Annotated in this window: 46 protein-coding genes (1 of these 46 running past the window's edge); 27 read left to right on the top strand and 19 right to left on the bottom strand. The window is 73.4% G+C overall.

The features are described from left to right. A protein-coding gene (locus V2J85_RS33020; RefSeq protein WP_330823642.1) for a DUF4097 family beta strand repeat-containing protein crosses the window boundary here: on the bottom strand, positions 1–437 show its start. Its footprint begins 439 nt before the window's first position; 437 of the gene's 876 nt are visible here — the first part of the coding sequence; its start codon is at positions 435–437; the stop codon falls past the left edge of the window. A 263-nt stretch (positions 438–700) separates the two neighbouring features. Further along, on the bottom strand, positions 701–880 hold the full coding sequence (locus V2J85_RS33015) for a DUF6104 family protein (RefSeq protein WP_030415955.1): 180 nt from the start codon (positions 878–880) through the stop codon (positions 701–703). A 152-nt stretch (positions 881–1,032) separates the two neighbouring features. On the opposite strand from V2J85_RS33015, the gene V2J85_RS33010 reads away from it, so the two are divergent. The 14 genes from V2J85_RS33010 to fxsT (V2J85_RS32945) all read left to right on the top strand — a co-directional run bounded on the left by V2J85_RS33010 (position 1,033) and on the right by fxsT (V2J85_RS32945) (position 22,850). Further along, positions 1,033–1,494, top strand: coding sequence for a CU044_2847 family protein (locus V2J85_RS33010; protein ID WP_330823641.1), 462 nt, complete (start codon positions 1,033–1,035; stop codon positions 1,492–1,494). Then, positions 1,494–3,665, top strand: a complete 2,172-nt coding sequence (locus V2J85_RS33005; RefSeq protein WP_330823640.1) for a VMAP-C domain-containing protein — start codon at positions 1,494–1,496, stop codon at positions 3,663–3,665. The genes V2J85_RS33010 and V2J85_RS33005 overlap by 1 nt, the downstream gene beginning before the upstream one ends. Before the next feature lie 323 nt (positions 3,666–3,988). Continuing rightward, entirely contained in the window at positions 3,989–5,050 is a 1,062-nt protein-coding gene (locus V2J85_RS33000; RefSeq protein ID WP_330823639.1) for an AAA family ATPase, read from the top strand. A gap of 5 nt (positions 5,051–5,055) precedes the next feature. Continuing rightward, positions 5,056–8,592, top strand: coding sequence for an SAV_2336 N-terminal domain-related protein (locus V2J85_RS32995; protein WP_330823638.1), 3,537 nt, complete (start codon positions 5,056–5,058; stop codon positions 8,590–8,592). 104 nt (positions 8,593–8,696) lie between these two features. Next, on the top strand, positions 8,697–8,936 hold the full coding sequence (locus tag V2J85_RS32990) for a YxD-tail cyclophane-containing RiPP peptide (RefSeq protein WP_330823637.1): 240 nt from the start codon (positions 8,697–8,699) through the stop codon (positions 8,934–8,936). Between the two features lie 135 nt (positions 8,937–9,071). Further along, complete coding sequence (locus V2J85_RS32985) at positions 9,072–10,247, top strand: FxsB family cyclophane-forming radical SAM/SPASM peptide maturase (protein ID WP_330823636.1); 1,176 nt, start codon at positions 9,072–9,074, stop codon at positions 10,245–10,247. A gap of 93 nt (positions 10,248–10,340) precedes the next feature. Continuing rightward, a complete protein-coding gene (gene fxsT / locus V2J85_RS32980) occupies positions 10,341–13,346 on the top strand; it encodes an FxSxx-COOH system tetratricopeptide repeat protein (protein ID WP_261955735.1) in 3,006 nt (1,001 codons plus the stop codon). Between the two features lie 100 nt (positions 13,347–13,446). Further along, positions 13,447–13,656, top strand: coding sequence for a YxD-tail cyclophane-containing RiPP peptide (locus V2J85_RS32975; RefSeq protein ID WP_261955734.1), 210 nt, complete (start codon positions 13,447–13,449; stop codon positions 13,654–13,656). Beyond that, complete coding sequence (locus V2J85_RS32970; RefSeq protein WP_330823635.1) at positions 13,653–14,885, top strand: FxsB family cyclophane-forming radical SAM/SPASM peptide maturase; 1,233 nt, start codon at positions 13,653–13,655, stop codon at positions 14,883–14,885. Before V2J85_RS32975 ends, V2J85_RS32970 begins: the two co-directional genes overlap by 4 nt. 28 nt (positions 14,886–14,913) lie before the next feature. Beyond that, complete coding sequence (locus V2J85_RS32965) at positions 14,914–15,843, top strand: DUF4231 domain-containing protein (protein ID WP_330823634.1); 930 nt, start codon at positions 14,914–14,916, stop codon at positions 15,841–15,843. Then, positions 15,840–17,120, top strand: coding sequence for a toll/interleukin-1 receptor domain-containing protein (locus V2J85_RS32960; protein WP_330823633.1), 1,281 nt, complete (start codon positions 15,840–15,842; stop codon positions 17,118–17,120). Before V2J85_RS32965 ends, V2J85_RS32960 begins: the two co-directional genes overlap by 4 nt. Then, entirely contained in the window at positions 17,117–18,118 is a 1,002-nt protein-coding gene (locus V2J85_RS32955; RefSeq protein WP_330823632.1) for a MoxR family ATPase, read from the top strand. Before V2J85_RS32960 ends, V2J85_RS32955 begins: the two co-directional genes overlap by 4 nt. A gap of 14 nt (positions 18,119–18,132) precedes the next feature. Then, positions 18,133–19,104 (top strand): hypothetical protein, encoded by a 972-nt coding sequence (locus V2J85_RS32950; protein ID WP_330823631.1) that lies wholly within the window; start codon positions 18,133–18,135, stop codon positions 19,102–19,104. Then, the gene (fxsT, locus tag V2J85_RS32945) at positions 19,101–22,850 is read left to right on the top strand and encodes an FxSxx-COOH system tetratricopeptide repeat protein (protein WP_330823630.1); all 3,750 of its coding nucleotides are present in this window, start codon (positions 19,101–19,103) and stop codon (positions 22,848–22,850) included. Before V2J85_RS32950 ends, fxsT (V2J85_RS32945) begins: the two co-directional genes overlap by 4 nt. A gap of 71 nt (positions 22,851–22,921) precedes the next feature. On the opposite strand, the gene V2J85_RS32940 is transcribed toward fxsT (V2J85_RS32945), so the two are convergent. From V2J85_RS32940 to V2J85_RS32925, 4 genes are all read right to left on the bottom strand, one after another. Further along, positions 22,922–26,734 (bottom strand): multifunctional oxoglutarate decarboxylase/oxoglutarate dehydrogenase thiamine pyrophosphate-binding subunit/dihydrolipoyllysine-residue succinyltransferase subunit, encoded by a 3,813-nt coding sequence (locus tag V2J85_RS32940; protein WP_261955732.1) that lies wholly within the window; start codon positions 26,732–26,734, stop codon positions 22,922–22,924. A gap of 250 nt (positions 26,735–26,984) precedes the next feature. Continuing rightward, positions 26,985–28,145, bottom strand: coding sequence for a HAMP domain-containing sensor histidine kinase (locus V2J85_RS32935; RefSeq protein WP_261955731.1), 1,161 nt, complete (start codon positions 28,143–28,145; stop codon positions 26,985–26,987). Continuing rightward, the gene (locus tag V2J85_RS32930) at positions 28,142–28,882 is read right to left on the bottom strand and encodes a response regulator transcription factor (RefSeq protein WP_261955730.1); all 741 of its coding nucleotides are present in this window, start codon (positions 28,880–28,882) and stop codon (positions 28,142–28,144) included. The genes V2J85_RS32935 and V2J85_RS32930 overlap by 4 nt, the downstream gene beginning before the upstream one ends. Positions 28,883–28,955: 73 nt before the next feature. Beyond that, positions 28,956–29,810 carry a spermidine synthase family protein gene (locus tag V2J85_RS32925; protein ID WP_330823629.1) on the bottom strand — a complete coding sequence of 285 codons (855 nt, stop codon included), beginning with the start codon at positions 29,808–29,810 and terminating at the stop codon, positions 28,956–28,958. A gap of 347 nt (positions 29,811–30,157) precedes the next feature. Here V2J85_RS32925 and V2J85_RS32920 point away from each other — a divergent pair, with 347 nt between their 5' ends. Next, entirely contained in the window at positions 30,158–31,036 is an 879-nt protein-coding gene (locus V2J85_RS32920) for a rhomboid-like protein (protein WP_330823628.1), read from the top strand. Between the two features lie 179 nt (positions 31,037–31,215). Here the strand turns inward: V2J85_RS32920 and V2J85_RS32915 are convergent, their stop codons facing one another. Both V2J85_RS32915 and V2J85_RS32910 read right to left on the bottom strand, forming a co-directional pair. Continuing rightward, entirely contained in the window at positions 31,216–31,770 is a 555-nt protein-coding gene (locus V2J85_RS32915) for a hypothetical protein (RefSeq protein WP_261955727.1), read from the bottom strand. Positions 31,771–31,885: 115 nt separating this feature from the next. Beyond that, positions 31,886–32,389: a YfbM family protein gene (locus V2J85_RS32910; protein WP_261955726.1), complete on the bottom strand. Its 504-nt coding sequence runs from the start codon at positions 32,387–32,389 to the stop codon at positions 31,886–31,888. Positions 32,390–32,595: 206 nt separating this feature from the next. On the opposite strand from V2J85_RS32910, the gene V2J85_RS32905 reads away from it, so the two are divergent. Continuing rightward, positions 32,596–33,462, top strand: a complete 867-nt coding sequence (locus V2J85_RS32905) for a pentapeptide repeat-containing protein (protein ID WP_330823650.1) — start codon at positions 32,596–32,598, stop codon at positions 33,460–33,462. An 89-nt stretch (positions 33,463–33,551) separates the two neighbouring features. After that, the gene (lon, locus tag V2J85_RS32900; RefSeq protein ID WP_330823627.1) at positions 33,552–35,960 is read left to right on the top strand and encodes an endopeptidase La; all 2,409 of its coding nucleotides are present in this window, start codon (positions 33,552–33,554) and stop codon (positions 35,958–35,960) included. 97 nt (positions 35,961–36,057) lie between these two features. Here lon and V2J85_RS32895 read toward each other — a convergent pair whose 3' ends face one another. Beyond that, positions 36,058–36,921 (bottom strand): lysozyme, encoded by an 864-nt coding sequence (locus tag V2J85_RS32895; protein ID WP_330823626.1) that lies wholly within the window; start codon positions 36,919–36,921, stop codon positions 36,058–36,060. 312 nt (positions 36,922–37,233) lie between these two features. On the opposite strand from V2J85_RS32895, the gene V2J85_RS32890 reads away from it, so the two are divergent. Next, a complete protein-coding gene (locus V2J85_RS32890; protein ID WP_261955723.1) occupies positions 37,234–37,725 on the top strand; it encodes a MarR family winged helix-turn-helix transcriptional regulator in 492 nt (163 codons plus the stop codon). A gap of 67 nt (positions 37,726–37,792) precedes the next feature. Here V2J85_RS32890 and V2J85_RS32885 read toward each other — a convergent pair whose 3' ends face one another. Beyond that, entirely contained in the window at positions 37,793–38,638 is an 846-nt protein-coding gene (locus V2J85_RS32885) for a hypothetical protein (protein WP_330823625.1), read from the bottom strand. 633 nt (positions 38,639–39,271) lie between these two features. Here V2J85_RS32885 and V2J85_RS32880 point away from each other — a divergent pair. From V2J85_RS32880 to V2J85_RS32860, 5 genes are all read left to right on the top strand, one after another. Then, a complete protein-coding gene (locus tag V2J85_RS32880; protein WP_330823624.1) occupies positions 39,272–42,373 on the top strand; it encodes a sensor histidine kinase in 3,102 nt (1,033 codons plus the stop codon). Continuing rightward, entirely contained in the window at positions 42,370–42,864 is a 495-nt protein-coding gene (locus V2J85_RS32875; protein ID WP_261955720.1) for a roadblock/LC7 domain-containing protein, read from the top strand. The genes V2J85_RS32880 and V2J85_RS32875 overlap by 4 nt, the downstream gene beginning before the upstream one ends. Then, positions 42,861–43,262 carry a DUF742 domain-containing protein gene (locus V2J85_RS32870; protein ID WP_261955719.1) on the top strand — a complete coding sequence of 134 codons (402 nt, stop codon included), beginning with the start codon at positions 42,861–42,863 and terminating at the stop codon, positions 43,260–43,262. The genes V2J85_RS32875 and V2J85_RS32870 overlap by 4 nt, the downstream gene beginning before the upstream one ends. Positions 43,263–43,299: 37 nt before the next feature. After that, positions 43,300–43,917, top strand: a complete 618-nt coding sequence (locus V2J85_RS32865; RefSeq protein ID WP_261955718.1) for a GTP-binding protein — start codon at positions 43,300–43,302, stop codon at positions 43,915–43,917. Positions 43,918–44,094: 177 nt separating this feature from the next. Beyond that, a complete protein-coding gene (locus V2J85_RS32860) occupies positions 44,095–45,345 on the top strand; it encodes a styrene monooxygenase/indole monooxygenase family protein (protein WP_330823623.1) in 1,251 nt (416 codons plus the stop codon). A 610-nt stretch (positions 45,346–45,955) separates the two neighbouring features. Here V2J85_RS32860 and V2J85_RS32855 read toward each other — a convergent pair. From V2J85_RS32855 to V2J85_RS32845, 3 genes are all read right to left on the bottom strand, one after another. Then, entirely contained in the window at positions 45,956–46,219 is a 264-nt protein-coding gene (locus tag V2J85_RS32855) for a hypothetical protein (RefSeq protein WP_330823622.1), read from the bottom strand. Between the two features lie 36 nt (positions 46,220–46,255). Next, positions 46,256–46,996, bottom strand: coding sequence for a TetR/AcrR family transcriptional regulator (locus V2J85_RS32850; RefSeq protein WP_330823621.1), 741 nt, complete (start codon positions 46,994–46,996; stop codon positions 46,256–46,258). 74 nt (positions 46,997–47,070) lie between these two features. After that, on the bottom strand, positions 47,071–48,018 hold the full coding sequence (locus V2J85_RS32845) for an AurF N-oxygenase family protein (RefSeq protein ID WP_261955714.1): 948 nt from the start codon (positions 48,016–48,018) through the stop codon (positions 47,071–47,073). Between the two features lie 171 nt (positions 48,019–48,189). On the opposite strand from V2J85_RS32845, the gene V2J85_RS32840 reads away from it, so the two are divergent. Both V2J85_RS32840 and V2J85_RS32835 read left to right on the top strand, forming a co-directional pair. Then, positions 48,190–49,299 (top strand): ferritin-like domain-containing protein, encoded by a 1,110-nt coding sequence (locus V2J85_RS32840; RefSeq protein WP_261955713.1) that lies wholly within the window; start codon positions 48,190–48,192, stop codon positions 49,297–49,299. A gap of 46 nt (positions 49,300–49,345) precedes the next feature. Next, entirely contained in the window at positions 49,346–50,272 is a 927-nt protein-coding gene (locus V2J85_RS32835; protein ID WP_330823620.1) for an ADP-ribosylglycohydrolase family protein, read from the top strand. Here V2J85_RS32835 and V2J85_RS32830 read toward each other — a convergent pair. After that, entirely contained in the window at positions 50,184–51,104 is a 921-nt protein-coding gene (locus tag V2J85_RS32830; protein WP_330823619.1) for an alpha/beta fold hydrolase, read from the bottom strand. The two genes, V2J85_RS32835 and V2J85_RS32830, sit on opposite strands and share 89 nt — an antisense overlap. A 128-nt stretch (positions 51,105–51,232) precedes the next feature. Between V2J85_RS32830 and V2J85_RS32825 the strand changes: the two genes are divergently transcribed. After that, entirely contained in the window at positions 51,233–51,685 is a 453-nt protein-coding gene (locus V2J85_RS32825; protein WP_330823618.1) for a MarR family winged helix-turn-helix transcriptional regulator, read from the top strand. Positions 51,686–51,696: 11 nt separating this feature from the next. Here the strand turns inward: V2J85_RS32825 and V2J85_RS32820 are convergent, their stop codons facing one another. The 5 genes from V2J85_RS32820 to V2J85_RS32800 form a co-directional block, all read right to left on the bottom strand. Further along, positions 51,697–52,527, bottom strand: a complete 831-nt coding sequence (locus tag V2J85_RS32820) for an ABC transporter ATP-binding protein (protein WP_261955709.1) — start codon at positions 52,525–52,527, stop codon at positions 51,697–51,699. Between the two features lie 94 nt (positions 52,528–52,621). Then, positions 52,622–53,122: an HD domain-containing protein gene (locus tag V2J85_RS32815; protein WP_261955708.1), complete on the bottom strand. Its 501-nt coding sequence runs from the start codon at positions 53,120–53,122 to the stop codon at positions 52,622–52,624. 65 nt (positions 53,123–53,187) lie between these two features. Further along, positions 53,188–54,639 (bottom strand): penicillin-binding transpeptidase domain-containing protein, encoded by a 1,452-nt coding sequence (locus V2J85_RS32810; protein WP_261955707.1) that lies wholly within the window; start codon positions 54,637–54,639, stop codon positions 53,188–53,190. Continuing rightward, positions 54,636–56,099, bottom strand: a complete 1,464-nt coding sequence (locus tag V2J85_RS32805) for an FtsW/RodA/SpoVE family cell cycle protein (RefSeq protein WP_261955706.1) — start codon at positions 56,097–56,099, stop codon at positions 54,636–54,638. Before V2J85_RS32805 ends, V2J85_RS32810 begins: the two co-directional genes overlap by 4 nt. Before the next feature lie 210 nt (positions 56,100–56,309). Beyond that, complete coding sequence (locus V2J85_RS32800; RefSeq protein WP_330823617.1) at positions 56,310–56,654, bottom strand: hypothetical protein; 345 nt, start codon at positions 56,652–56,654, stop codon at positions 56,310–56,312. Between the two features lie 364 nt (positions 56,655–57,018). Between V2J85_RS32800 and V2J85_RS32795 the strand changes: the two genes are divergently transcribed. After that, positions 57,019–57,534, top strand: coding sequence for a nuclear transport factor 2 family protein (locus V2J85_RS32795; protein WP_330823616.1), 516 nt, complete (start codon positions 57,019–57,021; stop codon positions 57,532–57,534). The last annotated feature ends 137 nt before the right edge of the window (positions 57,535–57,671 follow it).

The following is a 57,671-nucleotide window of genomic DNA, read 5'->3' as shown; positions in this document are numbered from 1 at the left end:
TCGGCCCGCACCCCGCCGGTCAGGCCGACCAGCGTGATGCCGCCGGAGATGCCGCGGACGTCCGTGCGCCCCGAGATCCCGGAGACCACCGCGCTGGCGCCGATCACCCCGACCTCGACCCGGGTGCCGGCCGGCACCGCCACCGAGACCACCGCGCTGCGCTGCCACCCCTTGCGGTCGAGGAACTTCATGAACCCCTTCCAGGGCAGGTCCTCGTACGCGACGGAGAGGGTGCCGTTGTCGAAGGAGACGGACAGGGGCGAGCCGTGCAGTTCGCTGATCTCCAGGCGCGGGGGGCTGCCGTCGGAGGTGCCGACGACGTTGACCGTGCCGCCCACCAGGCGGACGTTGAGCCCGCGGACGGAGTCCGGGATCTCCAGCGTGCGCGGGGCGGTCACCTCGATCGGGTTCTGCGACCACGCGGTCCGGGCTGACATTCCTGGCCTCCCCTGGATAGCCGTACAACGCAACATATCGCGTCCTCAACAGACACGATATATCGCGGCTTCGGGAAGTCAAGCGGCCCCGACCCTGACCCGTCCCCTATTCGCCCCCTACGTCATCCCTGGTCTTCGTCCCTGGTCATCGAACCCTGGCCGCCGTCCCCACGGCGTCCTCGCGCCGTACGGTCCTGACGGTCGGGCCCGTGCCGTACGGCGCCCCCGCCCCGCTGCTCCTCGCCGCTCCTCCCGCTCGTCCGCTACTCGTCGTCCTCGTCGTCCAGCCGCGCCAGCCAGGTGGCCAGCCGCTCCACCGGAACCTCGAAGTCCGGGTTCAGGTCGACGAACGTGCGCAGCTGATCGGCCACCCACGCGAGGGTGACCTCCTCCTCGCCGCGCCGGTTCTCCAGCTCCTCGATGCCACGGTCAGTGAAATACACGCGCTCTCCACCAGGGGTCATGGGTCATTCCCGGCCAGGATAGGCAGGCCCACGGACCTCTCGCGCCCCAGCCGCCCGGGGGCTAGCCTGATCACCTGTCAGCGGTCCTGCGGCAATCGGGGAATTGCCGTCCAGGGGGAGCGGAGGCCGTGATGCAAGATCGCGCACAGCGCATCGAACTGCCCGACGGGACGGAGGTCTGGGCCCGGGTCTCCCGGCTGGACGCCCCCGGGCTCGACGGGACGGACGCCCTGCACGGGGACGAGGACGGGGACTTCGAGGACGTCGGCGCCTGGGACGCGCTGGGCGCCCGGGTCGAGGGGCTCCGCGAGGTGATCGGCGGGGTCGCCGCCAGCGTCCGCCAGGCCACCGCACGGGTCGCGCCGCACGAGACCAGCGTGACCTTCGGCGTGGAACTGTCCGCGAAACCGGGCAAGGCGATCGCCCTGCTCGCCGACGGGGAGGCCAAGACCAACCTCTCCGTCACCCTCGCCTGGCGGCAGGACCGCCAGGACGGCCGCGACCGGCAGGACCACGACGGGGGCGCGCCGGCGGGCGCACCGCCGGCGGAGCCTCCGGCCGGCCGCCGGGAGCCCGATGACGCGGGCCGCTGATGGCGACCGCCGAGCAACGCACCGGTGACCGCGCCCGGTACGCCCAGCTCCTGGAGCATGCCGGCCGCACCACCGTCGCCCTGCGCGCGGCGCCGGGCGCAGCCGACGTCCGGCTGTGGGGCAGTGGGGTGCTGATCGCCCCCGGATGGGTGCTGACCTGCGCACACGTCCTCGCGGCGAGCGACGGACGGCGCCGCGAGACCGGTCCGGACGGGGTCTTCGGGGTCGCGTTCGGCGGCCGGGTGGAGCCCGCGCGCCTGGTGTACGACCTGAGCCGGCCCGCCCCGGAGGCCGGCCCCGGCGCGGCCCGCGCCGATCTCGCCCTGGTGCGGCTGCTCGACCCGGAGGCCGACCATCCGTGCGCCTGGCTGAGCGACCAGCCGGCGACGCTCCTGGAGGACGCCTACATCTTCCGCGGCCACGACCGGTCGGGCGGGGCGGACGTTCCGGACGTGCCCGGGGGCCACGACCGGCCGGACGGGGACGAGCGGCCCGCCGCCGGGAAACGCGTACTACGTGAGTCGGCGGTGCGCGGGCCGGCCGGGGCGCCGGGCCCGTCCGCCGCCGTGGACCCGTTCATCGCCGTCCGCTTCGGCGCCCGGGACGCCCGGGGGCTCCAGTTCGGCAGCGATGTCCGGGTCAGCCCCGGGGCGTCCGGCGGGCCGCTGATCGACTGTGACCGCGGCGAGGTCGTCGGCATCGTCAAGGGCCGCCACCAGCAGGACCACGTCGGCCTCGCGGTGCCGGTCACCGCGCTGCGCGGGCTGGGCCCGGAGCATCTGGTGGCCGGCGCCGAAGGGCTCGGGCCCGAGCCGTACCACGCGCTGATGGGGCTGCACGACCGCTGGCACTGGACCGGGCAGGACCTCGCCCGGGCCGGCGGGCCCACCTGGTTCGACGCCCAGCACGCCGTCATGGCGGGCCGCGGCCGCCTCTGGGGCGTCCAGGAGCGGCTGCAGGCCCTGGACCTGCTCGCCCGGTTGCCCGCACCGCGCGACCCGCTGCTCGTCGAGGCGGCGGTCGACGAGGCGCTGGAGCGCGGTGAACGGCCCGGCGCCTGGTCGCTGCGCACCTGGCGGGACGGGCACGGCGCGCTCTATCAGGGCAGCGACCCGTACACGGAGCTCCGCGCCTTCGTGCACTACCTGCGGATCGTGGCCCAGCGGACCGCCGACGAGGTGCGGGACGTACCGGGCGAGGAGGCCGCCGCGGTCCGCGAAGGGACCGCCAGGCTCGCGGAGTTCGTCCAGGCCAAGGCGGTCGTCCTGCAGCCGCAGGACCGCCGCCGGATCGGCCCGGTGCGCCGCCGCCCGCGCTCCGTCCTCGTCGAGTTCGAGCCGCTCTTCTACGACGAGAACGGCCATGAGCTCTACAACTGGTCGGTCAGTGAGGGCTACGGCCGGGGGCAGTGGCTGCGGGTGGACGTCCAGGAGTCGGCCGGCGGGGTGCCGTTCGAGGAGGCGCGCGAGCAGGTGCTGCGCGGGCTCGGCGGCCGGCTGCTGCGGGCCGACGGGGACGCCGGGCCGGGCGCCCGGGTGCGCCTGGAGGTCGCCGTCCCCGAAGGGCGCTGGCACACCGCCGCCGGCCGGTGGGAGGTCGCCGCGTCGACCCGGCGCACCGCCCGGCGGCGGCCGGTGGGTCCCGGCCGTGCCGTGGTCCTGCGGGACCAGGGCCGGCGCGAGGAGGTCGATCCGGCCTGGCTGCGCCGCTGGCAGGGCATGACCGCCGCCTCGGCGCTGACGGCGTTGCGGATTCCGCCCACGGGTGCCGGCGCGCGCCCCGGCGGCTCCGCCGAAACGATCTGGCGGCTGCTGGAGACGGCGGAGGACGGGGCGCTGCCCGCGCTGTGCCGGACGGTCGCCGACGGGTTCGGCCGGGACGCGGTCGGGGTGGCCCTGGACACCGGCTTCCCGGCCGGGCTGTGGCCGGCCCGCGGCCACGGCGAGGAGCGGGAGTGCGACGCCGGCTGCGAGGAATTCCACCGCGGCGTACGGGAGTTGCTCCAGGGCTCGGGCGGTCTGGTCCGGCTCCCCGAGCTCGTCCGGCAGCTGCGCGCCAAGGCCGCCGAGGAGGGCAGTCACTGGGCCCGGGACCTGATCCTCCTCTACGACGACCCGGAGGACCCGCTGCCCCCGCTCTTCCCGGACCGGCCCCAGGTGTCCCCGGGGTGAGCGGGGGAGCGCACGACCGCGTGCGCCGGGTGGCCGATGCCGTGCCCCGGTTCCGTGCCCCCGCCCGGCCCGCAGCGCCCCGCCCGCGACCCGCGAGACCGGAAACCGCCCCGTGCGCTTCCGTAGGGATGGGTACTGTCATAGCTTCGTGGAAGACTTGTTCGTGGACGATGTGGCGCAACGACGCGACAGCGGGCGGCAGTTCGGCGTGGCCGGGGTGCGTGCGCGTGACGATGTGAGCGGGACGACGTGAGGCGCGCCGCGTGGTGGCGTGATGACGTGACCGAAGGTACCGACCCGGTCCGGCGACGAGGAGTTCCGACGTGAGCGACTGGCTCATCTACCGTGGCGCGGGAGCACCGCACGACGGAATTGAGCACCTTCCGCCGCCACCCCCTTGGCGTGATTTCGACGGCGGCCCCCTCGTGGCGCCGCCGGCCGCGCTCGACCCCGCCTCCGAGCGCAGGCTCGGCGTGCAGTACCGCGAGGCCAGCCACCACCGCCCCGGCGAGACCGAGCGCGAGCTGGTCAACGCCGCGCTCTACCTGCGCCGGCCGCTGCTGGTGACCGGCGCCCCGGGCAGCGGCAAGAGCACCCTCGCGCATTCGGTCGCGTACGAACTCGGCCTCGGCCGGGTGCTCAGCTGGCCGGTGGTCAGCCGCAGCACGCTCCGCGACGGCCTGTACGACTACGACGCCATCGGCCGGCTCCAGGACCTCCAGATCGCCCGCGCCGCCCCGTCGCCCGCCGCGGACGGCGCCGCCGGAGGGGCCGGCGAGGACGGCACCGGCGAACCGGGCGGCGGGATCGGCCGCTACATCCGCCTCGGCCCGCTGGGCACGGCCCTGTTGCCGGCCGCCCGGCCCCGGGTGCTGCTCGTCGACGAGCTCGACAAGAGCGACATCGACCTGCCCAACGACCTCCTCAACGTCCTGGAGGAAGGGGAGTTCCGGATTCCGGAGCTGGAGCGGCTGGCCGGATCCGCGCCCGAGGTGGAGGTGCTCACCGACGACGGCGCGCGGGTGACGGTCCGCGGCGGCCGGGTGCGCTGCCATGCCTTCCCCTTCATCGTCCTCACCAGCAACGGGGAGCGCGACTTCCCGGCGCCCCTGCTGCGCCGCTGCATCCACCTCCACATCCCGGCGCCCGACAGGGAGCGGCTGGCCGCCATGGTGCGGGCCCACTTCGGCGAGGGCGCGGCCGAGCGCTACGCATCCGTGATCGACCGCTTCCTGGACCGCGAGCCCGGTGACGTGCGCGCCGTCGACCAGCTCTTCAACGCCATCCACCTCACCCAGAAGGCCGGCTGGACGGACCAGGACGAGGAGGAGACCCGGCGGCGGCTGACGGCGGAGTTGATGCGGCCGCTCGATCGGACGAGGTGAGTGCGGTGCCCCTCGGGGAGCCCGGTCCAGGTCCCCTCGACGACCTCGTCGCCCGGCTGACCGCGGCGGGGCTGCCGCCCGATGCCCGCGGGATGGCCGACGCCCTCTGGCTCGCCCAGTGGATCACCCCGGATCCGTCCCGTGCCGACGGGACGGACGGGGGCGGCGGGACGGGTCGGGCCGACGGTGCTGACGGGGCCGGAGAGGCCGGTGCCGACGGCCGTCCCGACCGTGCGGATCCGGCCACTTTCCGGGTGGGTCCTCCCGCGTTACCGGGTCTGACGGGCGGGACGGGAACGTCGTCCGACGGCGACGGCTCCCCGGATCCGGCCGCCGACGGGGCCGCGTCCGCCGCCGCCCTCCGGGAGGCCGCCCGGCGCCGCGTCGCGGAGCTGCTGCCCGCCCGGCACGAGCACAGCGCCGACCCGGACCACCACCGCCTCGGCGAGGTCGCGGTCCCGATCGCCTCCGCGTTCCCCGGACTCCTGCCGCTGCAGCGTGCCCTGCGGCCGGTCCAGCGGTACCGCCCGCCGGCCGCCCCGGTCCGCCGCAAGCTGGACGAGCGGGCCACCGCCGAACTGTCCGCGCACGCCGAGATGGTCATCCCGGTGCTGCGCGGGGTGCACCGCCGCACGGCCGGGCTCCGGCTGCTGATGGACGGCTCGTCCTCGATGGCCGTATGGGAGCAGATGCTGCACGACCTGCGCCAGGTCTGCGAGCGGGTGGGCGCCTTCCGGGACGTCACGGTCCACTACCTCCATCCGCACGGCGCGGACGTCGGCGTCGCCGCGACCCCCGGCCCCGGCCGTCCGCTGCGCCCCGCCGACCAGCTGCACGACCCGACGGGCCACCACCTCACCCTCGTCGTCAGCGACTGCGCCGGCCCCCTCTGGCGCGACGGCCGGATGCAGCGGCTGCTGTACCGCTGGGCGGCCGACGCCCCGCTCGCCGTCGTCCAGCCGCTGCCGCAGCGGATGTGGGGACGGACGCTGCTGCCCGCCGTCGCCGGCACCCTGGTCCGGCGCCAGGGCCCGTACCAGGCCCTCGACTTCCGGCCCGCCCGGCGCCGTCGCCGGCCCGCCCCGCCACCGGGCACGGAGACCGAGCCGCCGCGCGAGCGGGCCGTCCCGGTGCTCGCCGCCACCCCGTCCGCGCTGGGCTCCTGGGCCCGGCTGGCCGCCGCGGACGCCGGTCTCTCGCTGCGCGGCGCGGCCTCCGTCGTCCGCGCCGACCACGGCGCCGAACCGCGCTCCGGCCCGCCGCCCGCGCCCGGGAGCGGCGAACCCTCCCGGATGGTCCGGGAGTTCGACCAACAGGCGTCGCCGGCCGCCCGGCTGCTCGCGGTGCACCTCTCCGCCGTGCCGCTCGCGCTGCCCGTCATCCAGCTCGTCCAGCGCGCGATGCTGCCCCAGACCGGGCCGGCCGAGCTGGCCGAGGTGCTGCTGAGCGGGCTGGTCGTGCAGGTGCCGCCGGAGGAGTTCCCGCCGGGGGAGCGCATCCCGGGCGGCGGCCCCCCGGAGGAGCGGCTCGCGGCGACCGGCCCCTGGTACGACTTCGTGCCCGGCGTACGGGACGCACTGCTCGCCCGGCTCAGCGCGGGCGAGGCCGCGCTGGTGCTCAAGCACTGCTCGCTCTACATCGAGCGCACCTTCGGCCGCAGCGCGCGCAATTTTCCCGCGGTCGCCGTGGCCATGCTGTCCGGCAGCGGCCGGGAGCCGGAGACCGGACAGCGGGCGGTGCCCGAACCGTTCGCCCGGGTCTCCGAACGCGTCCTGCGCCGCTTCGAACCGGCGCTGCGCCCGCCCGACCGGCGGCCGTACGCCTCCGACGGACCGGCGGCGGACGGCGCCGCCCTCCTGGAGCGCTACGAACAGGACCGCGCCGTCCGCGATCTGATCGCGGCGGTCCGGCTGCTGCGGGCCGCCGCGGAACGCCTCCCGCCGGCCGGCACGGACCTCGCCCGGGCGCTGCTGCACGCCTGGGCGGAATGGCGGCAGCCGGACGCCCTGGAGGAGGCGGAGCGGGCGGTGCGCGCGGCGGAACGCGCCCTGGGGGCGGCGTCCCCCGCGGACACCGCGGAAGGCGACGGCTCCCGGGACGGCATCGGGGGCGACGACGCCGGCGCGGCCGAGCGGACCCGGGTGCTGATCGTGCTCGGCCGGGTCGCCCACGCCCGCGCCCGGGAGCGCCGCGCCGCCGGTGACCCGGCCGGGGAGCGCACCGCGCTCGCCGAGGCCGCCCGCCGACTGGACGCCGCCTGCGGGCTGATGAGCCTGCTCGACCCCCGGGTCCTGGAGAGCATGGTGCTGCGCACCGAGGTCCTGCGCCGCCTGGCCGCCCTGCCGGAGACGGCCGTCCCGGAGCCCGCCGCGACCCCGCCGTCGGCCGGCCGCACCGGTCCGGACGGGACCCCGGCACCACCGCTCCCCCCGGATCCGCTCGACGAGGCGGAGCGCTCCCTCACCACCCTCCTCGACCGCTGGCCCAGCGGGGAGCAGGTCCCCGGCGAGGTCTACGCCGCCCGCGGCGGGGTGCTGCTCGACCAGGCCCGCCGGGCCGCTGCCGGCCGGCCCGAGGCGCCCGGCGCGGCCCGTCCCGCCGAGGCGCTCGCGGTGCGCGCCGCCGACGACCTCGACACCGCCACCGTCCTGCTGCGCCGCCGCGGCGGCGACGCCGACCGTCTGGTGTGCGAGACGCTGCTGGACCTCGCGGCGGCCCGCCGGCTGGGCGACGGCGCGGGGCTGCCGTCCGTGCTCTCCACCCTGGAGCGGGCCCGGGCGCTCGCGCGGTCCCTCGGCGACCCGGTGCTGGAGGCCGACAGCCTGCGCCGGATCGCCGCGGCCCAGCGCGCCGTTCATACCCGTACCGGCGCGCTCGCGGCCCTGGACGCGGCGATCGACGCGCTCGCCGCCGCGCTCCGGCTGACCGCACCGGACACCCCCGCACACAGCTCGCTGCTCGCCGAACGCGGTGCCGCGCTGCTGCTGCGGGCCCGCCAGGAGCCGGCCGAGGAGCCCGGCCGGCGGCTGGCCGACGAGGCGGTGCACGTCCTGCGCGAGGCGCTGGCCAGGGTCGCGCCGCAGGACCCCGATCTCGGCAGTCACCGGCTGCTGTTCGGCCGGGCGCTGCGGCTGCGCCACGAGCGCCGGCCCTCGGTCGCCGATCTGCACGAGGCCGACTGGATCCTGGAACTGGCCGCCCGGGGCGCCGGGGTGCCGGACGTGGTGTGTGCCGAGGCGTGGATCGAGGTCGGGGACGTGCAACTGCTGCTGGACCGCCGGTTCGGCTCCCGCGAGCGCCACGACCGCGCCGCCGCCTGCTACCGCCGCGCCGCCGCGGCCGCCGGCCGGGCCGGCAGCGCCCTGCTGGCCGCCCGCGCCCACCACCGCCGGGGCGAGGTCCTCGAAGTCACCGCCGGCCCCCGCTCCGCGCTCCAGGCCTACCGCGAGAGCTGGGAACACTGGCAGCGCACCGCCGCCGACCCGGGCCCCGAGGCGCAGCGCACCCGCGCCCGTATGCGCGCCCTCGAACCCCCCGCCTGAGCCCCCGGCACCCCCGGCCGGCCGTCCGGCCGCCGCCGCCCGCACGTGTTTCCGTGGACCGGAGTCCGGGAACACCCCCGTCCAGCCGGCCAGAGGAGAGCAGCGTGGCGAACACCCCCCGCACCGAACCGGCTGCGGCCGCCCCGGCCGGGCCGTCGGTCGAGCCGCTGCCGGATTTCGCGGCGGTCGATGTGGGTGCGTTGTCCGAGCTGACGTCCCATCCGGTGCTCCGGGAAGTGGCGGGCCTGCTGCTCCGCAACTGGCTGACGGAGGACGAGGCGGTGGCCTATTACGACGACGGCCCTTCCCATGTGGGTCTGCGGCGCTCTCCCCGCAACGATTGATTCTGGGCAATAGGTTAAAGAATTCGGCCAGTTATCGATCGGAATTGATTGCTTTTTTCCGGGCTGAGCCAGACATGGAGCAGCGGGCGTCGACGGGTGTCCAGGGAACCTCGGCCCAGGCAGGGGGGCGGCGTCGTGCTGCGCAGAACCGACCGGGGCACCACGGCCCCCTTCCGGCAATTCGTGCTCAAGCTGCACAGCCGGTGCAATCTGGCGTGCACGTACTGCTACCTCTACACCGGTCCGGACCGCAGCTGGCAGAGCCGGCCGCTGACCGTACGGCCGGACACCGTGCGCCAGACCGCCCACCGGATCGCCGAACACGTCAGCGCCCACCACCTCCCCGACATCCGCATCGATCTGCACGGCGGGGAGCCGCTGCTCACCGGACCGGGCCCGCTCCTGGAACAGGCGCAGGCCATCCGCGCGGCGGTGCCCGCGTACTGCGCGGTGAGCTTCGGCGTCCAGACCAACGGGACCCTCCTCACCGCCGCCGGCCTGAACACCCTGGCCGACGCGGGGTTCCTGGTCGGGCTCAGCCTGGACGGCGGCACCGCCGGCCTGAACCACCGCCGGGTCGACCACGCGGGCCGGCCCTCCTGGCCCGCGGCCGCCCGCGCGGCCCGACTGCTGGCCGCCCGGCCCGACGCGTTCGCCGGCATCCTCTGCACCGTCGACCCCGCCACCGACCCCGGGCAGGTCCACCGGAGCCTTTGCGCCCTGTCCCCGCCGATGCTCGACTACCTGCTGCCGCACGCCAACTGGTCCAGCCCGCCGGCCCTTCCGGCCCGGCCCGCGGGCCCCACACCGTACGGTGACTGGCTCTGCGCGGTGTTCGACCTGTGGTGGGACGGGCCGGCGCCCGGGCCCCGGATACGGCTGTTCACCGAGATCATCGGGCTGCTCCTGGGGAGGCCCAGCTCCACCGAGGCGGTCGGACTGTCGCCCGTGGTCGCCCTGGTGGTGGACACCGACGGCGCCATCGAGCAGGTGGACTCGCTCAAGTCCGCCTACGACGGTGCCGCCGCCACCGGTCTGGACGTCTTCCGGCACAGCTTCGACCAGGCCCTCGCCCACCCCGGCCTGGCGGCCCGGCAACAGGGCCTGGCCGGCCTCGGTGAGCAGTGCCGGGCCTGCCCGCTGGTGACGGTCTGCGGGGGCGGCAACTACGCCCACCGCTACCGCGACGCCGGCAGCGGCTTCCGCAACCCGTCCGTCTACTGCGCCGACCTGGAGCGGCTGATCCGCCACGTCGCAAGCCGGGTGAACGCCGCGCTGACGCCCAACTGGCGGCGTGCCGACATGACCTGACGCACAGTCGACGAATCGGTGCACACTTGGGTTATCGTGCCAGCCAGCTCGCGCATGCTTTGACGCACCGCTTATCGCAGGGGAGACGGTCGCATGGCCGATCAGACCGGTTCCGCCGGCTCCGCAGACCACGTCACGATCAGTTATGCGGGCTTCGCCAGGCCCTGGGCCGCCTGGCTCTCGCACCAGCTGGAGCAGCTGAACTACGGCACGACCCTGCTGCGCTGGGACCCTCGGGCGGACACCGCGCTGGCCGAGGAACTGTCCGGTCTGCTGGAGGCCGAGGGCCGGCTCCTGATGGTGCTGGACGACTGGTACTTCCGGCTGGGCCCCAAGACCCAGGACGAATGGACCACCGCCCTGCGCGAGGTGGTGCAGCCGCACGCCGACCGGTTCGCGGCGGTGAGCGTCGCGACCCAGAGCCTGCCCGCCACGGCCTCCCTGCTGCGGCCCGCCGACCTCCGGGACCTCGACGCCCGCGAGGCCAACCGCCGGGTACTGAACCGGCTCGGCATCACCGCCACGCTCCCGGCGGGGCACGAGCCGGCCCCCGGAGCACCGCGCTTCCCGAACGACCCGCCCGAGGTCTGGAACATTCCCCGCCGCAACAACCGCTTCACCGGCCGGGACAACGTCCTCGAAGAACTCCACAACAAGCTGGCCGGCTCCGGAGCCGCCGGTTCCGGCCCGCCGCAGGAGACCCGGATCGCGCTGTACGGCATCTCCGGCGTCGGCAAGAGCCAGATCGCGGCCGAGTACGCGCACCGGTTCGGCAACGACTACGACGTGGTGTGGTGGATCAGCGCCACCCACCGCGGCGCGGCGCGCGAGCAGCTCGCCGAGCTGGCCTCCCGGCTCGGCCTGCCGGTCGGCCAGGAGATCGGCGACCGGATCAGGGCGGTGCACGAGGCGCTGCGCACCGGACGCCCCTACCGCCGCTGGCTTCTGATCTTCGACAGCGCCGACGACATGGAGCAGATCGAGGACCTCGTCCCGGACGGCCGGGGCCACGTCCTGATCACCACGCTCACCCGTGACTGGTCCGGCTCCGGCAGCGCCCAGGAGATCGAGGTGCTGCCCTTCACCCGGGTCGAGAGCGTCGCCTACGCCCGGCGCCGCGCCCCGCGGCTGACGCCCAGGGACGCCGACGACCTGGCGGACGCGGTGCAGGACCTGCCCCTGCTGCTGGCGCAGACCGCGGCCTGGCTGGACGCCAACCCGATGCCGCCCCGGGAGTACATCGAACTGATCCGGCGGGGCGAGCCCAGTCTCGTCGGGATCCGCATCTCCACCGACTACCCGATGGCCTTCCAGACCAGTTGGGCCATAACCCTCAACACCCTCCGGGAACGCAGCCCGGCCGCGGTCGAACTCCTCAAACTGTTCGCCTTCTTCGCGCCGGACGCCATCCCGGTGCCCAAACTGGCCAAGGCCCGCCGCGGCGACCTGCCCGAGCACCTGGCCGATCTCGCCGCCGAACCGATCAGCTGGAACACCGCGCTGCGCCGGCTGACCGAGTCCACCGCGGTACGCCTCGACTACCAGAACTCCCAGGACTCCGACCCGGCCGTCGAAACCGCGCAGATGCACCGGCTCTACCACCGCTTCCTGCGCAGCGACATGTCCGAGGACGAACGCGACAAGCTGTCCGCGACGGCCTGCCGGGTGCTGGTCTCGGCCGATCCCCAGAACCCGTTCGACACCCGCGAGTGGGACCGCTACGCCGAGCTCATCCCGCACCTGGAGCCGGCCGGTGCGCTGGACAGCGCCGAACCCGCGGTCCAGGGTCTGGTCATCAACTGCGTCGAATACCTCCGGGTGCGCGGCGAGTACCGCATGGGCCTCCGGCTGTGCGAACAGTTCATGTTCCGCTGGAAGAACCGGCTCGCGCCCACCCACCGCACCATGCTCGTCCTGACCCACCAGCACGCCAACATGCTGCGCCGGCTGGGCCGGTACCGCGAGGCCGAGGCGGTCGGCAGCGCGATCGTGGACGAGCTGGAGACCGAACGCGGCGAGTCCGATGCCGATCTGCTGCGGGCCAAGGACGGCCTGGCCGGCACGCTCATGACCCTCGGCGCGTACGAGCGGGCCTGCGCCCTCTTCGAGGAGGTCGCCGGCCGGTACACCGAGTTGCTCGGTCCCGAATCACCGCGCGCGGTCGCCTCCCGCAACAACCTCGCCATCGCCCTGGGCCTGCTCGGGCGCTACGAGAAGGCGCTGGTCCTGCTCCGCGAGGTGGTCACGATCCGCGAGCGCGAGCTGCGCGCCCGCCACCACCTCACGCTCGGCACCGGCACCCTCTACGCCCGGATGCTGCGGCTGACCGGACGGTACCGCGACGCCCTCTCCCGCCAGGAGCTTAACGCCCGGCTGCACCGCCAGGTCATGGGACGCCACACCCCGCAGACCCTCCGGGCCGAGCACAACCTCGCCCTGTGCATGCGCCGCATGGGCGAGACCGCGCAGGCCGAGGCACTGCTGCCGGACGTGGTCGAACGCAGCAAGCGGGTGCTGGGCGCCCGGCACCCGGACACCCTCATGATGATGGCCGACCACGCCACGTTCCTGCGCGAACACGGCGACCTCGGACGGGCCCGGGAGCTGGCCGAGGAGGTGGCCGAGCGCTACCGCGCCCTGGTCGGGGACCAGCACCCGTACACCCTGGGCACGCTGGGCAACGTCGGGCTCGTCCGGTCGGAATTCGGCGAGCACGCCCAGGCCCTGGCCCTCGCGGCGGAAGCGCTCGCCGGGATGACCGCGGCGGTGGGCCCCGACCACCCCTGGACCCTGGGATGCGCCCTGAACGCGGCCGCGGCCCGCAACCGCGCCGACGACGAGGAAGGCGCCGTCGAGCTCGGCCAGGACATCGTGCGGCGGGCCGCGGAAGTGCTCGGCGACACCCATCCGCTGACCCTGTCCGCCAAGACCGCGCTCGCCGACGACCTGCGGGCCCTGCGCCGCGCCAGGGACGCCGCGAAACTGGAGCAGGAAGCCGTCCAGCAGCTCATCGAGACCCTGGGCGCCGAACACCCCCACACCGTCTCGGCCCGGCGCCGGCGCCGGCCGTACTGGGACTTCGAGCCCCAACCGGTCTAGGGGGTGCGTACTACGATGGGGGCTTCTCACCGGGCGATGAGCGCCGACGAGCGTCGCAGCGGAAGGGACACTCCGTGTCGGCCCCACTGGAGGGAGCATTGTGTCGGATCCTCGAGGCGGCGCCCGGCCGGCGGAGGCCGGTCCTGGGGGAGGCGCGCTGTCCGTCAGGAACGCGCACGATCTGATGGCCCTGCAACAGCGGGTGTCGCATCCGGTGCTGGCGGATGTGCTGAGCGTCCTCGGCGACCGGGTCCGTAGCGAGCCCGTTCCCGTCGCGTACTACGAGGACGGCCCGGGCCTGGTGCTGTGAACGCCGCCGCGACCGACCCGCACGGCCCGGCGCCCTGGCCGCACGCCCTTCTGGACGTGGCCGCCCTGCGCCGGGCGGGGGCGCGGCCGGTGCCGTTCCGGCAGTTCGTCCTCAAGGTGCACAGCCGGTGCAATCTGGCCTGCACCTACTGCTACGTCTACCACGGGGCCGACAGCAGCTGGCGGAGCCGCCCGCACCGGGTCGGCGACGAGGTGCTGCGGCGCACCGCCCACCGGATCGCGGAGCATGTCGCCGCGCACGACCTGACGCAGATCCGGGTGGAACTGCACGGCGGGGAGCCCTTGTTGTCCGGCCCCGGGACGCCGGTCCGGGTCGCGTCGCTCGTGCGGGGCGCCGTCCACGAGGCGGTCGGGAAGCGCTGCGCGGTGCGGGTGAGCGTCCAGACCAACGGCACATTGCTCACCGAGCGCACCCTCTCCGAACTGGCCGCGGCGGACATCGGCATCGGCGTCAGCCTGGACGGCGGCGCGCCGCACCACAACACCAGCCGGGTCGATCACGCCGGCCGTCCTTCCTGGCCCGCGGTCACCCGCGGCCTGCGTCGGCTGGCCCGGTACCCGGCCTCCTACGCGGGCATCCTGTGCACCGTCGACCTGGCGCACGACCCGGTCGAGACCTATGCCTCCCTGCTCGCCTTCGATCCGCCGGCCATCGATCTGCTGTTGCCCCACGCGAACTGGGCGGCGCCGCCGCCCGGGATCGCCGACCCGCACGCGGCGCATCGGGCGACGCCGTACGCCGACTGGCTCGCCGCGGCCTTCGACGCGTGGTTCGACGCGGACCGCGCGGCGGTGCGGGTGCGGTTGTTCACGGAGGTCATCGGGCTGCTGCTCGGGGTGCCGAGCGCCGCCGAGGCGATGGGGATCTCGCCGCTGGCCGCGGTGGTGGTGGACACCGACGGCGCCGTCGAGCAGGTCGACTCGCTGAAGACGGCCTACGAGGGAGCCCCCGTCATGGGCCTCCACGTCGACCGCAACAGCTTCGACGACGCGCTGGAACACCCGGGCACCGCGGCCCGGCAGCTGGGGATGCGGGCACTGGCACCCTCGTGCCGGACGTGTCCGGTCGTACGGGTGTGCGGCGGAGGGAATTACGCCCACCGTTACCGGCCCGGCAGCGGGTTCCGGCACCCGTCCGTCTACTGCGCGGACCTGGCGGCGTTCATCCGGCATGTGGACGCCAGGCTCCAACGAGTACTTGTTGCCTAGCGCATGAGTGGCCCGCCAAAATCGGGTGATGGCCGGATTCGGGGGAACAGGCGGCAGGGACGACTTATCGGTCGTGGCCCTGGTGTGGCGGGCGCAGAGCGTCTGGTCACAGGCGGCGAACACGCTCAAGGCCTCGGTGGAGCGGTGGCGCACGACCGGTCTGCTGTGCGGCCTCGCGACGGCCGGTCTCGGTGTGACGTCGTCCCAAACCCTCGGTCCGGTACCGGCGTTGGGCAAGGCGGTGGCGCTCCTGGCCTCCCTCACGGCGGCCGGGGCCGCGTTCGCGCTGAAGAGGGCATCGGCGCGGCACCTGTCCGAGTGGGTGCGGGCACGTTCCGTCGCGGAGGTGCTCAAGAGCGAGAGCTACCTCTATCTCGCCGGCCTCGGCCCCTACCGGTCGCGGGCCGGCGCAGCCGCCGCGGAGGAGCTGACCCGCCGCACACAGCGGGTCCTGGACGCGGCCTCGGACCTGTCCCGGCACACCCGCGACATCGAGGCGGCCGTGCGTGACCTGCCGCCCGTCACCGGCGGCGAGTCCTACGTCAGTGAGCGACTGGCGCGGCAACTCACCGACTACTACCGGCCCAAGGCGCGCGCCATGGCCCGCAAGGTGTCGACGACGGAGCGGGCGGAAGGCGCTCTGGCACTCCTCTCGGTCGTCCTCGGCGGGGTCGCGGGCACGTTCGGCGTGGACGAGGCGGCCGCGTGGATTCCGGTCGTGGCCACCGCGGCCGGGACCGTGACCGCGCACGCGGCGGCCGCGAAGTACGCGTACCAGGAGATGGAGTTCTCCCGTACCGCCGCCCAACTCGACCACCTGATCCGGCAATGGGCCGCGGGCGGCCGTACGGAGGCGGAGACCCAGCGGCTCGCGGAGCAGGGGGAGCACGTCATCTCGATCCAGAACGAGGCCTGGATGGCGAAATGGACGTCGGAGTCGGGGCAGGACCAAGGGTGATCAAGGTGTTCCTCAGCCACAGCTCCAAGGCCGACCCCCATGCGCGCGAGGTGCGCGAGCTGGTGGCGCACGGCCTCAGGCGGCGCGGATACGACGTCCTCGTGGACGTCGAGGGACTGTCGGAGGGGGAGGAGTGGCGGGCCCGGGTCTACCACTGGCTCGCGGAGTGCGAGGCCGCCGTCGTCCTGGTGAACCGGCACGCGCTGGAGTCCGAGTGGGTACGCAAGGAGGCCGCGCTCCTCATGTGGCGGCGCTTCTTCAACCCGGCGCTCCATGTCGTGCCGGCCCTGGTGGGCGGGGTGACGGCACGTGAACTGAGCGCTTCGGGGCTGCGTGAGCTCGGCGCGCTCCAGGCGGCCCGGCCGCCGTGCCGGGGCGTCGCACCCGCCGAAGAGGCCGCCGCCGTCCTGGCCGGCTTTCCCGAGGTGCCCGTCCGGGGGAACGGCGACGTGGTCGGCGAATGGGTCGAGAACATCGCCGCCCAGCTCCGGCAGGTCTGGACGCCGGAACGGCTGACGAAGTTCGGGGAGGCGCTCGACCTGCCGCCGGACGACGTGGCCAGGGCGACCGCACCGGTCGCCGGGCACGGCTTCCTGGCGGCCCAGATGTTGCACACCCACGAGGTGGCCCGCCTCGGACGGGTCATCGAAACCATCAGGTACCACATCGACGAGGTCCCGCTGGGGCATCTGGTCACCCTGACCCTGCCGGTGTGGGTGGACGCCGGCTCCGCACGGCACGTGCTGCCGGCCGGGCAGGGGGCGCACCGGCGGACCGTGGTGCTCAACGTCCGCAACCCGGACACCGGGACGTACTACCTGAGCCGCGCCTACTGCGTCGACTCCAGCAAGTACCTGTACACCGTCGCCGGGCTGGGCAGCCTGGGGGAGGAGGACGAGGAAACCGCACTGCGGGCGGAGTGCGAGCGTGCGGTGAAGCACCTCCTGGGGATGCACCAGCAGGACCGGTGGGAGGACGCCGTCGAGGAGCGGGAGCGCAGCTCCTATCTGATCCTGGATGCCCGGCGCCTGACCCTGGAGCAGGCCGGGCGGGTGGTCTCCTGGATGCACGACCGGGTCGCCTGGCTGCACATCCTGCTGATCCCGCCCCAGCCGGTCGCCCCGCGCGACCAGTGGCCCGCGGGGCTCCGGGAGGCACTGTTGCTGGAACCCCCCTTCGGCGCCGATGACGAACAGCTGGCCGTCCGTGAGGCGCGCCGCATGACCGAACGACGGGACGCCGCCCGATCCGCGTCCGCAGGCTGGAGAAGACCGTGACCCATGTGCCCGAAGAGCGCCCGGCGAGCACGACGGGCGGGCTCGACACACCTGACCGCACCGACGGGCTGGTGTACGTGATGTCCGAGGAGATCGAGTTCGCGGTGGAGGTGGCGCTGGCCACCGGACGACCGCTGCTGCTGAGCGGTGCGCCCGGTTCGGGGAAGTCCTCGCTCGCCCCGCGGGTGGCACGGCTGCGCAACTGGCGCTACTACGAACACGTCGTCACCTACCGCACCCAGCCCCGGGACCTGCTCTGGAGCTTCGACAGCGTGCGGCGTCTCGGGGACGCGCAGGTGCCGAGGCCGGACGGGCCGGTGCGGGAGGACGCCGATTACGTGCAGCCGGGTGTGCTCTGGTGGGCCCTGGCGCCCCGGTCGGCCCGCCGCCGCGGCCGCCCGCCGGGCCGGTACGACGGCGAGGGCTGGCCCGATCCGTTCCGCGAGATCAACGAGGGCCGCGACCCGGACTGCGCGGTCGTCCTCATCGACGAGATCGACAAGGCGGAGCCCGATGTGCCCAACAGCCTGCTCGTCCCGCTCGGTTCGCACCGCTTCATCGTGGCCGAAACGGGCGCGGTGATCAGTACCGAGCCGGCCCGGCGGCCGGAGGTGACGGACCGGGCCCGCCACCTCATCGTCATCACCACCAACGAGGAGCGGGAACTGCCGCAGGCCTTCAAGCGCCGCTGCGTCGACCTCACGCTCTCCGAGCACGGCGAGGACCTGCTCGTCCGCATCGCCCTGGCGCACCTCGCCCAGTGGCCCGGTGGTCTCGGCAGCGGCGACGAGGAACTGGCGGCGACGATCGCACACGAGCTGATGAAGGTGCGCGCACAGGCGCTCGCGGACGGCGTGCGCAGCCCCAGCACCGCCGAATACCTCGACGCCGTACGGGCCTGCCGGGCACTGGCCATCCGGCCCGGCTCCGCACAGTGGCGGCGGCTGGTCCCCCTGCTGCTGGTCAAGCGGCAGCAGGCGACGGGCGGGCTGGTGTGACGGGTGCGAGGGGTGTGAGAGGTGAGGCCTGGCTGGCCGACCTGGTGCGGGCGGCCCACCAGCTCGGGGTGACCACCGACGCCGAGTGGGCCGGGCTCGCCGCGCTCCTGGGGCTGGGCGGGACCGCCACGGCCTGCGAGCCCCTCGGAGGCCGGCCCGCCGGTACGGTTCCCGCTGTGCCCGACACGGGTCCCGCCACCGCCCAGCAGACCACCGGCACGGCCGAGGACCCGGCAGGTCACCCCGCCGGGCCCGAAGCGGAACCGGCCGACGACCCCGAGACCGCGCTGCTCACCCCCGTCGACCGGGCCGCCCCCCGGGCCTTCGGCTGGACGGTCGACCCGCTGCCCCCGCCCCGGGACCCGAGCGAACCGGCGGACCCGCCACCCCACATGCCGCTGTTCGCACCCCGCTCCACCGCGGCCCTGCTGCGCACCGCGCTGGCCCGGATCACCATGGAGGGCGAGCTGGACTTCGACCGGGCGACCGAACAGGTGGCCCAGGCCAGGCCGCTCACCGAGATCCCGCGTCGCCCGCTGCCCACCCTGCGCCACGGCGTGCAGATCCTCGCCGATGTCTCGGCCTCCATGGAGCCCTTCGCCCGGGACGTCGAGGACGTGATCGCCAGGGTGCGGGCGGTGGTCGGCGCGGCGGGAACCCAGGTGCTGCGCTTCGCGGATCTGCCGACGCGCGGTGCCGGCACCGGGTCCCGGGGCACCTGGCAGCCCTACACCCCGCCACGGCCCGGTACCCGGGTGCTCATCCTCTCCGACCTCGGTGCCGGCGGCCCCGTCTTCCACCCCTGGCGGGCGACCGCCGCGCAGTGGGAAGCGACGGTCGCCACCATCCGCCGGGGCGGCTGCGAGGCGATCGCCTTCGTCCCCCTGCCCGAACACCGCTGGCCCAGGAGCTGGCGACGCCTCCTCCCCGTCGTCGCCTGGGACCGCGGCACCACCGTCAGCAAGGTGAAAGGGGCACGGAGGTGAGCGCCGCCACCGGCCGGCCCGACCGCGAACTGGCCGTGCTGCTGAGCATCGCGACGCGTATCGAGCCCGAACTGATGCGGGCCGTACGGCTGACCGTGGCGCCGCGGCTGGACGTCGCGGCCGAGACCGATCTGTGGTTCGGCGGCCTGGTCGACCGGCGCAGCTTCGGCTCGATCTCCCTCAGGGAGGACCTGCTGCCCAGCCTGCGCGAGGACCTCGGTCGGCGGCTGGCCGCCGCGCCCCCGCAGAGCGCACTGCACGGCCTGGGGGACGTCACCGAGCGCGTCCACCGGGATCTCTCGCCGGCGCTCCGCGCCGAGGAACGCGCCGTATGGCTGGCGGTGCGCGGCGGGCCGGACGCCGAGGCAGGGATCGAGGACAGCCTGCGGCCCGCGCTGCGTGCCCTGCTCGTGGAGGGCCGTACCGGTATCGCCCGCTGGTTCGCCGGAGCCTGGGAGCGCCTCCCGGAGGAGGTGCGGCGCACCCCGGCGGCCTGGCAGTTGGCCGCCGTCTCCGCCGCACGGCTCCCGGACGGCGTTCCCCCACCACGGCCCCGGCGGCTCACCTTGCACCACGTCGAGATCATCGCCGAGCACCTCCCCGAAACCCTGCTGCACCTCGTCCGTACCCCCACCCACCTGCTGCTCGGCGAGGTCCGCGGACGGCCCGGAGCCCGGGCCGTGCGGGTGCCGGACAGCGATCCACGGGTGGTCGACCTGATCACCGCGTCCGGCAGCCGGACCCTGCTGATCGGCGCCGGGGAGACCGTCGAGACCTGGGTCGGCGACCAGGGGGTGCGGCTGGTGGGCGGGGACGGCGCGGTCTACGAGATCCCCGCGCCCCTGGGTGCGCTGTTCGGCCTCTCGGGTGCGACCGGATGTCGCGCGGACCTGCCGGATCCGGCCGCGGAATCCGGCCCGGTCACGGTCATCAGCTACGCGGGCTCCGCCCGCCCCTGGGCCGCGTGGATCTCCCAACAGCTGGCGCAGCTGGGCCGTGCCGCGGTCCTACGGCGCTGGGACCCACCGGCGGACACCCAACTGGCGGCGGAACTGGAGCAGTTGCTGGGGGACCAGGACCGGGCCCTGATGGTGCTGGACGACGCCTACTTCCGGCTGGGCGGGAAGACTCCGGAGGAGTGGGACGCCGCGCTCCGCGAGGTCGTACCGCCGCACGCCGACAGGTTCGCCGCCGTGAGCCTGTCGTACGGCGGCCTGCCGGCCGCGGTAGGGCTGCTCCGCCCCGCGGACCTGAGGGGACTGGACGAGAACGGGGCGCGGGAGCGCCTCCGGCGACGTCTGGGGGTCGATTCGTCGGACGCGCCGGCCGTTGCGCGGGACGAGGGACCGCTCGCGGCGGCCCGCTACCCCGACGACCCTCCCGCGGCATGGAACGCGCCGCGCAGGAACCGGCGCTTCACGGGACGCGATGCCTTGCTGGAGGAGCTCAACCAGCGCTTCACCGCGGCCGGCGACCGCCGGATGTGTGTGCTCCGCGGGATGTCCGGGGTCGGCAAGAGCCAACTGGCCGCGGAGTACGCGCACCGCTTCGGCAACGACTACGACGTGACCTGGTGGGTCAGCTGCACGCACCGGGGGGCCGCGCGCGAGCAGCTGGCGGACCTGGCCGGGCGGCTGGGACTGCCGGTGGGCCCGGAGATCGGCGCCCGGATCAGGGCCGTGCACGACGCCGTCCGGACCGGGCGCCCGCACCGCCGGTGGCTGATCGTCTTCGACAGCGCGGACTACCGGGAGCAGATCGACGACCTCGTACCCGACGGCCGCGCGCACATCCTGATCACCTCGCTCTCCCGCGACTGGGCCGAGATCGCCGAGGAGGTGGAGGTCCGTCCCTTCACCCGTGCGGAGAGCATCGCCTACATCAGCCAGCGGGCGCCCCGGCTGTCCCCCGAGGAAGCGGACGACCTCGCGGGCGCGGTCCAGGACCTGCCGCTGCTGGTGGCGCAGACCGCCGCGTGGCTGGACGGCAACCCGCTCCCACCGGGGGAGTACATCCAGGTCCTGCGCGCAGGCGCCCCCGGAACGGTCGGCATCCGCATCGACGCCGACTACCCGATGGCCTTCCAGACCAGCTGGGCGATCACCCTCAACACCCTGCGCGAACGCAGCCCCGTGGTGCTCTTCCTGCTGAAACTGCTGGCCTTCTTCGCGCCGGACGACATCCCCGTGCATCTGCTCGCCGAGAGCCGGCCCACCGATGTGCCCGAACCGCTGACGGGTGTGGTGGCCGACCCGCTGATGTGGTCGACGGCGCTGCGCACGCTGACGGAATCCAGCGCGGTACGCCTGACCGACCGGGGAAGGCAGGGGCCGGGGCAGACCGCGCAGATGCACCGGCTCTACCACCGCTTCCTCCGCGCGGAGCTGACCGAGGGGGAACTGGCCGAACTGTCGGAAGCCGCCTGCCGGGTGCTGGCCTCCGCCGATCCGCAGGTCCCCGCCGACACCGCGCGGTGGGAACGCTACGCCGAGCTGATCCCGCATCTGGAACCCTCGGGCGCCCTGGCATCACAGCACCCGCAGGTCCAGGAACTGGTCGTCAACTGCGTCGAGTACCTGCGGGTGCGCGGCGAACACGCCACGGGGTTCCAGCTGTGCGAGCGGGCCCTGGGCGCCTGGAACCAGATGATGGCCCCGACGCATCCGAAGGTGCTGGTACTGAGTCACCAACTGGCCAACATGCTGCGGAGGTTGGGCCACTACCGCAAGGCGGAGCAGGTGGGCGGCGAGATCGTGGCACGGCTGGCCGCCGAGCGCTCTCCGGACAGCCCCACGCTGCTGCGGGCCAAGGACGGCCTGGCCGGAACCCTGATGGCGCTCGGCGCCTACGAGCGGGCCCGGCAGCTGTTCGAGGAGGGCTGGCGGTCCTTCGCCGTCTCGCTCGGGGACCGGGCGCCCCGCACCCTGTCCTCACGCGCCAACCACGCCATCGCGCTCGGACTGCTGGGCCGCTACGAGGAGTCGCTCGCCGCCCACCGCGACGTGCTGGAGATCCGGGAGCGGGACCTCGGCCCCCGCGACCCGCTGACCCTCAACGCGGCCACGTCCCACGCCCAGATGCTGCGGCTGCTCGGCCGGTACGAGGAGGCCCTGTCCCGCCAGGAGAGGAACGTGGCCCTGCACCGAACGGTGATGGGCGCACACCATCCGCAGACGCTGCGCGCCCTGCACGACCTCGCCCGGTGCCGCTGGCGCTCGGACGGCCCGGACCGGCCGCGCATGGCGGAGCTGGTCAGGCGCTGCGTGCGCGTGCACGGCGCGCACCACCCGGAGACCCTGATGGTGCGGGCCGACGAAGCCATGCTGCTGCGCCGGCGCGGCCGGCTCGCCGAGGCGCGGGAACGGGCCGAGTCGGTCGCCCAGGGCTACCTGGACCTGCTCGGCGCGGGCCACCCGTACACGGTGGGTACCCGCGGCAACGTCGGTCTCGTACTGCAGGACATCGGGGACCGTGACGCGGCGCTGGACCACGCGGTGCGCGCGCACCGTGACATGGAGCGTGCCGTGGGCCCCGACCATCCCTGGACACTGGGCTGCGCGGTGAACGCGGCGAACGCCCGGAGCCTCGTCGGGCAGGTGGTGGACGCGGCCGAGCTGAGTGGCACGACCGCGCAGCGGGCGGCGCGGACGTTGGGCGGCACCCATCCCCTGAGCCTCGCCTCCAGGACGGTCGCAGGCCCCCGTCGCCGATCCTCCGGCTGGGACTTCGAGCCGCAGCCCATCTGACCGGAGCAGGCGGAAGGGCCCGCCCCCGAGGGGACGGGCCCTTCCGTTCCTGCCTGTCGGTCCGGTGACGCCTACGCGTCGAAGACCTCCGCGACCAGCTGGGCCTGCTCGGCCTGGTGGCGCTTGGCGGAGCCGACGGCCGGGGACGAGGAGTGCGGGCGCGAGATGCGCCGCAGCCGCTCGCCGTGCGGGACGTCGGCACCGACCGCCAGGTCGAGGTGGTCGATCAGGTTGAGGCCGAGGAACGGCCAGGCACCCTGGTTCGCCGGCTCTTCCTGCGCCCACAGGTACTTCTCGGCGTTCGGGAACTTGGCGATCTCCGCCTGGAGCTCCTTGCCGGGCAGCGGGTAGAGCCGCTCGATGCGGACGATCGCGGTGTCGTCCGCGCCCCGCTTCTGCCGCTCGGCGTCCAGGTCGTAGTAGACCTTGCCGGAGCAGAAGACGACCTTGCGGACGTCCTCGGGCTTGACCGTGGAGTCGCCGATCACCGGGCGGAAGCCGCCCGAGGTGAACTCCTCCGTCTTCGACGCCGCGGCCTTCAGACGCAGCATCGACTTCGGGGTGAAGACGATGAGCGGCTTGTGGTGCGGGTTGTGCACCTGCCAGCGCAGCAGGTGGAAGTAGTTGGAGGGCAGCGTCGGCATCGCCACGGTCATGTTGTTCTGCGCGCAGAGCTGCAGGAACCGCTCGATCCGGGCCGAGGAGTGGTCCGGGCCCTGGCCCTCGTAGCCGTGCGGCAGGAGGAGGGTGACGCCGGAGGTCTGGCCCCACTTCTGCTCGGCCGAGGAGATGAACTCGTCGACGACGGTCTGCGCGCCGTTGACGAAGTCACCGAACTGGGCCTCCCACATGACCAGCGCCTCGGGGCGGGCCAGCGAGTAGCCGTACTCGAAGCCCATCGCCGCGTACTCGCTCAGCAGCGAGTCGTAGACGTTGAAGCGGGCCTGGTCCTCGGAGAGGTAGAGCAGCGGGGTGTAGTCCTCGCCGGTCTCGCGGTCGATGAGCACCGCGTGCCGCTGGCCGAACGTACCGCGGCGGGAGTCCTGGCCGGCGAGCCGGACCGCGGTGCCCTCCATCAGCAGCGAACCGACGGCGAGGGTCTCGCCCATGCCCCAGTCGATGGCGTTGTCCTCGATCTGGGCCGCGCGGCGCTGCAGCTGGGGCAGCAGACGCGGGTGCACGGTGATGTGCTCGGGGATGTTGACCTGCGACTCGGCGATCCGCTTGACGACCTCCTGGGAGATCGCGGTGTCGACGAAGACCGGGAACTCCGCCTTGGGCTGCGGCACCTCGGGGGCGGCCGGAGCCGTCGTGGCGTCGCGGACCTCGGTGAAGACCTTCTCCAGCTGTCCCTGGAAGTCCTGGAGCGCCTGCTCCGCCTCTTCGAGGGTGATGTCACCACGGCCGATCAGCGACTCGGTGTAGAGCTTGCGCACCGAGCGCTTCTTGTCGATCAGGTCGTACATCAGCGGCTGGGTGAAGGCCGGGTTGTCCGACTCGTTGTGGCCGCGGCGGCGGTAGCAGATGAGGTCGATGACCACGTCCTTGTTGAACGCCTGGCGGAACTCGAAGGCCAGACGGGCGACGCGGACGACGGCCTCGGGGTCGTCACCGTTCACGTGGAAGATCGGCGCCTCGATCATGCGGGCCACGTCGGTGGCGTACATGGAGGAGCGCGACGACTCCGGGGCGGCGGTGAAGCCGACCTGGTTGTTGATGACGACGTGCACCGTGCCGCCGGTGCGGTAGCCGCGCAGCTGCGACATGTTCAGCGTCTCGGCGACCACGCCCTGGCCGGCGAACGCCGCGTCACCGTGCAGCTGGATCGGCAGGACGGTGAAGTCCGTGCCGCCCTTGTTGATGATGTCCTGCTTGGCGCGCGCGACACCCTCGACGACCGGGTCCACGGCCTCCAGGTGGGAGGGGTTGGCGGTCAGCGAGACCTTGATCTGCTCGCCGTCCAGACCGGTGAAGGTGCCCTCGGCGCCCAGGTGGTACTTCACGTCGCCGGAGCCGTGCATCGACTTCGGGTCGAGGTTGCCCTCGAACTCGCGGAAGATCTGCGCGTAGGACTTGCCGACGATGTTGGCGAGGACGTTGAGGCGGCCGCGGTGGGCCATGCCGATGACGACCTCGTCCAGCCGCGACTCGGCCGCGGAGTCGATGACCGCGTCCAGCAGCGGGATGACGGACTCGCCGCCCTCCAGCGAGAAGCGCTTCTGGCCGACGTACTTGGTCTGCAGGAACGTCTCGAACGCCTCGGCGGAGTTCAGCCGGCGCAGGATGCGCAGCTGCTCCTCGCGCTCGGGCGACTTGTGCTGACGCTCGACCCGGTCCTGGATCCACTTGCGCTGCTTGGGGTCCTGGATGTGCATGAACTCGATGCCGGTGGTGCGGCAGTACGAGTCGCGCAGCACGCCCAGGATGTCGCGCAGCTTCATCATGGACTTGCCGGAGAAGCCGCCGACCGCGAACTCCCGCTCCAGGTCCCACAGGGTGAGGCCGTGCTCGGTGATGTCCAGGTCGGGGTGCTTGCGCTGGTGGTACTCCAGCGGGTCGGTGTCGGCCATGACGTGGCCGCGGACCCGGTAGGAGTGGATCAGCTCGAAGACCCGGGCGGCCTTGGTGACGTCGTCGTCGTGCGACGCGTCGATGTCGCGCATCCAGCGGATCGGCTCGTAGGGGATCCGCAGCGACTTGAAGATCTCGTCGTAGAAGTCGTTCTCGCCGAGCAGCAGCTGGCTCATGATGCGCAGGAACTCGCCGGAGGCGGCGCCCTGGATCACGCGGTGGTCATAGGTGCTGGTCAGCGTCATGACCTTGGAGATGCCCATCTTGTTCAGGGCGTCCTGCGAGGTGCCCTGGAACTCGGCGGGGTAGTCCATCGCGCCGACGCCCATGATCATCGACTGGCCGGGCATCAGGCGCGGCACGGAGTGGACCGTGCCGATGCCGCCGGGGTTGGTCAGCGACGCGGTGACTCCGGTGAAGTCGTCCATCGTCAGCTTGTTGTCCCGGGCCCGGCGGACGATGTCCTCGTAGGCCTGCCAGAACTCGAAGAACGAGAGCGTCTCGGCCTTCTTGATCGCGGCGACGACCAGCTGGCGCTCGCCGTTCGGCTTCACCAGGTCGATGGCCAGGCCGAGGTTGACGTGCTCGGGCTTGACCAGGGTCGGCTTGCCGTCCTTCTGCGCGAAGGAGTAGTTCATCGACGGCATGGCCTTGAGGGCCTGCACCATCGCGTACCCGATGAGGTGGGTGAAGGAGACCTTCCCGCCCCGGGCGCGCTTGAGGTGGTTGTTGATGACGATGCGGTTGTCGAAGAGCAGCTTCACCGGGACCGCGCGGACGGACGTGGCCGTCGGCAGCTCCAGGGAGGCGTTCATGTTCTTCGCAACGGCGGCCGACGGGCCGCGCAGGGTGACGAACTCGGGACCGGCGGCCGGGGCCTCGCCGTCGGCCTTCGCGGCGGCCGGCTTCGCGGCGGCCGGCTTCGGCGCGGGCTTCGCGGCGGCGGGCTCGGCGGCGGCCTTGGCCGGCGCGGGCTCGGTGGGGGCCGGGGCGCTCGCGGCCGGGGTGGCCGGCGCGGCGGCGGGCTTCGGCCCGTCCGCGGCCGGGGCCGCGGGGGACGACTGGGCCGGGGCGGCCCCGGCGGGGGCGGGGGCCTCCGCCGGCGTGCTCGGCGCGGTGGCGCCGCCCGGCTTGTAGTCGGCGAAGAAGTCCCACCAGGCTCGGTCTACCGAGTTCGGGTCCTGGAGGTACTGCTGGTAGATCTCGTCGACGAGCCACTCATTGGGGCCGAAGGCAGCAGCAGGGCTCTTGCCCTGCCCCGCTTGATCGGCCTCGTTCGAGATGCTCGAAGTGTTGGGGGACTGTAGCGACACGGCGGCAACCGCCCTCTTCCGCTTCCTAAGGTGGTGGACAGCGGGAATAAAGGCTACGCCTCTTGTGACCTTTGGTGCAGTCCGGGAGGGCCACTCGTCGCGCACGTCACATTCACCGAAGGGTTTCAGGGCATGACTTGGCGGGAAACACACGAAGTTTGCCCGCGTGCGGGTAGCACTCACCGCCGTCGCACCCACGGGGTGAGTGCTCCTACCACCGACCCTACGCCAGCGACCGTCCGTACGGTCGTCAGCTCCGTGATGACTCCTGCCCCGGAAGAGTGACCCGGATCCGGCAACCCCGTGCCGATTCGGCCACACCGATCCGGCCGCCGTGCAGGTCCACCGCCCAGCGGGCGATCGCCAGGCCCAGGCCCGTACCGCCGTCCGTCCCCGGCCCCGAGGGGCCCGGGCCGCCGCGGTTGAAGCGCTCGAAGACCCGGTAGCGCTCCGACTCCGGGATGCCGGGGCCCTCGTCCTGCACCTCCAGCTCCAGGCCCCCCGGGCTCTCGCCGCGCCGGGCATGCACGGTGACCCGGCCGTGCCGGGGGCTGTGCTTGATCGCGTTGTCGATGAGATTCGCCACGACCTGGTGCAGCCGCTCCGCGTCCGCGTACGCGGTCAGCTCGGGCGGCGAGACGTCGAGGTGCAGATGGACGTCCGTACGGGTGTGGGTGCCGGAGCCGGTCAGCCCGGAGAGGGTGGAGGCGCCGCGGCTCATGTTGGCCTCCTTGAGCACCCCGGACAGATACGGCCAGACCTCGAAGCGCCGGGCGTGCAGCGGCACCACGCCGTTGTCCAGCCGCGACAGGTCGAGGAGGTGCTCGACCAGGCGGCCCAGCCGCTCGGTCTGCTTCAGGGCGGTCCGCATCGTCTCGGGGTCGGGCTCGCAGACGCCGTCGACGACGTTCTCCAGCACGGCGCGCAGCGCGGCGATCGGCGTGCGCAGCTCGTGCGAGACATTGGCGACCAGCTCCTTGCGGTGGGTGTCCACCGCTTCGAGGTCGGCCGCCATCCGGTTGAAGGCGTCGGCCAGGTCGCCGAACTCGTCGCGGCGGTCCGCGCGCACCCGGCGGGTGTAGTCACCGTGCGCCATCGCGCGGGTGACGTCCGTCATCTCGCCGAGCGGGGCGGTCAGGCTGTTCGCCACGAACTGGGTGATCAGCAGCGAGGCGATGATCGAGAAGATCGTGATCACCCGCAGCTCGGTCGCCGAGTGCATCGCCACGAACACCAGCAGGGTGGTGATGATCACCGAGACGCTGACCAGTGCGCCGAGCGCGGCTTTGACGGAGCGGTACGGGTCCAGCGGGCGCAGTGCGTCCCAGACCCGTTTTCCCAGCTCACGGACGGGTGTCCGCCACCACCGGCGTTTCGGCAGCGGCCAGGAACGCAGGCGCCAGGGGCTCATGCCGGCGGGGTCTCCAGGGCGTAGCCGACGCCGTGGACCGTACGGATCCGCTCGGCGCCGATCTTGCGGCGGAGCGCCTTGATGTGGCTGTCGACCGTACGGGTCCCGGAGGCGTCCGCCCAGTCCCACACCTCGGCCAGCAGCTGCTCGCGGGAGAGCACCGCGCGCGGGGTGTTCGCCAGGCAGACCAGCAGGTCGAACTCGGTCGGGGTCAGATGGACGTCGGACCCGCGGACCCGGACCCGGCGCTGGGCGTGGTCGATCTCCAGCTCACCCAGTCGGAGGATGCCGCTGCGCGGGGTGTGCGCGGCCAGCGCGGCGCGCTCGACCCGGCGGAGCAGGACGTGCACCCGGGCGGCCAGCTCGCGCATGGAGAACGGCTTGGTCATGTAGTCGTCGGCGCCGACGCCGAGGCCGACCAGCATGTCCGTCTCGTCGTCCCGGGCGGTGAGCATCATCACCGGAACGGGGCGCTGGGCCTGGACCCGGCGGCAGACCTCCAGGCCGTCGAAGCCCGGCAGCATCACGTCCAGGACCAGCAGGTCGGGCTGCCAGGCCTCGGCGGTGTCCACCGCGGCCGGGCCGTCGGTGGCCGTCTGCACCTGGAAGCCCTCGGCGCGCAGCCTGGCCGCGATGGCTTCGACGATCGTGGGGTCGTCCTCCACCACCAGTACCCGGCGCTGGGCGCCCGGCGTGGCAGCGGCGGCGCCGCCCTGCGTTGTCTGAGTCTGGTCCATCGCCCGCCCCTGCATGTCCCTGCGTGGTCGCGTCTTGCTGGGCAGCAGCGTACGGGCATGGTGTGACTGTCGGCTACGCACCCTTCCGAGCGAGGTGGACCACGTCGGGGACTCCTCGGACAACCGGGATCTCTTCCGTACGCACCCCCTGGAAACCGGCATTTCGCAGCGCTTCCTCGAACGCCGGGGAGGGCTGCGCGGACCAGACGGCGAGCACCCCGCCCGGGGTGAGCCGGTCCCGGCAGGCGGCGAGGCCGGCGGGGGAGTAGAGGCCGTTGTTGTCCTCGGTGACGGTCCAGTCGGGGCCGTTGTCGATGTCGAGGCAGAGGGCGTCGTAGGGGACGGGAGCGGCGTCGGCGCCGGTGTCGGGGGTCGGGTCGGGGCGGGGCGTCCCGTCGGGGGCCGCTCCGTCGGCGGGCGCCCCGTGGGCGTGCGGGCCGGCAGGCGCCCCCTGGGCGTGCGGGCCGGCGGGCGTGCGGAGGTGGGCGACGAGGTCGGTGTGCAGGATCTCGCTGCGCGGGTCGGCCAGCGCCGCGGCCGAGATCGCGGACAGCGGGCCGGTCCGGTGCCAGTCGATGACCGCGGCCTCGCGTTCGACGACCGTGATCCGGCCCCAGCGCGGCTGCTCGGCCGCCCGGGCCAGCGAGAAGCCGACGCCCAGGCCGCCGATGAGGACGGCGGGCCGCTGCCGGTCGGCCGGCAGCTCGTTCAGCGCGGCGTCGACCAGCAGGCGCTCGGAGCGGCCGTCGGAGGTGTCCATCAGGAAGCAGCCGTTGGCGATGATCTCGTGGATGACGGGCGGGCCGCCCGGGGACCCGGCCCGTTCCCGCAGGACCACCTCGCCGTACGGGCCCTCCCGGCGGTCGAGCGTGCGCGGCGACTCGGGGAGGTCGGACAGGGTCTGCGGCGGGGTAACGGGAGCAGCCATGCGGCCATGGTGGCCAAGAGGGGGCGTGGTGGTCCAACGGCTTACGGGGAGTCGTGGGGGCGGGGCGGCGGCGTGCGGGCGGACCGGGGCGGCGGTACGTGGGGCGGCCCCGGGAACGGTGGCGCGGGCGGGTGGAGCGAGGCCCGAGCGGGACCGGGAGCGTCCCGTGACGGTTGCTTCGTGTGAGGCATCTCACTCTCACAGCTTCTTCATGGGTTGAGCGTGCAGGCTGGTCCGCGACGTTGTGCAGGGCGAGCGGACGTTGTGCACGGCGGAGCACTCACGCGCGGCCCAGGTACCCCGGGCGTGGCTCGGTGGATGCGTCAGGACGGAAGGGGCCTCGGACCGTGAGCAGGCTGGGAACCGTCGGGGGAATGCAGGGGGAGCGGACGTCGGGCGGCCGGGCACCGGCCGGGAGCACCGGAGCGGACGGACCACCCGCCCCCGCCCTCCTGCCGGGCATCCCACGGCAGGGCACCGGCCGGGACACCGCGGCACCCGTGGCCGCGGCGGAGCCGGAGCCCGGTCCGCCGCGCGCCCGCCCGCGGCCCTGGCGGCTGCTGCTCGGCACCCCCTTTTCCGTCGGCTACGGCCTGCTGCTCGTGGCCACCTCACTCTTCGCCGAGCATGCGGACCCGACCCTGGTCTCCCAGCTGCTCCAGGGCTCCAGCACGGACGTGGTCCACCTCGCGCAGGCCCCGCTGCTGGTGCTGGTCGCCAGCGCGCTTTGGATCGCCGGCGGACTGACCTCCGGTTACGCCCTCGGATTCCTGGTCGTACTGCCCGCGCTGGAGCGGCGGATCGGCGGGCTGCGCACCGCCGCGGTCTTCTTCGGCGGGCATGCGCTGGCCACCCTCGCCACGGAGGTGCCGGTCGCCTTCACCGTCGCCGCCGGCGGGCTGCCGGAGAGCTCGCTGCACCGCCTCGACTACGGCATCAGCTTCGGCGTGATGACCTGCATCGGCGGGCTGGCCGGGGTACTGCCGGCCTGGCTGCGCTGGCCGCTGCTGGGCGGCGCCGGCTGGCTCGCCGGCACCGCCCTGCTCGCCTACACCGACCCGATGACGGACTGGGGCCATCTGCTCTCGCTCACGCTGGGCGTGGCGAGCTGGCCACTGCTCCGCCGCTGGCGGGTCGTTCGCACCGGCCCCACCCCGCTCCTCGGCGACCTGGGCCACCCGGCCCTGCGGGCGCATCCTGAACCGCGGGGTGTGTCCACCCCCTGAAGGGCGGCGCGTGGACACCCCCCATCGCGGGGACCACACCCTGAGCCGCGGCGCCCGCGCCCGCACTGCACTACAGGGAGTGCGCGCCCGCGCCGAGGGAGATACGCCGCCTGCCGGGGCGCGACTACGCACCGACGCGCCGTGCGCCTACCGCACGGGCCCCGCCCGCCGTGGGCCAACTACGGCCGTACGGTGGACCGGTAGGTCTGCGCGATGGCGTAGGCGCAGCCGGCCAGCAGGGCGACACCGGACAGGACGCCGCTGACGAACGGCACCCACACCACCGCACGGGTCGCGGCCATACCGAGACCGGCCACGCCGAGCGCGGTGAGCGCCGTGCCCGGAACGGCGACCGAGCGCCGCTGCCAGACCGCGGCCAGCGCCATGAAGTGCAGCCCGACGATGAGCGCGATCCAGGCGACGGAGGTCTCGTCCGGGGCGCCCGCCTCGCGCAGCGCGAGCCGGCCGCCGATCAGCAGTACCGCCTCGGCCGCCACCACGAACCCGAACTTCCCGCGGAACCAGTCCGCCCGGGGAACCCCGTCCGCGTCCACCACGGCCCCGCCCCGGCGGCCCGCCAGCAGCGCCAGCGCCAGCAGGCCCGCGAAGGTGAGCACCGCGATCACGCGCAGGGTGACGCCGACGGCGGGGCTCAGTGGAGCGTGCGCGTTGGCGACCACGAAGACCGTCCCGAACAGTGCACCGATGAACACCCCGGACATCCGCTGCAACATGCCGCGAACCTAGCAGTCCTGACGTGCCGTGAGGAGCGTCCGGGCCGACGGTGAGGGGCCGTTGCGGCTTGCCCGGTCGCGGCCGGCCCGGCCGTCGCGGCGGCGAACTGCCCGCCTACCCCAGCCACATGAGCATCGCGTCCCCCTTCTCCGCCGCCGCGCCGAAGAACGGCCGCAGGAGTGCGTAGTAATCGGTGACGTAGTCCAGTGGTTCCCCCCGCTCCCACACGATCGTCGGGTAGACCTCCGCCTTGGCCAGGTCCTCCGGGCCGACGCCGGCCGTCAGGCTCGACGCGGGTATCTCCGCGAGCGCCTCGGCCGCGGCCCGCACCCGCTCGGGGGTGAGGTAGCGCGGCGGGCCGTAGCCCCAGTCCTCGGCGTCCGGGACGGCTTCCTCGCCGTGCACGACGTCCACCGGGAAGCCCGCGCGGCGCAGCAGGAATCCCAGCGCGTCCCAGCTCTTGTCGACGTCCAGGCAGCGCGCCCGCTCCGGCTCCGGGGCCGCCGCGGCCTCCGCCTCGCGCCGCCGGGCGACGAGCGCCAGCCCCCACTCGGGATCGCCGAGGACACGGGTGAGTTCGGCAGGTGTCACACGTGCGTACTCTCCGATCATGCTCATGTGACCGAGGCTACGGGCGACCACTGACAACGCCCCCGGCCTCGCCGCCCGGCAGAGCCCACAGCGCGGCCTGGGAGAATGGAGGCCCCATCCGGGCGCCGCCGCGTACCGCGCCCGCCGGCCGCAGGAGTACCCGCATCGTGTCCCGAGACCGCACCGCCCGCCCGCTGCCCGACGCCGTCGCCCCCGGCCGGCAGAGCGCCGACCTGGGCCTGACGGCCGCCGACCGTGGCCTGACCGCCGACTGCGCCAGTTGCTTCGGGCTCTGCTGCGTCGCGCTGCCGTTCGCGCGCTCGGCGGACTTCGCGATCGACAAGGACGCGGGCCGGCCGTGCCCCAACCTCCAGGGCGACTTCCGCTGCGGCATCCACCGCGACCTGCGAAGCCGCGGCTTCTCCGGCTGCACCGTCTTCGACTGCTTCGGTGCCGGGCAGAAGGTCTCCCAGGTCACCTTCGGCGGCGAGGACTGGCGGCAGGCGCCCGGTACGGCCCGGCAGATGTTCGACGTCTTCCCCGTCATGCGGCAGCTGCACGAACTCCTCTGGTACCTGTCCGAGGCGCTGACCCTGCCGCCCGGTGCAGGCACCGGCTCCACCGGAGCAACCGGCGCCGCGCTGCCTGCCGCGCTCCAGGACGACCTGCGCGCCGCGTTGGAGAAGACCGAGGCCCTCACCCGCGGCAGCGCGGAGGAGCTCGGCGAGCTGGACGTGCCCGCCCACCGGGCCGAGGTCAACGTCCTGCTGCTGCGCACCAGCGAGCTCGTCCGGGCCCAGGTGCCCGGCCGGAAGAAGGAGCGGCGCGGCGCCGACCTGATGGGTGCCCGCCTCAAGGGCGCGCGGCTCCAGGGCGCCAACCTCCGCGGGGCGTACCTGATCGCCGCCGACCTCACCGGGGCGGACCTGCGGCGGGCCGACCTGATCGGCGCCGACCTGCGGGACGCCGACCTCAGCGGCGCCGATCTGACGGGCGCCCTCTTCGTGACCCAGTCCCAACTGAACGCGGCCAAGGGCGATGCCGCCACCAAGCTCCCGTCCGGCCTGACCCGCCCCGGCCACTGGCGGCCCGCCGCCTGATCGCTCACAGCGAACGCGCGGCGGGGAACATCTCCCCGGCTCCCTGCATTGAGTGGGTAAAGCTCAACTTGCTTGCTGAAGGGGAGATCATGGCTTCGACGTCCACACCGCTCACTCTGCCCGTGCTGCCCCTCGATGACGAGGTCGTGCTCCCCGGCATGGTGGTGCCCCTGGACCTGACCGACACGGAGGTGCGCGCCGCGGTCGAGGCCGCGCAGGCCGCCGCCTCCTCGGGCAACAAACCGCGGGTGCTCCTTGTGCCCCGGGTCGACGGGAACTACGCCGGCATCGGCACGCTCGGGCGGATCGAGCAGGTCGGGCGGCTGTCCGACGGCGATCCCGGCGCGCTGATCCGGGGCCTTCGCCGGGTGCGCATCGGCTCCGGCACGACCGGCCCCGGTGCCGCGCTGTGGGTGGAGGGCACCGCGCTGGAGGAGCAGGTTCCCGATCCTCTGCCGGGTGCCGTCACCGAACTCGTCACGGAATACAAGGCGCTGGCCACCAGCTGGCTGCGCAAGCGCGGCGCCTGGCAGGTCGTCGACCGGGTCCAGGGCATCGAGGACGTCGGGACGCTGGCGGACAACTCCGGCTACTCGCCGTTCCTGACCGTCGAGCAGAAGGTCCACCTGCTGGAGACCACCGACCCGGTCGCCCGGCTGAAGCTCGCCACCGAGGCGCTGCGCGACCACCTCGCCGAGCAGGACGTCGCCGAGTCCATCGCCAAGGACGTCCAGGAGGGCGTCGACAAGCAGCAGCGGGAGTTCCTGCTGCGGCGCCAGCTGGAGGCGGTCCGCAAGGAGCTCGCCGAGCTCAACGGCGACCCCGAGGACGAGGGTGACGACTACCGCGCCCGGGTCGAGGCCGCCGATCTGCCCGAGGACGTCCGCAAGGCCGCCCTCAAGGAGGTCGACAAGCTGGAGCGGGCCAGCGACCAGAGCCCCGAGGGCTCCTGGATCCGCACCTGGCTCGACACCGTCCTCGAACTGCCCTGGAACGAACGGACCGAGGACGCCTACGACATCGCCGGCGCCAAGGAGGTCCTGGACGCCGACCACGCGGGCCTGGCGGACGTGAAGGAACGGATCACGGAATACCTGGCCGTCAGGAAGCGGCGGGCCGAGCGGGGGCTCGGCCTGATAGGCGGTCGCCGTGGCGGCGCCGTCCTCGCGCTGGTCGGGCCGCCCGGTGTCGGCAAGACCTCGCTGGGCGAGTCCGTGGCCCGCGCCATGGGCCGCAAGTTCGTCCGGGTCGCGCTCGGCGGCGTCCGGGACGAGGCGGAGATCCGCGGCCACCGCCGCACGTACGTCGGCGCGCTGCCGGGCCGGATCGTCCGGGCCATCAAGGAAGCCGGTGCGATGAACCCGGTCGTTCTGCTCGACGAGATCGACAAGGTGGGCTCCGACTTCCGGGGCGATCCGGCCGCCGCCCTCCTGGAGGTCCTGGACCCGGCGCAGAACCACACCTTCCGCGACCACTACCTGGAGGTCGAACTCGACCTGAGCGACGTGGTCTTCCTGGCCACCGCCAACGTCCTGGAAGCCATCCCCGAGCCGCTGCTCGACCGCATGGAGCTGGTCCGGCTCGACGGCTACACCGAGGACGAGAAGGTCGTCATCGCCCGGGACCACCTGCTGCCGCGCCAGTTGGAACGGGCCGGTCTGGAGCCCGGCGAGGTGACGCTGGAGGAGGACGCGCTGCGCAAGCTGGCGGGCGAGTACACCCGCGAGGCGGGCGTGCGGAACCTGGAGCGGTCGATCGGCCGGCTGCTCCGCAAGATCGCCGCACAGCACGAACTCGGCGAGCAGGAGCTGCCGTTCGGCGTCGGCACGGACCAGCTGCGTCCGCTGATCGGGCGGCCGCACCACACCCCCGAGTCGGCCCAGGACCCGGCCGAGCGGCGGACGGCCGTGCCGGGTGTGGTGACCGGTCTCGCGGTCACCGGCGCGGGCGGTGACGTCCTCTACGTGGAGGCGTCGCTCGCCGATCCGGAAACCGGGGCCTCCGGTCTGACGCTGACCGGCCAGCTCGGGGACGTGATGAAGGAGTCCGCGCACATCGCGCTGTCGTTCCTGCGGTCGCACGGCGCGGAGCTGGAGCTTCCGGTCGGTGACCTGAAGGAGCGCGGGGTGCATCTGCACGTACCGGCCGGTGCCGTCCCCAAGGACGGGCCGAGCGCGGGCGTGACGATGACGACGGCGCTGGCCTCGCTGCTGTCGGGCCGGCAGGTCCGGCCGGACGTGGCGATGACCGGTGAGGTCTCGCTGACCGGGCGGGTGCTGCCGATCGGCGGCGTCAAGCAGAAGCTGCTCGCGGCGCACCGCGCGGGGATCACCACCGTGATCATCCCCAAGCGCAACGAGCCGGACCTGGACGACGTGCCCGCCGAGGTCCTGGCGGCCCTGGAGGTCCACCCGGTCTCGGACGTCCGCCAGGTGCTGGAGCTCGCCCTGACCCCGGCCCGCAACGGCGCGGCACCGGAGGTTCCGGTCGCGGCGTGACGGAAGCGACCGGAGCGCAAGACCCCTCCCGCGGCGGGCGGGAGGGGTCTCGCGGCGCGGGCGGGCGCGGCCGCCCGCGGGGCCACCGGCGGCCGCGCTAGCCGTTGGCCAGTGCCTGCAGCCGGTCCATCGCGCCGTTGAAGCGGTTGTGGTCACCGACCGTGGGGCCGGTCGAGGTGTACTGCCAGATGGTGTGGAAGCCCCAGCCGGCCGGGAGTTCGCCGACCGAGGAGCCGTAGCGCGGGACCCACAGCGGGTTGATCGCGCCGAAGGCGGACGAATTGCCGGTGCACTGCTTCCACCAGCTGGTGGAGGTGTAGATGACCGCGTCCCGGCCGGTGCGCGCCTTGTAGGTGGCGAACCAGTCCTTCATCCAGTTGACCAGGCCGGCCGCGCTGAGCCCGTAACAGGTCGCGCCGTAGGGGTTGTACTCCATGTCCAGCGCGCCGGGCAGCGTCCTGCCGTCCTTGGACCAGCCGCCGCCGTGGTCGACGAAGTAGTTGGCCTGGGCGGCGCCGCTGGAGGTGTTGGGCGTCGCGAAGTGGTAGCCGCCGCGGATCATGCCGGCGTTGTAGGAGCCGTTGTACTGCTGAGCGAAGTACGGGTTGGTGTAGCTGGTGGACTCCGTCGCCTTGACGTAGGCGAACCGGACGCCGCTGTTCCAGAGCGTCGACCAGGCGACGTTGCCGTTGTGGCTGCTGACGTCCACGCCCTCGACGGACGCCGCGAGCGAACCCGCCGGCCCGGCGCCGACGCCGGCCGCGGTGCCCTCGTGCTTGGCGATCTGCGAGCCGGCCCAGTCCTGGCCGGGGTGGGCCGGCTCGGGCGCGCGCCGCACGGCCGTGGCACCGGCCGAGGCGGGCAGCGCCAGGAGCAGGGCGAGGAGGGTGAGGAGGGCCCCGGTCACGGTCGCGAGCGAGCGCGCGGGGCGATGGGGGGAGCCGGATCTGAGCACGGACATACGTGTCTCCGGAGATCTCGGTGTGACCTGAGGGGGGATGGGTGCGGATCTACTGGGGGGTGATCTGCCGGCATGGCGTGGGCGCGGCTGACACGGAGGTGCGGCGTGCGGGACGCGCGGCGGAACCTTTGGCGAACGGCCCGCCGTTTGGTGTGGCCATGCCATAAGTGACGATACGCGCGTAGACCGGCGTGACAAAAGAGGGTCCCTGGGCTGCCGTTGGTCTAATCCTGCGAAATACTGGCCGAGCTGCGGCTTCGGCCGACGGGGGCGGAAACTTTCAGACCAGGAAATGCGGGAAGGGGCGCTGACGTGCACAACACCGGGGCCGACGGAGCGACGACGGACGGCGAGCCGGTCGGTGTGGACCACGTATTCCTCGCCCTGGAGCGCGAATTGGCGGTGTTCCTCCGCCGGGCCCGGGCCTCGTCCGGCGAACTGGCCCGGGAGGTGCACCCCGACCTGGAACCGTCCGCCTACGGCCTGCTGGTCCGGCTGGCCGACGCCGGCGCGCAGCGGGCCACCGACCTCGCCGGCTTCTTCGGCGTCGGCAAGGCCACGATGAGCCGCCAGCTGCACGCGCTGGAACAGCTGGGCCTGGTCGCCCGGGCGCCGGACCCGGCCGACGGCCGCGCCGTCCTGGTGCGCCTCACCGACGAGGGCCGGGAGCGCTTCACCCGCGTCCGCAACGGCCGCCGTGCCCAGTACGCCCGGCGCCTCGCCGCCTGGGACCGCCATGAGGTGGCCGAACTCGCCCGGCTGCTGCACCGCTTGAACGCGGAGCAAGAGGGCGAGGAGGGGTGAAAGGCGCGTCGTGACCGGGTACACCGCGAAAGGGTGATGACGAAAGGGCCCGGACCGCCAGGAATTGTCACGGCATGACGAAAACCACGGCGGCGTCGTCCCGGGCCTTGCCCCTCGGGTGGGCCGTGCACTCCGGGTCCGCCGCCTCCGCGGCCCGCACCCGGTCGATCAGGGCCTGCGGCCCCTCCTTGCCCACCAGGCCCGCGCAGTCCGCCCAGGAGCCCGCCCCGAAGACCTCGACCCAGCGGCCCGCGCCGTCGCTGAGGGCGGTCAGTGAACGGACCGCGGCCCGCGGGGTGGTGCCGGTGACCGCGCGGGCCGCCACCGCCGGATCCGCGGCCGCCGTGAAGAAACCGCCCTCCGCGTTGCGCAGCGCCTCGACGGCACGCACGTACTCCCGGCCCGCCGCGGCCCGTTCCGCCGACCCGCGGGGCAGCGCCCGTACGGCGGCGCGCCGGGCCCTGACCGCAGGTGGCAGTTGGTCCAGCCGTGGGTCCAGCACGGGGTGCACCGACCCGTCGGCGTGCTCCAGGAGGAGCACCGAATCGGACAGTACGAGGTGCTCGACGGTGTCCGCGGACCACCTTGCGGCCACGACAGTTGCCTGCGGAGTACGGGCGTGAGAAAGGTCACAGGTGCCCCGGTGAACGGCGGCCGTCCGGGAGATGGCCGCCGCGAGCGCCTCAGCGAGCGTCATATCCCGGTGTGAAACCGACAGTTCGAGCATTGCGCCGCCGAGTCGCGCGGTGAACCACGGCACCGTGTGACGGCATCCGTAGTCCTCTTCGGGCGGGGTCACGCCGTCCAGCAGGACCAGGACTCCGCCCTGGCCGGAGGCCGGCAGGGCTACCGACGCGTAGTCCTCGTTGGGGCGTTGGGGGTCGCCCGGCTCGGTGGCGAGTTCGATGCGCATGCCGGTCAGTCTGCCGGAGGGCGCGGATTTCGCCCGGTGGTCGGTCACTCGGCGCGACGGGTGGCGTACGGGCAGGTCAGAGCCGTGCGGAAGGTACGGACCGGCGCTCCGGAGGCGTGCGGGCGCGCATCCTGCCAGGACGGGCACGCATCTCCAAACCCGTCCGGGGGTTGCGCGGGGTTGCGGCGAAAATCGTTGCCGCGCGGAAGTTGATGGTCAAACTCCGATTGATGTTCACTCGTTCAGGTGGCCGGGCATGTGTTGCCGAGCCACTGCGCGGGGCCGGTGGAATGGTCATTGCCCGGATCACGGGGGGCCAGGACATTCGTCGCGACGCGCAGAGCCGGACTGTTCCCCCTCGCGGAAGTATGCGCTGCTGCGGAGTGCGCGCAGGTCCGCCCGCGAGCGGAGAGCGAGCCGGGTCCGCGACGCCACACGGCGTGGGCAGGCGAGACAGGAATGCGAGCAGCGGTGCGGAAGATGCGGCTTCGGGGCGGCGCAGGGAAGCCGGGTTCACCGGCCGGTTCGGTCTCCGGACCGGTGACGGGTTCGGGTCCTGGCAAGAGCTCCGGTTCCGGTAAGGGACCGGGCGCGAGCGGCGGTGACGACCTCGCGGGGCAGCGTCCCGCACGGGTGCGCAACCGGCTGGTCGGAGCGGTGGCCGTGGTCGCCGTCGCGGTCCTCGGGGCCGGCGCCCCCGGTCTGCTCGGCACGGCGGACGACGCCAACAACAGCCAGCACCTGGTCGACCTGGCCGAACTCAACGCCCGGGCCATCGCACTGGCGCACTCCCTCGCCGACGAGCGCGACGGGATGACCGGCTACGCCGCCGCGGGCCACAACGGCCGTACGGGCACGGGCAACAACGGCACGGGCACGGGTTCCGCAAACGGCACCGTCAACGGGACCGGCAACGGCGCGGGCACCGGCACGGTCGACGGCACCGGCAACGGCGCGGGCACCGGCACGGTCGACGGCACCGGCACCGGTGGCACGACCGGAACCGGCGGAACCACCTCAACCGGCGGAACCGGCACGACCGGTGGAAGCGGAACAACCGGCACCACAACGGCCGGAACCGGCACCGGAAGCGGAACCGGCACCAACCTCCCCGGCGTCAACGGCACCCGGGCCCGCACCGCCGCGGCCGGCGCCGCCGTCACCAGCGGCCCCGGTGCCGACAACGCCGCCGTCGCCCGCCCCCAGCGCGCCCGCGTGGACCGGCAGATCGACGACCTGCGCACCGAGGCCCAGGACGCCTCGGGCGACAGCGCGGTCTACGCGACCGCCGCCAAGCTGCTCAAGACCCTCCCGCAAATCCGTCAAAAGGCGCTGGCCCGGGCGGAATCGGCCGAGCAGGTCTACCGCGCGTACACCGACATCATCCAGGCACTCGGGGCGATCAGCGACGACATCGCCCGCGGGCTGCCCGCCCGGGCGGACTCCGGCGACGCCGACACCCGGGCGCTGCCCGCGCTCGCCCGCGCCACCGACCAGGCCGCCGGCACCCGCGCCCTGCTGCTGGCCGGGCTCAACGCGGGCGGCAGCCAGCCCACGCTGACCGGTCTCGCGCAGGTCGCGCGGGTCCGTGAACAGGGCGCGCTGGGCGACTTCCGGGAGAGTGCGGGCCAGGGCGCCCGGGACCGCTACGACCGCACCGTCAACGGCACGGACGTCAGCACCGCCGAGCGCTATCTGACCCGGCTCACCGACCAGCCGCGCCTGGACGCCGCCGATCTGCGGCTCAGCCGCCAGCGGGTGGAGAACGCCCTCACCACCCGGATCGGGCTGATGCGGGGCGTCGAATCGGCCATGGCCACCGCCGACGTCCAGCGCCTCGGCCAGCTGCGCGACGACGACGTCACCGAGCTGGAGATCCGGATCGGCCTGGAGGGCCTCTGCCTGCTGCTGGCCGTCGGCGCCGGCATCTGGGCCGCGCGCTCGATGACCCAGCCGCTGGCCGCGCTGCGGATCGGCGCCCGCCGGGTCGCCGCCGACCCGGCGCACGAGGACCCCATCACGTACAAGGGCCGCAACGACGAATTCGCCGCCGCCGTAAGGTCGGTGAACGCGCTGCACACCCAGGTGGGCGAGCTGTCGCGGCGCACCACCGAACTGGAGGGCGAGCGCAAGCGGCTGATCGGCGGCCGGCAGCGGCTGGTCGCCGAGCGCGAGGTGCTCCAGGAGCAGGGCGAGGCCCTCAAGGAGGAGATCGCCGACCTCACCGAGCGGCTCAAGGCCGCCCACACCGGCGTACAGGGCCGGTTCGTCAACCTCGCGCTGCGCACCCTCGGCCTGGTGGAGCGCCAGCTCGGCGTCATCGAGGGGCTGGAGGAGACCGAGCAGGACCCGGAGCGGCTGGACACCCTCTTCAAGCTGGACCACTTCGCCGCGCGGATGCGCCGCAACAGCGAGAACCTCCTGGTGCTGGCGGGCGCCGAGCAGCACGGCAACAACCACCCGGGCCCGGTCCCGCTGCTGGACGTGCTGCGCGCCGCGGTCAGTGAGATCGAACGCTACGAGCGGGTGCGCATCCAGTCGCTGCCGCCGCACTCCCAGGTCGCCGGCTTCGCCGCGGACGACCTGAGCCACCTGATCGCCGAACTCCTGGAGAACGCCACCGCCTTCTCGCCGCCGGACGCCCATGTCGAGCTGTCCGGCTGGCTGCTGGAGAGCGGCGAGGTGATGCTCTCGGTCCAGGACGAGGGCATCGGGATGACCGCGGAGCGGATGGCCGAGCTCAACGAGCGGCTGACGGACGCGGAGGCGGCCTCGACCGCCGAGAACATCGACGAGGCGCTGGGCCTCGGGCTCTACGTCGTCGTACGGCTGGCCGCCCGGCACGGCGTCCGGGTCCAGCTGCGGGACGCCAAGCAGGGCGGGGTCACCGCCGTCATCGTGCTGCCCGGCTCGATCCTGCCGACCCGTCCCGGCCCGGCGTCCGCGATGTCCGTCCCGCACGATGCGCACGCCCCGGGGCTGCCCGGCTCGGTGGCCGAGGCGAACTCCAACACCCTGCAGACGCGGGCGCCGCGGGTGGACCCGGCGGCGGGCCGCGGCGCGGCGGCGGCCGTGCCCGCACCGGAACGGACCGCCGATCCGGCACCCGGCCAGGACGGTCCGGCCGGCGGCCCGCAGGGCGATCCGTTCGTCGCCGCAGCGGAGCGCGCGCTCGACGCGGCCGGGATCCCGGCCGGCGGAACCGCCGAGCACACCCGGCCCCCGGAGGACGCGCCGGCCGGGCCCGCGCCGGCCGCCGCCCCGGCCGCGGAGGACCCGTACGCCATCGGCCCGGACCAGCACGCCCGCGCCGAGGCGGCCACGCCGGCCACGTCCCCGGCACCCACGGACCCGGCACCCGCGGACGCCGTACCCGCGGACGCCGCACCCACGGACGCCGCGCCCGCGGAGGAGGCGCCTTCCGACGCGGCGCCCGACGACGCGGCGCCGGCGGCCACGCCGGAGAAGCAGCGGACCAGCTTGGGGCTGCCCAAGCGCACGCCCAAGATCGTGGCGCAGCAGCAGGCGCCCACCGCCCCGCGCAAGAGCGGTGCGGCCAACGCCGAGGCGCTGCGGCGCCGGCTCGGCGGATTCCAGCAGGGGGCGCGGACCGGCCGGCGCGACGTGGCGGCCGAACTCGCGGAAGGCACGACCGAGAAGACCAGCCCACAGAACGACACCGACGGAGCGGGGGCCCCGGAAGAGAGCCACATTGTCGAGGAGGCACGCGAGTGAAGGCGCAAGCGCCCACTGCTTACGGACAAGGACTGAGCAGCCAGGCCCGCAATCTCCACTGGTTGCTGAGCAACTTGGTGGAGGAGGTGCCGGGCATCCGCTCGGTCGCGGTGGTCTCCTCCGACGGACTGCTGCTGCTCAGCTCCGACCCTGACCGGGTGGACGAGGCGGCACGCCCCGGCGGCGCCGGCGGCCCCCGCGGGTCCAGCGCCGACCTGGCCACCATCGTGTCCGGACTCGGCAGCCTCACCCAGGGTGCCGCGAAGCTGATGGACGGCGGGGCCGTCAAGCAGACGATGATCACGATGGACGAGGCCAGCGTGTTCGTGATGTCGATCAGCGACGGTTCGCTGCTCGGCGTGCACGCCGCACCGGACTGCGACATGAGCGTCATCGCCTATCACATGGCACTGTTCGTCGGCCGGGCCGGCCACGTCCTCACCCCCGAACTCCGCACCGAACTCCGCAAGTCGATGGAGAGCGCCCAGTGAGCAAGTCCCCCAAACTCCCCGTGCGCGGCGGGGATCGCAAACCCTCGCGCGTGCGGCCGTATTCGCTCACCGGCGGCCGGACGCGATTCGGCCATGTGCTGCTCGTCGAGACCTTCGTGGCCGCGCTGGAAGCCCCCGAAGAACGGCGCGAGCTCACGTCCGGCGGCTGGGGCGACCGGGTGATGCCGGAGATGCGGGCGATCGTCGAGCTCTGCCGCCGGATGCGCTCGGTGGCGGAGATCTCCGCCCTCCTCAAGATGCCGCTGGGCGTGGTCCGCGTCCTGCTCAGCGACCTCGCCGACCAGGGAAAGATTCGCGTCTACGGCACCGGGCACGGCACCGGCCGGCCCGACCGCGCGCTGCTCGAAAGGGTGCTGAGTGGACTTCACAGGCTCTGACACGATATCGGCCGGGCCGACGACGACCGCCGGTTCCGTGGGTCAGGCCGGCCCGGTGGCCACGGCCGCCGACGCGGGGCTGCAGAGCTGGCAGACGGACCGGTCGCGGGCGCCGATCGCCACCAAGATCGTGGTGGCCGGCGGCTTCGGTGTCGGCAAGACCACGTTCGTCGGTTCGGTCTCGGAGATCACCCCGCTGCAGACCGAGGCGGTGATGACCCAGGCCAGCGAGGGCACCGACGATCTGACCGCCACCCCGGAGAAGACCACGACCACGGTCGCGATGGACTTCGGGCGGATCACCCTCGACCAGGAACTGGTCCTGTACCTGTTCGGAACGCCCGGACAGCAGCGGTTCTGGTTCATGTGGGACGACCTGGTGCGCGGCGCGATCGGCGCGATCGTGATGGCCGACACCCGGCGGCTGGAGGACTGCTTCCCGGCGCTGGACTACTTCGAGAGCTGCGGGCTGCCCTACATCGTCGCGGTCAACCACTTCGAGGGCACCGACAGCTACCAGGCCGAGGACGTCCGCGAGGCGCTGACCGTACCGGCACAGGTACCGATCGTGATCATGGACGCGCGCAAGCGGACCACCGTGATCCAGTCGCTGCTCGCCCTGGTCGGCCACGCCCTGGAAGCAACGCCGGAGTAACGGCCGGCCCTCCCAAGGACCGGTCCGCCCATGGGCCGGTCCGCCTACGGGCCGGTCCTCCCGAGGACCGGTCCTCCTACGGGCCCGCCCCCACGGGCCCGTCCCCTGAGGGGCCACCCCTCGCACGACCCCCACCCCTCACCCCCGAACATCGCAGTAGCAGAGAAGAGTGCCGCCATGCGGAAGATACTCATCATCGGAGCCGGCCAGTCCGGTCTCCAGCTCGCCCTGGGCCTGCAGTCCAAGGGCTACGAGGTCACCCTCATGTCCAACCGCACCGCCGACGAGATCCGCTCCGGCCGGGTCATGTCGACGCAGTGCATGTTCCACACCGCCCTCCAGCACGAGCGCGACCTCGACATCAACTTCTGGGAGAGCCAGGCCCCGCGCATCGAGGGCCTCGGCGTCTCCGTCGCCGCCCCCGGCAGCCACGAGGGACCCGACGGCACCCAGCGCGCCATCGACTGGGTCGGCACGCTCGACGGCTACGCCCAGTCCGTCGACCAGCGGGTGAAGATGGCCGGCTGGATGGAGACCTTCGCGCAGCGCGGCGGCCAGCTCGTCATCCACGGCGCCGCCGTCTCCGACCTGGACTTCTTCGCGAGCCGCTACGACCTGACGATGGTCTCGGCCGGCAAGGGCGAGCTGGTGTCCATGTTCGGCCGGGACGCCTCCCGTTCGCCGTACGACGCCCCGCAGCGGGCGCTGGCCGTCGCCTACGTGCACGGCATGGGCCCCCGCCCGGAGCACCCCGACTTCGAGGCGGTGCGCTGCAACGTCGTTCCCGGTGTCGGCGAGCTCTTCGTGATGCCGACGCTCACCACCTCCGGCCGCGCCGACATCCTCTTCTGGGAGGGCATCCCCGGCGGCCCGCTGGACGTCTTCGGGCAGGTCAAGGACCCCGCCGAGCACCTGGCCGTCACCCTGGACCTGATGAAGACGTTCCTGCCGTGGGAGTACGACCGCTGCACCAAGGTCGAACTGACCGACGCCAACGGCACGCTGTCCGGCCGCTACGCGCCCACCGTGCGCAACCCGATCGGCCGGCTGCCCTCCGGCGGCCTGGTCCTCGGCGTCGCCGACGTGGTCGTCGCCAACGACCCGATCACCGGCCAGGGCTCCAACTCGGCCTCCAAGTGCGCCGCCGCCTACCTCTCCTCCATTGTGGAGCGCGGTGCGGAGCCGTTCGACGAGGAGTGGATGCAGGCCACGTTCGACCGCTACTGGGACACCGCCCAGCACGTCACCAAGTGGACCAACGCGATGCTGGCCCCGCCGCCGGAGCACGTCCTGAACATCCTCGGCGCGGCCGGCCAGCTCCAGCCCGTCGCCGACCGCTTCGCCAACGGCTTCAACGACCCGTCCGACTTCGAGAACTTCTTCTTCGAACCGGACAAGGCCGCGGCGTATCTCGCGTCGCTCGGCTGAATCCCACGTACCTGGCTGTCCCGCCGCGGGGCTCGCTCGTCGTTGCGCCTGCGGCGGGCTGGGTGGGTGTCGGGTGCGGTGACGGGCCTCCGGGGCCGGTTGTGTGGACTGCTGACGCTTTACGTCCACACAACCGGCCCCTCCGGCCCGTCCCCTCCCGATGGGGGAGAAGGAAACGGTGGGTGGGGGCGGGCGTCGCCGCTAGGTTCGGTGCTCGTCAGCACGGATACGCCCCCACCCGTGGCTGAGCACCCCCACCCACTCCACCGCGCGTACGTGAGAACACCGCTCGCCCCCACCGGCCTCTTCCCCTCCCCCAACGGGAGGGGACGGGCCGGAGGGGGCTTGTTCGTGGACGTAAAGCGTCAGCAGTCCACGAACAAGCCCCCGGAGGTCCGTCACCGCACCCACAACGACCTAGCCCGCCGCAGGCGCAACGGCGAGAACAACCGCGGCGAGACAGACAGGTACGTGGGAGGCGCCGCAAAGCGCGCAACGGCGAGAACAACCGCGGCGAGACAGACAGGTACGTGGGAGGCGCCGCAAAGCGCGCAACGGCGAGACGACCCGCGGCGGGAAAGCCAGGTACGTGGGGGAGTTCGCTGTTCGCTCACCCCCTGGTCCAGGGCCACTTGAGGCCCCTGGACGTCCCCTTGGCCTCCGAGACGTATTCGTATTTCCACCCCCGTGGCAACCCCAGGCGCCCCACCCGTCCCGGCACCCGTCGATAGACATGCACCGTCGGGGGCCGTCCGTCGTCGTTCGGTACCGGGATCTCGTAGGTCTTCGGGGGCTGGCCGGTCATCCCGACCAGTACGGGCAGCACCCGGCCGTCCAGGGGGCCGCCCACGAAGGGCGTGTTCTCGCTTCGCACGCCCCCAGTCTCACATCACGGGGGTCGCCGTGCAGGTCACAGCAGGTGGGTGGCGTCACTCACGACCGGCAGGATGCGGCGGGCCAGGTCGCCGACCGGGCCTTCGGAGGGCTCCATCCGCAGCGCTCCCCGGGTCACCCGCGCGGTCTGCGGATCGCGTGCCGCGGTCGCGGTGAGCAGGGCGACGAAGTGGTCGACCAGCCAGTCGCGCAGCTCGTCGAGCGGCGGCCGCTTGCCCTCGTCGAGCCAGATCAGCGAGGCGCCCTCGACGGCGGTGATCCACATCCGGACCGTCATCCGCAGCCGCAGGCCCGGTTCCGGCTCGCCCAGGTGGCGCAGGATCTGGTCGGCCGCGGCGCGCCGCACCTCGTCCACGATCGCGCTCGTACGGGAGGTCTCCACGACGCTGCCGCCCTGGAGCAGCGCGCTGAAGCCGGCGTCGTGTTCGTCGACGAACGCCAGGTAGCGGTCCAGCGCACGGGACAGCCGCTGGGTGAGCGGCCCGGTCTCGGGCTCGGCGAAGCAGCGCTCCAGGATGTCCGCGGCACTGCGCAGCGCGGCCTCGTACAACTGCTGCTTGCCGCCGGGGAAGTAGCGGTAGACGAGCGGCCGCGAGACCTGGGCGGCGGTGGCCACGTCGTCCAGCGAGACGTCCTCCGGTGCGTGCTGCGCGAACAGCCCGAGGGCCGCCGCGAGCAGTTGGCTGCGGCGCTGCTCGACGCTCAGCCTGCGGTAGGCGGGTCGGGGTACTGCTGGGGCGGTGCCGCTGCCGTTCATGGGCAGCAGCGTAACCGCCCCGGATTTCCGCTCGTACAGGTGCTCGCCCCCAACGGTCGCCGCGGCCGGCCGCTTCAGGCCAGCAGGCCCGAGCTGCGCCACAGCCGGCGGCCCACGCCGCGCAGTACGCCGATCTCGTCGAGGAAGTCGGTCAGCCGCCGGGCGCCGGACTGCATCACCTCGCGGCGGTGGCCGCTGGCCTTCACCTGGGCCACCGCCTCCCGCTTGTCCAGCCCGACATTGCGGTACACGTCCGGATTGACGAAGGCGACGGAGAACACCCGGGCCGCCTCGCCGCAGCTGAGGCGGGTCAACTCCCGCTCCCAGCGGGGTGCGGTGACCATCTGGCGGCGGAGTTCCTCGCGGGCGTAGCGGACGTGCCGGGCCTCCTCGACGACGTGGATCCGGGTCACCCCGCGCACCAGGCTCTGCACCCGCTCGTCCGGGAAGGTCAGCCGCTGCATCCAGTCCAGGATCTCCTCGCCGAGCAGGGTGCAGGCGAACGAACCGGGGGTGGTGGAGACGGTCTTGAGGATCCGGGCGAGGTGGTGGTTGAGGCGGGAGACCGGGTAGGTGGGCGCCCCGCCGCGCTGGATCATGCGCGCGAACATCTTGGAGTGCCGGCACTCGTCGGCGATCTCGGTGAGTGCGTAGCGGACGTGGGCGCTGGTCACCGGCTTGTCGTAGATGTGCCGGACCAGCAGCTGCATCAGGATGATCTCGAACCAGATGCCCAGCGAGGCGAGCGAGGCGGCCTCGTGGCGGGCGAGGTCCTGCTGCTGCTCCAGCGACATCTTCTTCCACAGGGGCGTGTCGTAGAGCGAGACCAGCTCCGGCGGCCAGAACCACTTGCCCTCTTCGAGGGGCGCGTCCCAGTCGAGTTCGGTGTCGGGGTCGAAGGAGTGCTTGGCCGAGGAGTCGAGCAGTCGCTCGGCGACCTGTTCCCGGTCCTTGAGCAGACCGAGGGCGTCCCGGAGGACTTCGGTGTCCGTCGCGGTCAGTGCGGTGGGCGCGCTCGTCATGGCTGTGGCTACCTCGCTAGTGGCGTGTTACCCGCGGTCAGCTCTTATGAGACTGCTTGTCAGCAAGCTCGTCAATCCCTCCCGCACGACTTATTGACCCGCCGGTAAGAAACGTGTGAGCCTGCCAACCACCGCCGATGACATGGCGGTTGGCGAGCGGAGGAGGCGTCCGTGTCCACCCGAGACCTGTACGTGCGCAACCCGGGCGACGACCTGTGGGCGGTGCCGGCGACCGGCGCGGCCCGGTTCAACTGGGAGTACGACGACGGGCGCGACCGGCTGCTCGCGCTCTACCAGAAGGGCAAGGACAAGCAGTGGGACGCCACCCTGCGGATCGACTGGGACCTGGAGGTCGACCCCAAGGACCCGCTCGGCACCCCTGACGAGTCGATGTCCCTGTACGGCACGAAGTACTGGGACAAGATGACCGAGAAGGACCGCGGTGATCTGCGCCAGCACTACACCGCCTGGCAGTTCAGCCAGTTCCTGCACGGCGAACAGGGCGCCATGGTCTGCGCGGCCCGGATCGTGGAATCCGTTCCGGACCTCGACGCGAAGTTCTATTCGGCGACCCAGACCATGGACGAGGCCCGGCACGCCGAGATATACAGCCGGTTCCTCCAGGAGAAGATCGGGATGCTCTACCCGATCAACGACAATCTCCAGGCGCTGCTCGCCGACACCCTCAGGGATTCCCGCTGGGACATGCCCTACCTCGGCATGCAGGTGCTGATCGAGGGCCTGGCGCTGGCCGCCTTCGGCATGATCCGGGACACCACCGACAAGCCGCTGCCCAAGCAGATCCTGGCCTACGTCATGCAGGACGAGGCCCGTCACGTGGCCTTCGGCCGGATGGCGCTGCGCGACTACTACAAACAGCTCACCGACGCCGAACTGCGCGAACGCGAGGAATTCGTCATCGAGGGCTGCTATTTGATGCGCGACCGGCTGCGCGGCCTCGAAGTCCTGGAGAACTTCGGCATTCCACCCAAGGAGGCCGCCGAATTCACCGAACGCTCCGAATTCCTGCACCTCTTCCGGAAACTGCTGTTCAGCCGGATCGTCCCGTGCGTCAAGGACATCGGGCTGTGGGGCGAACGGCTCCAGCGCGCCTATGTGGACCTGGGCGTCTTCGAGCTGGGGGACGCCAATCTCGATCTGCTGATGGCCCAGGACGAGGAACTCGCCGAGAAACTGGACGCCGAGCGGTTCGCCGCCGAGGAGGCGGCCCGTACGGCCGAGGTCGCGGCGGCCATCGCGGAGGGCGAGGCGGACGGCTGACCGGGGCGGCCCCCAGGGCCCCGGGATCGAGTGGCAGGATCCCGGCATGGACACGGACGACCGCCGGCGGGCCGCACGCACCGCCCTCGAAGGGCTGGCGTACGGCGACGCCTTCGGGGAGCGCTTCTTCCGCATCTTCCGCCGGCCGGACGAGGCCCGCCGGCTGATCGCCACCCGCACGATCCCGCCCGAGCCGCACTGGCACTGGACCGACGACACCGCCATGGCCCTCGACCTGCTCGCCGTCCTGGAGGAGTACGGCGAGGTGGCGGAGCGGCCGCTGGCCGAGCGGTTCGCCGCCACCTACCGGGCCGACCCCGGGCGCGGCTACGGCTCCGGCATGCACGCGCTGCTGCCGCGCGTCGCCGCCACCCCGGACCAGTGGGAGGAACTCGCGGGCCTGCTCTTCGGCGGCGAGGGCAGCCTCGGCAACGGCGCCGCCATGCGCGTGGCCCCGCTCGGCGCCTGGTTCCACGACGATCTCGACCGCGCCGCCGACCAGGCCGCCCGCTCCGCCCGGGTCACCCACGCCCACCCCGAGGGCGTCGCCGGCGCGGTCGCGGTGGCCGTCGCGGCCGCCCTCTCCGCCCGCGGCGACGTCCCGTCCCTCGCCGCCGTCGCCGACCGCACCCCCGACGGTCCGGTCCGCCAGGGCCTGCTCCGCGCCGCCGCCCTGCCGCCCGGCACCACCCCCGAGCAGGCCGCCGCCGCACTGGGCAGCGGCCGGCGCATCCGCGCCGACGACACCGTCCCGTTCGCCCTGTGGTGCGCGGCCGCCCCCCGAGCCCGGCAGGAGCAGGGCGGTACCCCCGCCCCCGGCGACCTGGAATCCGCCCTCTGGACCACCGCCGCCGGCTTCGGCGACGTGGACACCACCTGCGCCATCACGGGCGGTGTGGTGGCGGCCCGTACGGGGGTGGCGGCGCTGCCGGAGGAGTGGCGGGCGCGCCGGGAACCGCTGCCAGGAAACTGAGCACCCGCCGGGCGGGCTCGCCGTCCGTGTTCTCCGGCAGGGAGTGGTGGGTGGCGCCCGCCACGGTCTCGATCCGTGCGCCCGGCAGCGCCCGTTCGGCACCGGCCGCGACCCGCCGCAGGTCGTGCGCCCGGCTGCGCCCCGCCAGCAGCACCAGCGCCGGCAGCCCGGCCGCCGCCGGCCCGGACAGGTCCGGTCGCGGCCCGGTCACCACCTTCGCGCCCCGGAAGGCGACCGCGCCCACGCCCATCAGCCGCACCAACTCCGGCGCCGGCGGCGCGCCCCCGGTCTCCCACGCCAGGAACCGGCGGGTGCTCCGCTCCCCGGGCCGTACGAACAGCGGCACCGCCCGCGCCAGATAGGACGGCCGGAAGGGGGCGAAACACCCGGTCGGATCGAGCAGCACCAGCCGGTCCACCCGGCGCGGCGCCCGGGCCGCGTAACTCAGCGCGACCCAGCCGCCGTACGAGTGCCCGAGCAGTGTGGCCGAGGTCAGCCCGAGGCCGTCGAGGACCCCGTCGAGCCAGGCCATCAGGTCCGCCGGCCGGCGCACCGGGCGGCCGCCGGGCACGCTCAGTCCCGGGGTGCCCATCTGGTCGACCGCGTGGACCCGGTGCGTGCCGGCGAGCGCCGGGGCGAGCGCGTACCAGACGGCCGAGGTGGTGCCGCCGCCGTGCAGCAGCACCAGCGGCGGGCCTTCGGCGGGTCCGCAGGCATGGACGCGGGTGGTGCCGAACTCCGAGGGCAGGTCGAGCCGTTCCACGGTGCCCGGCCAGCGCGCCATGGCCTGCGCGTAGGCGGCGGGGAAGGCGGTGGGGTCGGTGGCTGCCATACGACCGTCCTCTCGGTCACCGAGCGCCCGGACCGCCGTGCCGGCCACCGTGCTCAGTGTCTCGCTGGGCAAGTATCTCGATGAGCGAGATATTAGGGTACGGTGCGGGACGGGAAAGGCGGTCGGGCATGGTGCAGCGGCAGGAACCCGCGGGGATGGAACTGATCCATCTGCTGCGCGAGGTGACCCTCCAACTCGACCTGGCGGGCGCGCAGTTCGCCGGACGCAACGGTCTGCACCCCACCGACCTGCGGGCTCTGATCGGCCTGCTGGACGCGGCCCGGGCCGGCGTCCCCTCGACCCCCGGCCGGCTCGGCGCGCACCTCGGCCTGAACTCCGCCGGCACCACCGCGCTCGTCGACCGCCTGGAGCGGCTCGGCCTGATCCGCCGGGTCCGGGACACCCGGGACCGGCGCCGGATCCTGCTGGAGGTGGACGAGCGCGCGGTCGCCCTGGGCCAGTCGTTCTTCGGCCCGCTGATCGACCGCACGCTGGCCCTGCTCGACACCTTCGACACCGGCGAACGGGCCGCGATCCGCCGGTTCCTGGACGGCGTCCGCGAGGCGGCACAGAGCCCGTAGGGAAGCCTCCGCTAGCGGCGGCCCGAGCGGGCCAGCCAGCGGCCCTCGTGGCGGGAGACCTCGATCGGCCGCCCGAAGCAGGCCGTCATCCGCTCCCCGGTCAGCACCTCGTCCACCGGCCCGCGCGCCTGCACCCGGCCGTCCCGCAGCAGCAGCGCATGGCCGATGGCCGGGGACAGCTCCTCCAGGTGATGGGTGACCGTCACCGTCGCCAACTCCGGCCGCCCGGTGGCGAGTCGGTGCAGGGCGTCGATCAGGTCCTCCCGGGACGGCAGGTCCAGCGCGTTGAACGGCTCGTCGAGCAGCAGCAGCGAAGGGTCGGCCATCAGCGCCCGGGCGATCAGCAGCCGGGCCCGCTGCCCGCCCGAACACACGCCGTACGGCCGGTCCGCCAGCTCCTTGCAGTCCAGCTCGGCGAGGAGGGCGTGGGCGCGCTCGCGGGTGGCCTCGTCGTACTTGCGCCACAGCGGCTGCACGGTCCCGGTCGCGCCGGTCAGCACGACCGTGTGCCCGGTGGCGTCCTGCGGAACCTTCTGGGCGCTGGAGACCAGCCCGATCGCCGCCCGCAGTTCCCGCACGTCCACCGAGCCGAGCCGGTGCCCGAGCACCTCGACGCTGCCGACCGTCGGGAACATCAGCGCACCGATGAGACGCAGCACGGTGGTCTTGCCGGCCCCGTTCGCGCCGAGCAGCGCCCAGTGCTCGCCGGACCGCACGGTCCAGTCGATGCCGTCGAGGATGACCTGTCCGGTGGTGTAGCGGCGGACGCCGACGCCCTCCAGGGCGGCGATCACGCGCGCCGCCCCCGGGGTGGTGGGGTCCGAAGGCTGGGTGGGAGTCATCGCCGCAGACTAGCTGTGTACACCACCTTTTTGTGCGGGCGTCCGGGGTGTGGACCGGGGGAGCGCGAGCCGGCCGGGGTCGGAGCCGACGCGCTCAGACCAGGCCCAACAGCCCCCGCACCCGCGCGTACTTCGCGGTCAGCCGCTCCCGGGTCGCCGCGTCCAGCACGGCCAGCCGGGCCGGATCGGCGTTGTGCGCCAGGTCCGCCTCCTTGACCAGCAGCGCGCCGGGCGTGGCCAGAATGCGCGCGGTGTACTCCTCGACCGGCTCGCCCGGCCGCTTGGTGACCGCCAGCACCATCGCCTTGGTCGCACCGGTCAGCGCCGCACCGGCCAGCCACTCCTCGCTCAGCGCGGCGTCCTCGACCGCGTCGTGCAGCCAGGCGGCCGCGATCTGCTCGTCGCTGCCGCCCCGTTCGCGTACGCCGGCGGCCACCGCGGCCAGGTGCTCGGCATACGGGCGGCCCGCCTTGTCGGTCTGCCCCTCGTGCGCGCGCCGGGCCAGCGCCTCCACTTCGGACAGCGACAGGGGCGGACGGGACGGCGCAGCGGAGGGCGAGGGGGAGGGCGAGGGGGAGGGAGTCGGGTCAGCCATGCGGCCATTGTGGCGCGGGCCCGGCCCGGCCACCGTGGTCCGCCGCCATCACCCCGCCACCGCGATCACCGCGCGACCGCCATCACCGCCCGGGCGATCGGCGCCGCATGCCCCCCGCCGCTGATGTCCGCGCGCTCGGCCGCCGCGTCCTCGACGACCACGGCCACCGCGACCGTCGGTTCGTAGGTGTCGTTGGTCCGCGCCCAGGAGATGAACCAGGCGTACGGCGTGCCCTCGTTGTGCACCCCGTGCTGGGCGGTGCCCGTCTTGCCGCCGACGGTGAGGCCCTTGACAGCGGCGCGCCGCCCGCTGCCGTGCGCGACCACGTCGATCATCATCTCCTGGAGCTGCTCGGCGGTGGCCGGGTTGATCACCTGGCGGGTGGTCGGATGCGGACCGTCCGCGACCATCACCCCGTCCGCGTCGGTCACCTGGTCGACGAGGTACGGCGGCGTCAGCTGCCCCCCGTTGGCGACCGCCGCCGCGACCATCGCCATCTGGAGCGGGGTGGCCGCGGTGTCGTACTGCCCGATGGCCGACAGCGCGACCTGCGCCGGATCCATGCGGGTGTCGAAATGGCTGGGCGCGACCGGCGACGGAACCCGCAGTCGGCGGTCGTTGAAGCCGAACCGCCGCGCCATCGCGGCCATCCCGCGCAGCCCGACCTCGTCGCCCAGTCGCGCGAACACGGTGTTGCAGGAGGCCCGGAACGCCTCCTTCAGCGAGGCGTCCGCACAGTCCTTCGCGGCATTGCCGAGCCGGGTGGCGGTGCCCGGCAGCAGGTACGGATCCGGCGAGTCCGTCGGCGCGTCGATGTCGGTGACCCGGCCGCTCTCCAGTGCGGCGGCCGCGGTGACGACCTTGAAGGTCGACCCGGGCGGATAGGTCTGTGCCAGCGCCCGGTTGAGCATCGGCCGCTCCGCGGCGGCGTTCAGGCGGCGCCAGGCATCGTCGACCGCGGGCCCGTTGCCGGACAGCACCCCCGGTTCGTACGACGGGGAGCTGACCAGCGCCAGGATCCGCCCGGTGCGCGGCTCGATCGCGGCCACCGCGCCCTTCCGGCCGTCCAGCCCGGCGAACGCGGCGCGCTGCATCCGCGGATCGATGGTGGTGTGGACCTGGCCGCCGGGCTGGTGGGTCCGGGTCAGCCGGTCCCACCAGGGGAAGGTGGCGAGCCGCGGGTCGGTGCCGGCGAGCACGGGGTCCTCGGCGTGTTCCAGCAGCGACGTCCCGTAGGTCTGCGAGGAGTAGCCGGTGACCGGTGCGTAGAGCGGCCCGTCGGCGTACGCGCGCTCGTAGCGCAGCCGCCCGCCGCTGTCCCGCGAGCCGGTGACCGGCCGGCCCGCGACGAGCACGGCGCCCCGCGGCTGCGCGTACCGTGCGATCGCCGCCCGCCGGTTGGCCGGGCTGGCGTCGTAGCGCTCCGCTTCGTAGACCTGCACCCGGGCGGCGTTGACCAGGAGCGCGAGGAGGAGCAGGAAGGAGAACGCGGCGGTGTGCCGGATACCGCGGATCAACGCCCGGCCTCCGGGGCGGGCGCGCCGCCGGCCGCGTCCCGGGCCCGCACCGGCGTCATGAACCCCACCACCCAGCTCCCGCCGCCGGCCGACTGCTGCCCCGGCGGCCGCGGCGCCCGCGCCCGGTCGCTGACCTTCAGCAGCAGCGCGACGATGATCCAGTTCGTGACCACCGACGACCCGCCCTGGGCGAGGAACGGCATCGCCATCCCGGTCAGCGGGATCAGCCCCATCACCCCGCCCGCGATGACGAACACCTGGATCGCCGGCAGCGCCGCCAGCCCCACGGCCAGCAGGCTGCCGAACGGATCGGGCTGCCCCAGCGCGGCCCGGTAACCGCGGCCCACCAGCAGCGCGTACAGCACGAACAGCGCCGACAGCCCGGCCAGCCCGAGCTCCTCACCGCACGTGGCCAGGATGAAGTCGGACTTCATGGCGAAGCCGATCAGATACGAGTGGCCCTGCCCGAGCCCGGTGCCGAACACCCCGCCCGCGGCGAACGCGAACAGCGACTGGGCGAGCTGCCCGGCGCCCTTCCCGGCCGCGATCCCGGCGAACGGATGCTGCCAGTCCTCGACCCGACTGTGCACATGCGGCTCCAACGTCCCCACCGCGGCCGCCCCGACGGCCGCGAGCAGCAGCCCGACCGCGATCCAGCCGGTCCGCCCGGTCGCCACGTACAGCAGCACCACGAAGATCCCGAAGAACAGCAGCGAGGTGCCCAGATCGCGTTCGAGGACCAGCACCGCCACGCTGACCAGCCAGACCGCCACGACCGGCCCCAGCACCCGCCCGGCCGGCAGCCGCAGCCGCCCCACCGTGCGGCCGGTGTGCGCCAGCGCGCCGCCGTTGGCGGCCAGGTACGCCGCGAAGAACACGGTGATCAGCACCTTGGCGAACTCACCGGGCTGAAGGGAGAAACCGGCCAGCCGGATCCAGATCTTCGCCCCGTTCACGGCGGGGAACAGGATCGGCGCGACCATCAGCAGCAGCGCGAGCGCCGCGCACACATACGCGTACCGCTGCAGCACGCGGTGGTCGCGCAGCAGCAGCACCACCGCGATGCACAGCGCCACCCCGACCGTCGACCACATCAGCTGGGCGGGCGCGGCCCGGTCCCCGGGCGTCTCCAGATCGAGCCGGAAGATCAGCACCAGCCCGAGCCCGTTGAGCAGCACGGCCGTGGGCAGCAGCAGCGGATCGGCGTACGGCGCGCGGAAGCGCACGACGAGATGCGCGAGCAGCGCCAGCCCACCGAGCCCCGCGCCGTACCGGACCGCGCCGCCCGGCACCGCATGCCCACGGGCCAGGCCGACGACGACGTACCCGCAGACGCTGATCAGCACGGCGCCCACGAGGAGGGCCAGTTCGATACCGCGCTGCTTGGCACGCGGCGGCAGGGCGGGGGAAGGGTCCGCCGGATGCCGTCCGGCGGCGACCGCCCTTGCCCTCGCCGTCATGCCTGGCAACGTAGCAAGCAGTGGCCGCTATTTCCGTTATGTCGGATGTGGCGGCCGGAGGGTCCGCACGTCCGGCCGGGGGTCCGCACGTCGGGGGGCGGACGTCCGGCCGAGGGGCGGCCGCACGTCCGGCCGGGGAGCCGCACGTCCGGACGTGGAGGCCCTGCATGCGGGGGCGGGGGGTCCGGCCGTCCGGGTCGGTGCCGTTGATCAGCACCAGCGGGGGTCCGCCCCCTCGCTCACGATCCCGCGCTCCGAAGACCAGGCGTACGAGGCGTCGCTGAGCTTGTACCAGACCGGGTTCCCCTTGACGCGCTGCCCGTTGACCTGGCAGACGATCCCCACCACGGCCCCGTACCGCTTCGACCCGACGGACCGGTACCGGTTGCTCGGCCCCGTCCGCACCACCAGCCCCTCCTCGGCCACCACCCGCCCCATGGGCCGGGCGGGACTGCCGGGGTTGTCGTCCGCCGCCGCCACGACCGGGGCCGCCAGGCTCACCGGCCCCGCGGCGACGGCCCCACCCAGCACCCCGGAAACGACCCAGAGGCTCACCCGGCCGACCTTCCTCTGCCACGAAGCCGAATGCCGCGAAGGCGAGTGCCATGAAGGCGAATGCCGCGAAGGCGAGTGCCACGAGTGCGAACGCTGCCGAAACATGCGCTTCCTCCCACGGAGAAAAGGCCCCGAGCCACGGAGAAAAGACCCCGAGCAGGACCCGAGCAAGATCCGAGCAAGACCCCGAGAACCTCTCCCTCACGCTAAGGAGACCCCATAGCGTCCGCAACCGCTCACGCTACGTAGCGTCAATGCCTCCCCATTGCTCGTCGGCACGGCAACTACGGCCCACGCATTCCGCCACCGACGAACACCACCGAAATGCATCGGCCAACCCCCACCCATCCGCTTGGCTTCCCCCATGCCGACCGAAGACCGCGAAACCACCAACGACAGCGAAACCACCAACGACAGCGAAACCGCCAAGGACAGCGAAGCCAACGAAGGCAGCGAAACGGCCGAAACCAGGGAAACGGTCCAAGGCAAGGAGACCGCCGAAGCCGGAGAAACCGTTCCCGCCGACCGGGCGAAACTGCTCCGCCGCATGTACGAGATCTTCAACACCCAGCAGGTCGACGACTTCACCCGCGCCGCATTCCACCCGGACGTCGACTGGCCGAACGTCGCCGAGGGCACGCGCCTGCACGGCATCGACGCCGTCCTCGCCTACTGGAAGCGTCAGTTCGCCGTCGCTCACCCCCTCGTACGGATGGAGGGCATGGCCGCGGAGCCCGACGGCCGCATCGCCGTCCGCGTACGCACCGGCCTCCGGGACGCCACCGGAGACCACTGGTCCGACACTCTCCTCCGCCACGTCTACGCCTTCCGCGACGGCAAGGTGGCCCACATGGAAGTCCGCCAGGACACGGAGGCGTAGGGGGATGAGGACGGGGACGAGGACGGGGACGCTGCCTGAACGCCCGGCGGCCACCGGCCGGCCGAGTCCCCGAAGGGCGCACCCCGCACCGCCCCGCGCCACCTCGCATCACCCCGGCCCACCCACCCCCACCACCC

It is taken from the genome of Streptomyces bugieae (assembly GCF_036352915.1).
In the GTDB taxonomy this organism is placed as follows: domain Bacteria; phylum Actinomycetota; class Actinomycetes; order Streptomycetales; family Streptomycetaceae; genus Streptomyces; species Streptomyces endophytica.
This window is presented reverse-complemented; position numbering and strand designations above follow the sequence as displayed.

Bases quoted from the DNA above. Each gene is read 5' to 3' on its own strand.
- V2J85_RS33010 (WP_330823641.1), top strand. From the start codon at position 1,033: ATGCAAGATCGCGCACAGCGCATCGAACTGCCCGACGGGACGGAGGTC.
- V2J85_RS33005 (WP_330823640.1), top strand. From the start codon at position 1,494: ATGGCGACCGCCGAGCAACGCACCGGTGACCGCGCCCGGTACGCCCAG.
- fxsT (WP_261955735.1), top strand. From the start codon at position 10,341: ATGGCCGATCAGACCGGTTCCGCCGGCTCCGCAGACCACGTCACGATC.
- V2J85_RS32965 (WP_330823634.1), top strand. From the start codon at position 14,914: ATGGCCGGATTCGGGGGAACAGGCGGCAGGGACGACTTATCGGTCGTG.
- V2J85_RS32935 (WP_261955731.1), bottom strand. From the start codon at position 28,145: ATGAGCCCCTGGCGCCTGCGTTCCTGGCCGCTGCCGAAACGCCGGTGG.
- V2J85_RS32930 (WP_261955730.1), bottom strand. From the start codon at position 28,882: ATGGACCAGACTCAGACAACGCAGGGCGGCGCCGCCGCTGCCACGCCG.
- V2J85_RS32925 (WP_330823629.1), bottom strand. From the start codon at position 29,810: ATGGCTGCTCCCGTTACCCCGCCGCAGACCCTGTCCGACCTCCCCGAG.
- V2J85_RS32915 (WP_261955727.1), bottom strand. From the start codon at position 31,770: ATGTTGCAGCGGATGTCCGGGGTGTTCATCGGTGCACTGTTCGGGACG.
- V2J85_RS32910 (WP_261955726.1), bottom strand. From the start codon at position 32,389: ATGAGCATGATCGGAGAGTACGCACGTGTGACACCTGCCGAACTCACC.
- lon (WP_330823627.1), top strand. From the start codon at position 33,552: ATGGCTTCGACGTCCACACCGCTCACTCTGCCCGTGCTGCCCCTCGAT.
- V2J85_RS32895 (WP_330823626.1), bottom strand. From the start codon at position 36,921: ATGTCCGTGCTCAGATCCGGCTCCCCCCATCGCCCCGCGCGCTCGCTC.
- V2J85_RS32885 (WP_330823625.1), bottom strand. From the start codon at position 38,638: ATGCGCATCGAACTCGCCACCGAGCCGGGCGACCCCCAACGCCCCAAC.
- V2J85_RS32860 (WP_330823623.1), top strand. From the start codon at position 44,095: ATGCGGAAGATACTCATCATCGGAGCCGGCCAGTCCGGTCTCCAGCTC.
- V2J85_RS32850 (WP_330823621.1), bottom strand. From the start codon at position 46,996: ATGAACGGCAGCGGCACCGCCCCAGCAGTACCCCGACCCGCCTACCGC.
- V2J85_RS32845 (WP_261955714.1), bottom strand. From the start codon at position 48,018: ATGACGAGCGCGCCCACCGCACTGACCGCGACGGACACCGAAGTCCTC.
- V2J85_RS32835 (WP_330823620.1), top strand. From the start codon at position 49,346: ATGGACACGGACGACCGCCGGCGGGCCGCACGCACCGCCCTCGAAGGG.
- V2J85_RS32830 (WP_330823619.1), bottom strand. From the start codon at position 51,104: ATGGCAGCCACCGACCCCACCGCCTTCCCCGCCGCCTACGCGCAGGCC.
- V2J85_RS32825 (WP_330823618.1), top strand. From the start codon at position 51,233: ATGGTGCAGCGGCAGGAACCCGCGGGGATGGAACTGATCCATCTGCTG.
- V2J85_RS32820 (WP_261955709.1), bottom strand. From the start codon at position 52,527: ATGACTCCCACCCAGCCTTCGGACCCCACCACCCCGGGGGCGGCGCGC.
- V2J85_RS32815 (WP_261955708.1), bottom strand. From the start codon at position 53,122: ATGGCTGACCCGACTCCCTCCCCCTCGCCCTCCCCCTCGCCCTCCGCT.
- V2J85_RS32805 (WP_261955706.1), bottom strand. From the start codon at position 56,099: ATGACGGCGAGGGCAAGGGCGGTCGCCGCCGGACGGCATCCGGCGGAC.
- V2J85_RS32795 (WP_330823616.1), top strand. From the start codon at position 57,019: ATGCCGACCGAAGACCGCGAAACCACCAACGACAGCGAAACCACCAAC.